Consider the following 56,714-nt stretch of genomic DNA (forward strand, 5'->3'; position numbering starts at 1 on the left):
GGGTCGGAGAGAGAACCGCTCCTGTACCACGCCCGCGGGTTCCGTCAGTTGGCATCGCGCAGTAGCGGCTGATCGGGCTCCGGCCGAGGCCCCGTGTTCACCCTGAGGGCGCCGCTGAGGCCCTTGCTGATTCCAGGGCCGTGCCGGCGGCAAACAGCGCACCTTCATGGAAGTAGTCGGCGACGAGCTGGATGCCCATGGGCAGGCCGCTCTCGTCGGATCCGAAGGGCACGGTCAATGCGGGGTGCCCAGTCAGGTTCCACGGTGAGCACAGGCGAACGTACCGATCGCGTATGCGACGGTCTGATGCCTTCTCAGTCATGAGCTCGAGCGTCGGGATCGCCGTGCTGGCCACAGTCGGCATGATGACGAAGTCGACGTTGGCCACAAGGGCGGAGAGCTCGGAGATGATCCTTCGACGTGACCTCTGCGCTCGCAGGTAGTCCACAGCAGAGATAGAGGCACCCTCGGCGAGGTAGTCGCGCACGGCCTTTCCGGCCTGGTCGACGAGGGCCTGCTTGTCCTGGTGGGCGGCCGCGGCCTCGCTTGCGACGATGATGAACCGAGTTGCGTCCACGCCCTCGAGAGCCACTTCGGGCAGGTCCACGAGTCGAGCTCCCCGATCCGCCAGGGCCTCGCCCGCCTGCCTCACCGCCTCGGCTATGGCAGGACTCACCCGTTCCGCGAACTGCCCCACGAGTATGGAGAAGCGCAGACCCTCGATCCCACGTGGGCTCGCGTAGCTCCTCGCGGCGATCACTTCGAACACGCGTCGGACGTCGTCCACAGTCCGCCCGATGGGGCCCACGGTGTCCATGCTCCAGGCCAGTGCGTGCACACCCTCCGTAGGAACCAGTCCGTACGTTCCTTTCAGGCCGACCACGCCACACAGCGCCGACGGGATGCGAATGGAGCCCCCGGTGTCGGTTCCCAGTGCCACCGGGACGTCCCCCAGCGCCACCGTGGCGGCAGAACCGCCGCTCGATCCCCCTGCGATGCACCCGACGGCCCGTGGATTGGCAATCGTCCCGAAGTCGGGATTCTCGCCAGTCACCGCAAGGGCGAGCTGGTCGAGATTCGTGCGGCCCATGGTGATCGCTCCTGCCTGGCGCAGCCTGCGGACAACCAGGGCATCGCGGCGGGCGAGTGGTTGCCCGGCCCGAACCCCGGCCGTGGTGGGGTAGCCGGCCTCGTCAATGAGGTCCTTGATGGCGACCGGCACGCCGTGCAGCGGCCGCTCAGGATCTCCGTTCTCGGCAATGCGAACCTGCCGCTCGATGACAGCGTCGTCGATGCTGGTGTAGTGATTCGAGTCCCGGTGGTCGGCCATCCGCTGCCTGGAGGTTGCGACGACGTCTCCCACCGACATCCGCCCTTCCCGGATCCAGGCGGTGATGTCACTGATGGACATCAGGGCTTCCCGTCCAGGGGCAGAAGCTGATGGCGGGTTCCTCGGGCACCGCGGCCCCGCGCAGGTCGCGGATGGCTCCTTGCGCGCTGCTGGCGTCCGGCCAAGCCCCGGCCACGTCGCCCTGATCGTCGGCCGTAGACCCGCTCACCACACCCCAACAGTAGCAGAAGCCGTTCTGGTAGGCGGAAACTGCGTTAGGCTGAAGCACGGACCAGGCGACGTGAGGAATCCCCCGAGTGGCACCCATACCCAGTGCATTTGCGATCTGCTCACGGGCAGTCTTCCCGATGACTGACCCGCTCGAAGTCCACGCCGGTGCCGTCGTGGTCGAGAACGGGCGGATCGTGTCGGTTGTTCGAGACCGGAGTCAGATCCCCGAGGGGCTGCGCGTCTTCGACGTGGGTGATCGGCCCGTGCTCCCCGGCTTCGTTGATCCGCACGTGCACGTCGAGATGTCGGCCACAGCGATCTTCGGCGCGGTTGACTGCCGCACCCCACCTTGCGCGTCTGTCGGCGACGTCCTCGACCAGCTGAGAAAGAACCAGGCGTTGCGCGAAGCACGTGGCGGATGGCTGATCGGCCAGGGGGTTCTCTACGCCTCCCGTCGCTTCGACGAGCGACGACTACCCACGATGACCGAGCTGGATTCGATCTCCGCGCAGTTCCCCATTGCTCTTCGGTTCGGCGCTCACGTCACTGTTGTCAACTCGCGGGGCATGGAGCTGGCGATGGAGGCTGGTCTCCCGGTGACCGGTGACGCCCACGTGTGCCTCGATTCCAGCGGCAAGGCCACCGGCGAACTGCATGAGCTCTTCTACGCCCTCCCGATCCCCTCCCTCACCGACGAGCAGTTGCGTGAGTCCGTCGCGGCAGTGGCACGAGAGCGGCTCACTGCCCACGGCGTGACCGCCATCGGTGAGATCACGAATACCGCTCGAGGCATGCGCATCATGAGCGATCTCGCAGGATCCGCCGATCTCCCTCAATCGGTTCAGGCGTACGTGTGGACCCCCGGCACCATGGACCTGTCGAATCTGCTCGCACCGGGGTTCCGTGAGTCCTACGACGGATCCGACTACCGCGTCGCCGGCATGAAGGTCTTCGTGGATGGGGGGTACTCGGCGCACGGCGCTGCCCTGTTGACGTCCTACGTGGGCAGCTCGTCCACCGGCCGTATGGGCTTCAGCGAAGCCCAGATGACGGAGCTGGTGAGTCGTGCGGATGCTGCTGGTCTCCAGATTGCCGCGCACGTCAACGGTGAGCGGGCGCAGCGCCTTGTGTGTGACTCGGTGGTTGCAGCGAGAGGCGGTGGGGCCGGCATTCCCGTGCGGCTCGAACACGCGGGCAACGTACTCACGGATCCCGAGACGGCGGAGTACTGGGCGCGAGCCGGCGCGGTCCCCATTGTGCAAGCGGGCTTCATCTGGTCGATGGGCTCGTTCATCGCGGAGTCCATCGGTGCTGAGTTCGGTCCGCGCCTCTTCCCCTTCCGCGAGTTGATCGACGCCGGGTGGCGGCTGGCGGGGAGCTCCGACGTCGCCGGCTCGGATATCCGGCTGTTCAACCCGATGGCCAACGTGATGTGCGCGACTCAGCGCGTCACGTGTGTGGGCGATCACCTCGCGCCCGAGCAGGAGGTGTCCGTGATGGAGGCGCTTGCCATGCACACGGTCTGGGCGGCGGAAGGCCTGGGAGTCGCGCATCGGATGGGTTCGTTGGCAGCAGGGCGCGAGGCGAACGTCGTCGTACTCGACCGTGACCCACGAGTGACGGATGGTGCTCTCCTCGGGGACATCGTGCCGTCAGCCGTACTCCAGCGGGGTTCCCTGGTGCACGGAAGCTTGGGCGAGTTGCCTGCGCAGCCGTAGGCCCGCCAGCCCATGCCGCCTCGACGGTGACCGGCGTCCGGTTCCAGGCCGCCTGGGGTCGGCTCGAGCGTTGCGATGCCTGGCGGGACAGACCCAGCTCCTGGGCGACATGTGACACCGGCTGCCCCTCGAACCGGATCCGCTGAACTCGCCGGCAACGGCCGTGGAACGTCAACCGGGTGTTGGCGTGGACCATCAGGGCCACCGTGCAGTGCGTGCCCTAGCCGTCAGCCACTGCATCGGAGGTCTTCGTTCTGATCGGGCGCTACGCCGTCACCAACCTGGTGGCCGGTCATGCCCAGGGCCGTCGCACTACATCGAGAAGCGCCCCAGCTGCTGCGCAGTGGACTTCAGTTCCTCCACGACGGACGGGATATCGGCTTGGTCGTAACGGGAGAGCGGCATTGAGACGCATACCGACGCGACCGGCTCGTGCTCGTTGGTTGCAGACCAGACAGGAACGGCGAGAGCACCGATACCGTCATCGCTCTGGCCGTAGTTCGTGGCATAGCCAGTCTTGCGAACAGCCGCGAGTTCGCCGATGAGGGTGTCGAAATCGGCCGCGGAGAGCCTGGCCGCGTCCGTGCGGCCAGCAGGCTGATACATCGCAGACACGGTGTCGGCGGGAAGAAAGGCCAAGATGGCCTTGCCGCCCGCGGTGATGTGGGCCGGGTAGTTGGCGCCCCTGAGGGTGCCAACCCGGAGGGCGCGTTGGACCTCGACACTCTCCACGAATGTCAGCGTCATGCCCCGTAGCACGCCCACGGCAACCGTTTCGTCGAGTTTCGCTGCCAAGGCCGCTAGATGCGGTCGCGCCCAGAGCCGCATATCGGAAAGATCGAGCAGGGAGACCCCGAGGTCGACCAAGGCCTCGCCAGGGCCGTAGGCCTTGCTCTCGACGTTCTGCGCGACGAACTTGTGGTGCTGCAGCATGGCAAGGAGCCGGTGGGCGGTGGACGGCGCTACGTCCAAGTACTTGGCGACTTGAGACACGCGCACGGTGCGCTCTGTCCGGAACATCAGCAGCAGCCGAAGCGCGTTGTCCACCGACTCGATCCGGTACTGCGGGCCCGCGTTGTCGCCCCTGGGTTCCACCACTTCTAGGCCCCCGTCCCTGTCGGCGCAGCCCCGTGGAGTGTGTCCGGGGCAGCACCGCGCCTTTTCTGCACGCTAGAACAATAGGGCACCTCGACGGGTCGAATGAGGAGCGCTGGGTTCGGAAGCGGAGTGCTGCCCGGATGGCGGCGATCCATCCGAGGGCCCGCCGCCAACATCGTTATGCGTCCGTTAACTAATATGTTACCGATCACATCTACATTGCACCCAGAGCCGTCCGCGGCAGAGGTTCTGGTCCCACATGGAGGCCCCGGCGACCGATCGGCCGGAGCCTGTTCGAGCAGTGATCCACGTGGCGTGCGGTCTCCACCGCGCTCCTTACCCCTCTCAAGGAGTACTAGCAGGATGCGAAACCCAGTTGGAAAGGCCCTGGCGGCGTGGGTCGTCGTTGCCAGCGTTCTGACGCTGTCTGCATGCGGTAGCAACGCTGCCAACAACTCGTCGTCCAGCAGCGCTGCGCCGAGTACGTCCGATTCGGCAACCGCCTCCGTGTCGTCTGACTGCCAGGTGGTGTTCGGGACGAACACCGAGCTGTCGGGCGACTACCAGGTCTACGGCGTGCCAGCCGCGCAAGGACTCGACGAGGCGGCCAAGGACATCAACGCCGCCGGTGGTGTCAAGGTCGGCGATCAGACCTGCGAGTTCGTCGCGGTCAACGTCGACAACAAGTCGGATCCGGCCGAGGTCCTGACCGCGTCCCAGAAGGTCGTGGATGCCAAGGCGCTCGCTGCGCTCGGCCCGGACTTCAGCGGTGACGTGGCCTACGAGACGTGGAAGAAGGCCGGCATCATCGACTGGGTCACGAGCTCGGACATGATCGAGCGGCTGCGAACCGATCCCGAGAACAGCCCGCTCATGCTGTCGCTGCTGGCCTTCCAGGACCTGCAGCACATCGCCTACATGGCGCAGGCCAAGGCAAGTGCGCCGGACATCAAGACGGTCGCGATGCTGCTGCCCAACGGCGCGGTCACGGATGCGTGGGTCGACGACTACACCAAGGGTGCCGAGGCGAACGGCATGCAGGTGGTCAACACCACCCTCTTCCCGCCGGATACCCAGGACTACTCGACCTTCCTGACCAAGGTGGCGGCGTCCAAGCCTGACCTGCTGATCGTCGGCACCTCCGCGGAGCAGTCGACCGGCATCATGTCGCAGGCTGTTCCGATGAACGTGGCGAAGTACTACATGAGCGAGACGGCCTCGGCGGAGTCGGTTGAAGCGCTCCCCGAGCTGGCGAGCGCCACCGTCTTCCTCCCGGCCTTCGCTCCGACGTTCTCGGCGTCAGCAACCCTGCCGACCGACGACGTGACGGCCATCTTCCCCGACGGGAAGGCACCCCTCGTGGCAGCCGCAGCCATCGTGCTCTACTACGCGGCCTGGCTGACCAAGCAGGCCGTTGAGACGGCCGGCAGCACGGACCCGCAGGCCGTCATGGATGCCCTCGTGGGCTCCAGCTACGACGGGCCCTTCGGCACGTGCAGCATCACCGAGGAGAAGTACATGAGTTGCCCGACCGTGTTCACGGTGCTGAAGGGTGGCGACGTGACCGTGTTCCAGTTCGCGGGCCCGTTCGAGACGGCTCCGATGGCCGTCTTTGACTGCGCCGACGCGACCTGCAAGGAGCGGTAGCACACGAGACAGAAGCCGTGGTGGGCGGGCCCTTGGGGTCCGCCCACCACGGCTTTCCGGGTGCGCGTCCTCGAGTCGTGCGCCAGGGCGCCGCGGGTTCTGACGCGGGGCGTCACCCTCCATCGGACCGGGGCGCTTCATCCAACTGCACGACCGCGAAGCCGGTCGCGACGGCCTTGAGCCGCAACGCGCCGTGGGACCTTGCCGTGGTCTCTCTCCCGGCTGGGAGGAACGGTCAGGAGTGTGCGCGCGCCGCCGCGAGTGCACGGCGGGCCTTCTGGAAGCGGTTGACCGAGTTCGAGGCCAGGACGCCTACCACTCGATCGTCGACTCGGGACTCGATGACGAACGCGCCGGTCGCCATCGACCCCTCGACGACCTCGTCCGTGTCGCCGCGAACGCCCGCGCATTGAAGGTGCATCGTGAACTGATCGGACCAGAAGTAGGGGATCGATCGAAACGGGCCCTCTTGGACCCCCAGCAGCGAGCGAGCGGCGTACTCCGACTGCTCAACCGCGTTGGTCCAGTGCTCGATGCGCATGGCTCGCCCGTACGCCGGATTCTGCCAGCGTGCCACATCCCCCGCGGCCACGACCCCGTCCGCACCGATGGCGCGGCACTCTTCGTCGCAGAGCACACCGTCGGAGATGTCCAGGCCTGATCCGGAGAGCCAACCCACCGCCGGCCTGACGCCGATCCCGACGACGACGAGATCAGCTGCGATGGTGTCGCCCCCGGACAGGGTCACTCCCGTCACGTCCGAGTCGCCCTCGATCGATGTCACGCTGGCGCCGAAGCGCGTGGCGACCCCGCGATCGCGGTGCTGCTGGAAGATGTACGAGGCGACCAGTCTCCCGACCTGCGGCTCCAAGGGCAGCGGACTGGAATCGATCAGCGTGACCTCCAGCCCCCGCTCCCGGCATACGGAGGCAATCTCCGAACCGATGAATCCGGCACCGATGACTGCGACCCGCGGCCGCCGCGAGATCCTCGCTAGCAGGAGGGATGCATCGTCCGCGCTCCGCAGGTAGCGCACGCCGGGAAGATCCGCCCCGGGGCACCGCAGCCGGATCACCTCTGTGCCTGTGGCGATCATGAGCCCATCGAAGGGAACCGACGTCCCTCCCTGCACGCGAACGCACCGGGCGGCAAGGTCCAGATCGGTCGCAGCTACGCCGAGATGTATCGCGGCATCCAAGTCCTCGAAGACGGGAAGGCGAGCCTGCTCGAGGGTCCATGTGGATGCGAGCACGGCCTTGGACAGCGGAGGCCGGTCGAACGGTGGGAACTGGGCTTCTGCCCCGATGAGGGTCATCCGTCCTTCAAACCCTTGGCGGCGGATCTCCTCCGCTCCCCGGAGGCCCGCCAATGACGCTCCGACGATGCAGATGCTCCTCATCATGAGCCAAGTGTATGTTACATGCTAATGATCGCAACCCCTCGACTCCGGCTTCCACACCGGAAGTTGTCGGCGGGTGATTGATGTCTAGTCGGTAACATGTAAGACTCCCGTCCGTCGGGGACCGAGCACCGCCCTGAAAGGAACTCGGAGTTGATGGCAACCATCCATGGGGCGTCGACGCGAGCCGTCGAGACGTCGGAAGCGATGGTCTCCTATCGGGATGTCGGCTCGGGACCCGTTCTTCTGCTTCTGCACGGAGGCGCGCCGGCGGCGACCGGCTGGGGGAACTTCGGCCGCAACGTCGCCGACTTGGCAGCTGACTTCCGTGTGATCACCCCAGACCAGCCGGGCTTCGGTGGATCGCGGTTGAACAGCGACAGCGGCCTCCCGTACCCGGTGGTCTCCGCACAGGCCATGATCGAGCTCCTCGACGTGCTCGGGATCGACAGAGCTCACGTCGTGGGTAATTCGAAAGGGGCGGCGGTCGCGTTGCAGATGGCCCTGCTCAAGCCCGACCTTGTGGATCGCCTCGTGCTCGTAACTCCTGCACTGGAGGGCTTCGCACCCCATGTGCTGGCCCCTGAAGCCGAGGGCGAGCGCCTGCTGCGCGACTACTATCCGGATCCGACCCTTGAACGGGCTCGCCACCTGGTCCGCTCTTTCGTGTTCGACCCTGATGAGATCCCCAACCTCGAGCAGGTGGTGGAGGCGCGCTACAACGCGACCCTGGACCAGCAGAGCGAAGCGGGCTATCTGCGGATGATGACCTCGACGGTTGCCGACAGCGACTCGCGCTCGGCGGTCGAGAAGGTTCGCAGCATCGAGAATCCGACGCTGCTCATGTGGGGGCGCGACGACAAGTTCTGCAACGTGGAGGACGCCTTTGCTTACCTGTCGGCCCTCCGCAACTCCGAACTCGTTGTCTTTCGCAGCACGGGGCACTGGCTCATGTTCGAGCGGTGCACCGAGTTCGCTGCCCACACCAAAGCGTTCCTCAGCCGATGAACGGTGCCGCGCGCGTACTCGTGGGGCCGCGTTCTTGCTCACGTTCGCAGACCCGACGGGAGCAGTGAGTTGAACGAGTTTCTCCAGTTCACTTTCAACGGGCTCGTGACCGGTGCCGTATACGTACTCGTTGGCGTTGGCTTGACGGTGGGTATCGGTGTCGCACGGTTCTTCAACTTCGCTCAAGGACAGCTGGTGGCCCTAGCGGCAATCATGGGGGCGGTACTCACTGCAGCAGGGATGCCCTACATCGTCATGGTCCCCTGCGTCCTCCTGACCGTCGCTCTGGTGGGGATGGGGATCCGCGAGAGCATCGTGCGGTTCGCTGGGACCGACAGCTTGGTCGTGTTCCTTGGCACGCTGGGCTTCGGCATCGTCCTGCAGTCCGCGATCGTCCTGCTCTGGGGCCCCGAGCAGCGACAGATCGCGAGCCCCTTCTCGGGCGTCGTCTACATCGGCGAACTGGTGCTTCCGGTCTCCAAGCTCATGCTGTTCGCCGTCACCATTCCTGCCGTCGCGGTCCTCTACTACGTACTGGCGAGGACGAAGGCAGGGCTTCGCCTGCGATCCTGCGCGGAGAACCCTGACGTCTCCTCCCTCTTGGGCGTCAATGTGGGTCGAACGATGCGCTCGGCTGTCGCCCTGGGCGCAGTGCTCGCAGCTCTTGCGGGGATTCTCATCGCGACCCTGTTCCCGTTCAGTCCGTTCAGCGGGGGGTCCTACCTCATCAAGGGCATCGCCGTTGCTCTGGCCGGCGGGCTGGGAAGCATCTCGGGTGCGGTGATCAGCGGTCTCGCCCTGGGACTCATCGAGACATATGCGACCGCGTACGGCGTCCCCCTCGGCTTCTACACATTCGGACCCGAGTGGCAGGACGGCTATGCCTTCGTCCTCATCATCGCTGTCCTGGCGCTTCGCCCACGTGGTCTCTTCAGGGGAACAGGCGATGTCGATGTCTAGCCGGGAGAGGGTCCTTCAGGCTCTGCCCCGGGTGGGTCTTGCCTTCCTGGCCATCACACCTGTCTTCGTGATTCCGCTCGGGGGTTTCTCGACTCCTTGGAACGCCACGAACACGGCGATGACAGTTGCCAGCATGGCAGCCATCTTCGGCACAGTCGCCGTGGCCACGGCGATGTTCGCCTTCCTCACGGGGCTTCCATCGATCGCACAGGCCGGTCTCTGGGGTGTGAGCGCCTACGCCGCGGGAATCTCCATGGACAGATTCGGACTCAACTTCTGGGCCAGCTTCCTTGTGGCTATTGCGGCTTCGGTCATCGTCGCGATACCGGCAGCGCTCGTGGCCCTTCGCACTCGCGGCAATGCGTTCCTCATCGTGACACTCGCCTTCAGCGAGTTCATCGTTCTGATTCTCGCCAACGCCGAGGGCCTGACCGGTGGCTTCTCGGGCTTGTCCTTCCTGGACAACCCGCCATCGATTGGCCCGTTGGACTTCTCCTCCCCGTTGAGTCAGTACTACGTGTACCTCGCCGTACTGGCCGTCGCGATCGGCGTGTACTGGATGGTGCGTCGTTCCAGCTTCGGTCAACGAGTGCAAGCCGTTCGAGACAACGAGAACCTCGCGAGCTCGGTGTCGATAGTCACGGGCTTGCACCGAGTCACGCTCTTCCTCCTCTCGGCGGCGGTCACGGGACTGGCGGGTCCGCTGATACTCCTTCAACAGCGCGTGATCACCCCCGGACTCTTCAGCACGGACGTCTTCCTGAGCGTCTACCTCATGATCATGCTCGGCGGCATCGCGACCATCGCGGGGCCCGCTGTCGGCGCCTGGGTGGTGCAGGGGCTTCCTGAGTGGATCGGCTCTGTCGCTGGCATTGGGCCGAACGCTCAGAGGCTCTTGTACGGCCTGCTCCTGCTCTTCTTCGTGCTGGTCGCTCGCAATGGCGTCATGGGCCAGTTGAGCATCCTCTATCGGACGCGAATCCTCGGAGTCCCGGCCTTGTCTTCCATCAGGACGACGCGGGACAGGGCGCCTCGGCTCCGCGATGCGCCGGCGCTCCCTCGGGCGGATCAACCGGCAGCTCCGGTTCTTGTCGGGAAGGACCTCCCGGAGGAGATCGTTCTTGACGTACGCAACCTCAGCCATAGCTTCGGAGCCAACCTGGTGCTCGACGACCTGTCGTTCGAGTTGAGGCGTGGCGAGATCCGAGGGTTGATCGGACCGAACGGGTCGGGCAAGACGACAACGCTCAACTTGATCAGCGGTTTCATCCCGTCGAACTCGGGGCAGGTGCTCTTCCGCGGATCCTCGATTGGCGGTCGGCGCTTGGAGAAGGTGTCCGGCATGGGTCTGGTCCGAACATTTCAGCAGCCGGAAGTGTTTCGCACATTCACGGCACGCCAGACGTGCGCGATGGTGATGAACTCGTTGGGATCACTGGGCGGAGGCCGCACATTCAATCCGGATCTTCCGGACGATCCTGAGTTCTACCTCGAGCTGTGCGCGCTCACTGAGGTTGCCGACGAGTTGCCCGGCAACCTCTCCTATGGGCACACGAGACTCCTTGGGGTTGCGGCCGCTCTTGCACGAAGGCCGCACGTTCTCCTGCTCGACGAACCCGCCGCAGGATTGAGCACCGTTGACCGCGGTCGGCTAGCCAACGCCATCCTCGGCGCTCGTGATGGAGGCGTCTCCGTCGTGATCGTCGATCACGACATGTCATTCCTACTCCCGCTGTGCCATCGTCTGACGGTCCTGGACTACGGGAGGAAGATCGCCGAAGGGGCCCCTGACGCGGTCACCGTGAATCCTGAGGTCATCGCGGCCTACTTGGGGTCGGGCTTTGCCCAGAAGTACGCAGACGAGCGTCGCACGGAGGAAGCCAATGACTGAGGAGTCAGAAGCTGGGCTCGGACTCGTGGTAGAGAACCTCGTGACTGGGTACGGCTCGATCGAGGTTCTCCATGGCGTATCCATCAACGTCGAACCGGGCAGTGCCGTTGCCATCGTCGGATCTAACGGAGCCGGCAAGTCGACCCTCTTGAGAGCCGTTTCGGGGCTCCTGCCCGTCCTGGCAGGCAGCATCACGTTGGGAAGCCACGACGTGAGCAGTCTCAGCCCTCACAAGATCGCACGTGCGGGGGTGGGCCACATCCCTGAAGGTCGCCAAGTACTCCAGAGGCTCACGGTCAGAGAGAATCTGATCCTCGGCGCGCAGGGCAGCGCCGACGCTCCCGAACGACTGGACGCGCTTCTCGAGACGTTTCCCGCCTTGCGGGACAAGCTCGGTCAGGTGGGTGGGCAGCTCTCGGGCGGACAGCAGCAGATGCTGGCTATAGCCCGGGCTCTCATGGCCAATCCTCGGCTGATCCTGCTCGATGAGCCAACGGTCGGACTGTCCCCGAAGCTCACCGATGAGCTCTACTACCTGCTCGCCCGCATCCGGCATGAGTGGAAGGCGACATTCGTTCTCGTCGAGCAGAACATCGCGCTGGCGGCTGACCTGACCGATCAGGCGATCCTTCTCCAGAGGGGCCGCGTGATCCGCACGGAGCCGTCGAAGAGCCTGATGCACGACGAGGACCTGCTGAAGGCCTACCTGACCTAGACGTCTCGGCAGGTCGCGTGGGTTGAAGGCGTGCCACGAGATCGTCCGGTCTTGGGAAGGGCCGAGCCCACGCCCGGGTGTACGACTGTCGCAGGGGCAGCTTCGTCACCGGGGTCTTCCGGTCTCGGCTCACGTTGCGCTGGCCCTTCCGGCAGTGCCGTCCAGTCTCGCCTCCCCCCCAGCCTGTCGTTAGTCTGTCTGGCATGGTTAGGCAGACGTCATCCTTGTCGCGCAACGTGGCACCTGCGCAACGTCTCGGGGCGCGGGTCTATGAGCAGGTGAAGTCGCAGATCCTCTCCGGCTACTACGCCCCCGGCGAGTGGCTCCCCGTCGACGATCTATGCCGCACGTTCGGAGTCAGCCGGCAGCCCGTGATGGAGTCCATGCGACGGCTCTCCGGCGACTGGCTCGTGCAGATCGTTCCCCAGGTCGGCTGCCGAGTGGCTCAGTACGACCAGCAAGCGTTGGTCGACTACATCAGGACCGTTGGCGACCTGGAGGGCGAGGTGGCTGCGTTGGCAGCGACGCGCCGCACCAGCGAGCAACTGGAAGACCTCGCGGCGATCACTCGCGAACTTCAAGAGGTCACCTCGTTCGGTGACGAGACGCGCCAGCTCACCCGCGACTACCACGGCCTGGTCCTGGAGATGGCTCATTCCGAAGTTCTGCAGCAGGTGTGCGAACAGCTCTGGGATCTCGGCGATTTCGCCTGGGGGATCATCCTCGCTAGTGGGACTCCGGCGCCGCACGCTGACGGTGAGGAACGGGACCACATCACCCGGCTGTCGGCGGCGATCGAGGCGCAGGACCCGGAGCTGGCCCGATCGGCGGCAAAGGAGTGGCTGATCGCCGACCTGGCGCCGTCGCCTCGGTAGCGCCCAGGGGTCCGCTCGACCACCGCGAGCATGGTGACATACTAGTATGTCACCATGCTGAGTCATCTTGATCTCCGCTCGCAGGCGGCTTCGGGGAGGTCGGCTTCCCTGCCGGGGCTTCGCGGTCACGGTGGACGCCTGATCGCGAGCGAGGAGACGGCCGCCATCGTCGAGCACGTCCGCGCCGGCGGACCAGGAGCCATGAGGTGGGGTTCGGGGCAGCTCGGCCCGTCCGACACGCGATACCAGGCGCTCGACCCCGACCTTGCGGCTCGGGCGCTGGCCTCGCTGCCGTCGCCTACTCAGGCTCGGATGGAAGGGCTGGCTGATCGGATTCGATCAGACTGCCTCCTCGCGGCGGGTCGGGAACGGGAGCACGAGCTGTCGCCCGGGGTCCGGGTGGTGCACCGCCGGGTGGCTGTCGATCGAGTCGGCCTGTACTTGCCGTCGGGGGGCTCGACGATCGGCGCGGTCTCCAGTCTCCTGTGGTACGCCTTCTGCGCGCGGGCCGCTGGTGTGCGATCGGTCGCCGTCGCGATCGATCCCCGGTCCCCTGAGTCCATGCACCAACTCGTGATGGCGGCCTGCCACATCGCGGGAGCGCACGAGGTCTACTCCGTCGGGGGCGCCGAGGCCATCGCCCTGCTCGCGTACGGTTCTGGAGGCTGCGACCCGGTCGATCTCATCGCTGGGCCGGATGACCAGGAAAGCCGGGAAGCGAAGTCCCTTGTTTCCCCGGACGTCGACGTTCTTCATGTGGCGAGGACCCGTGCCTTCGCCATCCTCGCCGATAGATGGGCGAACCCGAACCTGGTGGCGGCGGACATCGTCGACGTCGCCGAGGGGAGGTCGTGGCGCGACGTGTTCCTGGTGACTCCAGGTGAAGGATTCGCCGAGGACGTAGTTGTGGCGGTTCAAGCACGGCTTCGACTCGGTCAGACCCACGCTGACCACGGGGAAGCGGCTCGCGACCCCCTGGGAACCGTTGCTCTCGTTGATGACATGGAGCACGCGCTGGCCGTCGTCGATACCTGTGCTCCGATGGATGTGGCGATCCATTCGGCGTATGCCTGGTCCTACGCCGCGCGCATCAGGCGCGCCGAGACGGTGTACGTCGGGGCACATAGTCCCTTCGCTCTGCGAAGTCTCGGGCTGACGAGACCGCTGGTCTCCACGACTCCCCAGGGCACGTCGCGCCGGGAGGTCTCGCCGGGCGACTTCCTGCGCGACGCTCGAGTCGTCCACTGCACGAGGCAGGGGCTGGAGTCGCTGTCGGACGAGTGCGAGAGTGCGGCGCACGCCGACTCCGCGACACCGACGAGCGCCGCCGTCGCGGCCCGCTGGGAGACGTCGATCGCCCACTCACGGACGCATGATCGGGGCCGATGACGCGTCGCCGGCCCCGACGAAGCGGCGATGCGCTGCGCGCAACTGTGAAGATCCTCGCTCCTTCGCGGGTGTGATCGGCCCCGTAAGCCCTCCCATCGCGGTCGGCCGGGCTCCCCACTCGTGACGCGCTGATCGCAGAGGACCCGGCGACTGCCGCTGACGCCGTCTCCCATCCCGGAGGACGGCTCGACCGCAGGCTGGGCTGTGCATTGACACATGGCCTGTTACATGCCACAGTGCGAAATCGACACTGGAGGGTGATGTGAGTGGTTGAGGTACCTATGCCTGCGGCACGCGTTGTCGAGACGTCGGAGGCGGTGGTGTCCTATACGGATGTTGGCTCCGGTCCAGTCCTTCTGCTTCTGCATGGTGGCGGTCCCGGCGCGACAGGGCTGGGGAACTTCCGCGGCAACGTGGCCGACTTGGCCGACTCGTTCAGACTCCTCATCCCTGACCAGCCGGGCTTCGGTGCGTCAAGACTGAGCACGGACAGCGGCTTGCCTTACCCGGTGGTCTCGGCGAAGGCGATGATCGACCTGCTCGAGGCCCTCGGGATCGACCGAGCTCACGTGGTCGGCAACTCCATGGGTGGTGGAGTCGCCCTGCAGATGGCGCTCGCACGGCATGATCTCGTCGATCGGCTCGTCCTCATGGGCCCGTACCTGTGGGGCTTCGCACCTCAAGTTCTGTCCGCAGAGCCTGAGGGCGGGCCGCTGCTGAACAACTACTACCCGGACCCGACGCTGGAACGGGCCCGTCACTTGATCCGCACCTTCGTGTTCGACGCCGATCAGATCCCCAACCTGGAGGAACTGGTCCGCGCTCGATACGAGGCGACCCTGGACCCGCAGGTCGAGGCGGGGTACATGCGCATGGTGACCTCGACGTCCCCCGACCCCGACCCGCGCTCGGCGCTTGAGAAGGTGCGGAGCATCGACAACCAGACGTTGCTGTTGTGGGGCCGAGACGACAAGTTCTGCAACCTCGAGGACGCCTTCGCCTATCTGTCCGCCCTGCGGCACTCCGAACTCGTCGTGTTCCGCGACACCGGTCATTGGGTCATGGTGGAGCGCCGCACCGAGTTCGCGGCCCACATGAAGGCTTTCCTCAACCGATGAACCGCCTGTCCCGAGCACAGAAGTGTCGCCAACTGGAGGTGCCCCATGACCATGCTTGACCCCACCGTAGGCGAACGTCGCGGCGCCCGAGTAAGCAGAGATGTCTACACCAGCGACGAGATCTACCGCTTGGAGAAGGAGCGGGTGTTCGGCCGCACCTGGCACTTCGCCTGCCTGACAAGCGACCTCAAGAAGCCCGGTGACTTCTTCACGGTGACGGTCGCCGATCAGCCGCTCATCCTTCTTCGCGGCAACGATGATGTGATCCGGGCCTTCTTCAACGTGTGCACTCATCGAGCAGCAATCCTGACCGGACAGAAGTGCGGCAACTACGGCCGAGTGCTCAAGTGCATGTACCACGCGTGGGCGTTCAATCTCGAGGGAGAACTCGTCGGGGTGCCCTACGAGGAGGGCTACGGGCCTGACTTCGATCGCGGAGAGCTCGGCCTCGTCAGCGTCTCCGTGGACACCTTCTTCGATCTAGTCTTCGTCGCCATCAATCCCCGCGTTCCCTCGCTCGTCGACTATCTCGGGGAGATCGTCGACCACCTCGGCCCGTATGTTCAGGGCATCGAGGCGATCGGTAGGAACAGCTGGACGTATGAGGGCAACTGGAAGCTCTGGCACGAGAACTTCCGGGACAACTACCACCCCGAGTTCGCTCATCGCAACATCCACGACATCATCCCGCACTACGCCGACCGCGGCGGCAACTGGGCGCTTGAGCCGGCACACTCGGTGCTCCAATGGGTGGCCGAGGCGCCCAACGCCAAGGCCTACATCCGAAGCCTTCGCCGATACAGCGGAGTCGAGTTCGCGGAGAACGACACACCCAGCTTCTCGAATCCCGAAGGCTTCCATGAAGCCCCGCAGGAGGTGCTGGCCGTCTTCCCCAACCTCGACGTCCAACCTGGCCCGAAGACTCGCGGTCGGGGCATGAAGGCCGGCTACATCCAGACGGTGACTCCGCTGAGTCCATCCCGATCCCGGGTCGACATGGTCGTCTACTCGGCCGTCGACGATGATCCGGAGACGCGCGCGCGCAACCTCGAGAACCTCGCTGATTCGCAGGGCTCCTGGGGAAAGATCAGCGGGGACGACACCGAGGCCGCGCATCGCTGCCAGATGGGTGCGCAGGGAACCGGCACGCGGGAGAGCATCTTCACCCGTGGCGTCGCGCCCGGCAATGGCGGCCAAGACGCGGACCCGCGGGACGAATACTCCCTGCGCATCTTCTATCGCGCGTACGACGACTACCTCTCCGCGGAATAGCGGCTTTGGCACCTCTGCGCACTACGGAACAGGACGGCCGACACATGTCTGATACGCGCTCGACCTCGGCGGCTCTCCGGAGCGAGCTCGAGGATTTCTATGCGCACTACGCCGAGGCGATCGATCAGAAGCGCCCCAACGATTGGCTGAGCTTCTTCACGGATGAGGGAGTGAACGCGGCCGGCACGCACAACAACATCTCCACGACCGGTATGTGGTGGTACGTCGATCGGGGGCTTGTCGATCTACGGGAACGGGCGGCGTACACCAACGGCTACCACTGGCACAACCCGGCCAAGACACTCCACGTGATCACGAACATCCGTGGCCATGAGCGTGACGACGCGGTGATCGAAGCCTCGGCCTACTTCGTGATGTTCGTCGCGGATCGTTCACAGGAGTCCCAGCTCCATGTCTGCGGTCGGTATGAGGACATGCTTGTTCGCCAAGGTGGGCGCCTCGTGTTCCAGGAGCATCGGGTAGTCATCGATGCCGAGACGGTTCCCCAGAACATGGGCGTCCTCCTGTGAGGGCGGACGGCGCTCAGGCTGATAGCCCACGAGAGGTCGTGGCCTGTGGCTACATCGGGCTGTCGTGCAATGCGCTGCAGGATTGGCGCACCTTCGCCGCGGACCTCGGCATGCAGGTCAGCAGTGACTCGACCGAGACGAGACTCCTCCTTCGCGTGGACGAGAGGGCGTTCCGCGTAAGCGTCGAACCGGGTGAGGACGCCGTTCGCTACGTGGGCTGGGAAGTCGCCTCCGAGCAGGGCCTCGATCGGCTTGCGGTACGCCTGTCCGCAGCCGGGATCGAATGCACCGAGTCACCGGATCTGGCGATCGAGCGAGGAGTGGATCGCTTGATCCGCACGGCGGACCCCGGGGGCAATGTTCTTGAGTTCTTCGTTGGTGCGCGCATCGCCCGAGAGCCCTTCGTCTCCCCCACCGGGGCGGTGTTCGTGACGAGCCATCGAGGCCGAGGCGATCTCGGTTTCGGTCATGTGGTCGTGACCTTCGACGACTACGAGGCGGCGCGCCACTTCTACATCGATCTGCTCGGGTTCGATGTCAGCGACATCTGCCTGCTGGAGCAGCCGTGGCTGTTCACGCGCGTGAACCCGAGACACCATTCCCTTGCCTTCGGACACGTGCCGGGTCAGTCCGCCTATCACCACTTCATGCTCGAAGTGACAGACGAGGACACCGTCGGTCGTGCCCTTGATCGCTTCATGGATGCGGGAGCTCCGCTGACCGCCGGCCTGGGCCGTCACACCAATGACCTGATGCTCTCGTTCTACGTCCGCTCGCCGAGCGGCATCGAGGTCGAGTACGGCTGCCAGGGCCGGCTCATCGACGACAACGCCTGGTCCACTGCTACCTATGAATCCGACCGCATCTGGGGTCACCGTCGGCTGGGGGGCTGACTCGAGCACCGAGAGTGGTCGTCGGCTGCTTCAGGATCACCACAAGGAAGGCGAGAGAGTTGCGCGTATCGATAGACCTGACGAGATGTGCCGGGTACGGGAACTGCGTGGATGCCGCGGAAGCCGTGTTCGAGATGAGCGACGTCGACGACATCGCCGTTGTACTCCTGGCGGAGCCTGGGCCGGACCTGTGGGAGTCCGTGAGGAAGGCCGCGCGAGTGTGCCCCGCCAACGCCATCGTGATCGATGAGGCTGACGAGTAGCGAACGGGTGTCCACGTCCGGCCCGGCCACGCAACCTGTCTGAGGGATGTGAGATGACGCTGTCGGACGACTCGCCATACAGCGAAGAGGGCACGAGCCGCTCCGTCGACTGGAGGGGTTCGGTCCTTCACTACCACGACGTCGGCGAGGGGGAGCCCATCGTCTTCCTCCACTCCTGGGGGATCGGGACGACGGCCTGGATCACCTGGAGCAAGGTCCTGAGGACCCTTGCTCCCCGGTTCCGCTGCCTTCTCCTGGACCTGCCGAACTTCACCCGGTCGGGTCCGATCTTCTCTGAGGAGTCGCGATACGACCTGCAGGCGTCGAGTGCGACAGCGCTCATGGACGCCCTCGGCCTAGAGCGCGCTCACATCGTCGGGAATTCGCAGGGTGCTCAGAGTGCGCTGCTACTGGCGACGAGATGGCCGCAGCGTGTGGACCGTCTGGTCGTCGGGGCGCATCACCTCGGAACGACCGGCGGCGAGTACCTTCTCGCGCTTGGCGAGGAGGAAGGGATTCGGCTCGGTCTTCGCGCGGAGGAGACTCCGACCCCCGACACCGTCCGTGCCTATCTTGAATGCCACCTTGATGACCATTCGTTGGTGACAGATGAGCTCATCGAGTATCTGCTGCACGCACACGTCGAGAATCCGGCCATCGGAGTCGCACGAGAGTCGATGCAGTACGGCGAACCGCATGACCTCACCGGCGACCTGATCAACCTGGCGATCCCTACGCTCGTGATCTGGGGGAGGAACGATCGCGTCTGCCATGTCGAGATCGGCATTCGGACGATGAACCTCATCCCCGACAGCCGCTTGATCGTGATGAAGTCAACCGGGCACTGGCCTCCGTTCGAGCGCCCGGCCGAGTATGCCGATCACGTCGGCACGTTCCTGCAGGGAAGCTGGTGAAGATCCCCGCTCAGGGGATCCCCGCTCACGGACCTGGCCGAGGACCCTGTGCGACCCATGCAGTGTCCTCGACGTCGCACGTGATCTACATCGGCGAGAGGGACCGTCTCTTTGCGCCGACGAGCCTCGGAGGTTCCCGTGCCTGACATGAGCATCATCGATCGTGAAGAACTTCTTCAGCGCGTTCTCCTAGCGGTGCTCTCGGTGGAACGGGTGGAGGACGGGCCCCTCGTGGCACCGGTCTGGTACGAGTACAGACCGACCGGGCAGTTCCTCCTTCTCGTCCCTTCATGGTCGCCCAAGGCCGCCCTCATGCGCCGGTGGGGACGTGCCTCCTTGTGCGTCTACCAGGATGGCGAGCCCCAGCGCTACGTGTCCGCCACGGGTTCCGTCGAGGTCCGCGAGCTGGACGAGGCCGAGTGCTACGCCGCGATGCTGTCCATGGCCGTTCGCTACGAGGGGCACGAGCGCGGTACGGAGGCTGCCGGGAGGCTGGCCCAGGATCCCGTGTCCCTGGTAACACTGACACCCCACCGCTGGCATGCCCAGGTGTTCTGAGTCGAGCAGCAGCGTGACTGGGACGAGCGGGTCGGCATGACGCGTAGTGCCCTCGACGACGTGCCCACCGGATTCGTCGGACTCCAACTCGCGATCCGAAGCATCCGCATGCGCCAACGGCGCGGCCGTCCAACGATCGTCAACAGGCAACACAGCCCTGGGAGGGATAGATGTCCACCAGCACCAAGCACGACGTCGTCGTGGTCGGAGCCGGTCTTGCCGGTCTGCGCGCCGCTCGCGACCTCGCGGATGCCGGACGCCGCGTGCTCGTACTCGAGGCGCGAGACCGTGTCGGCGGCCGCGGGTGGACGTCGGCCTTCCCAGGGATCAACATCTCGGTCGAGCTAGGTGGCTCCTTCTTCACCGAACACCATTCACTTGTCGCACAAGAGCTGAAGCGCTACGGCCTCGGCGTTCTCGAACAGATCGACCCGGTGTCGTCAACGCGCTGGCACACCGGAGGCCAACTGCGCCTCGACACGCCCTTCTCGGGCGACGACGCGGCAAGCGCGGCTGCCCTGCAGCGTATGAACGACGACGCTGCGGCTATGGCGTCCGGAACCCAAGACCCGCGCTTCGAGCTGTCTCTTGACGGCTACCTCGACGCGATCAACGCCCCAGAACCCATGCGTGACTTGGCCTACGGATGGTGGTCGATCACCGGCGGCGGCGACCCAGCCATCGGCTGCGTCAACGGCATCCTCGGTTCGATGATCTCCGAAGGACCGATTGGAGAACTGCAACCGAAACTCCCTTACGCACCCGACCCGGGGTGGAGCGCGCTCGCCCTGGCCATGGCCGCTACGGACGGCGTCGACCTCGAGTATGGCCAAGCGGTGTCGCAGGTGTTCCACGACGACGTCTCGGTGAGCGTGCGCACGGTGGACTCGACGTTCACCGCTGCGGCCGTCGTGATGGCGATCCCCGTGACCACCTACTCACGTGTTCGCTTCTCACCGTCGCTGCCCGATCGGCTCGAGGACGCGTTCGGCTGCAGCGCCGGCCAGGCGTTCAAGGTCTGGATGCTGACCCGCGGCGTCCCTCACCGGGCGCTGGCCTTCGGGCTCGGTCGTGGCCTCAACTTGCTCTACTGCGACCGAGTTGTTGGCGACAACACCCTGGTCCTCGGGATCGGGTGGCCGGTCCCCGGCTTCGATCCATCCCGACGAGAAGACCTTGAGTGCGGGCTCCAGCACTTCTTCCCGGAGTCCGAGCTGCTCGCGCACGTCACGCACGACTGGCTCACTGACCCAGCGAGTCTGGGCACCTGGGTCAACCCGATTGCCGGTCAGTCGCAGCGACTGACCCCCGCGGCCTGGGCGCCGACCGGGCGCCTCGCGTTCGCCTCCTCCGACTTCGCCGCCGAGCACTCCGGCTGGTTCGAGGGCGCACTGGTATCAGGCACGGCCGCCGCGCGCGCCATCCTGGAGCTCTGACGGCCCGTGGTGCCGATGACGCCCCACCGCTGGCATGCCCAGGTGCTCTGAGCCGGGCAGCGGTTCGATGGTGGTACTGAGCTTCGTGACGTCGGGAAGTTCGACGTGAGCGAGACGGCCTCAGCGGAGTACGTTCAGGCACATCCCGAGCCGGCTGACGAAGCCGGCTGTTGAGACTGCCGGCAGCACGGACCCGCAGGCCGTCACGGATGCCGTCGTGGGCGCCAGCTACCACGGGCCCTTCGGCACGTGCGGCATTACCAAGGAGAAGTTGATGAGTTGCCCGACCGTCCTCACGCTCGTGCAGGGCAGCAACGCGACAGTGTCCGCTGGCACCGGACCGCCTCTGGTTCGCGGACTTCACCTACGTCTCGACGTGGTCCTCGCACCTCAGAGCAGCGCCGCGGCCTTGGTGAGCACGACCCGCAGGATCTGCTCGATCTCGACGAAGTGCTCCTGGGTGCAGATCAGCGGGGGAGAGAGCTGGATGACCGGGTCGCCGCGGTCGTCGGCGCGGCAGTACAGACCCTCGGCGTAGAGCTGGTTGTAGACGAAGCCGTGAAGAATCCGCTCGCACTCCTCGTCGCTGAACGTCTCCTTGGTTGCCTTGTCCTTGACCAGCTCGATGCCGTAGAAGTAACCCTCGCCGCGGACGTCGCCGACGATCGGCAGGTCGAGAAGCCGCTCCAAGGTCGCCCGGAACGCGCCCTCGTTGCTGCGGACGTTCTCGAGGACGTGCTCGTTCTCGAACGCGTCGAGGTTGGCATTGGCGACGGCGGCTGAGACCGGGTGGCCGCCGAACGTATAGCCGTGGAGGAACGCGTTGCCGTCGCGCAGGAACGGCTCCATGAGCCGGTCGGTCGCGATCATCGCGCCGAGGGGGGCGTAGCCGGAGGTGATGCCCTTGGCGCAGGTGATGATGTCGGGCTGGTAGCCGTAGCGCTCGGCGCCGAACATGTAGCCGAGCCGGCCGAAGGCGCAGATGACCTCGTCGGAGACCAGCAGGACGTCGTACTCGTCGCAGATCTCGCGGACCCGCTCGAAGTAGCCGGGCGGCGGCGGGAAGCAGCCGCCGGCATTCTGCACCGGCTCGAGGAAGACGGCCGCGACGGTGTTGGGGCCCTCGTTCTGGATGGCTACCGCGATCTGGTCGGCGGCCCAGCGGCCGAAGGCCTTGAGGTCGTCGGCGCGCTCGGGGGCGCGGTAGAAGTTGGTGTTGGGGACGCGGAACGTCGAGGGCACCAAAGGCTCGAACTGCTGCTTGAGCCCCGGCAGGCCGGTGATGGAGAGCGCACCCTGAGTGGTCCCGTGGTAGGCGATGGACCGCGAGATCACCTTGTGCTTCATCGGCTTGCCGGTGAGCTTGAAATAGTTCTTGGCCAGCTTCCACGCGCTCTCGACGGCCTCGCTTCCGCCACTGGTGAAGAAGACCCGGTTGAGGTCACCCGGCGCGCTGCCGGCGATCCGCTCGGCGAGCGTGATCGCCTGCGGGTGGGCGTAGGACCACAGCGGCATGAAGGCCAGCTCCTTCGCCTGCTTGGCGGCCGCCTCTGCGAGGTCGGCGCGCCCGTGGCCGAGCTGGCTGGTGAACAGCCCGGCCAGCGCGTCGAGGTAGCGCTTCCCCTGGTCGTCGTAGATGTAGGCGCCCTCGCCCCGCACGATCACCGGGATGTCGGCGTCGGTGTGTCGGGCAAAGTGCATCCACAGGTGGGCGTGGGCCGACTTCTGGAGCTGGTCGTGGTCGTGGGTCATACTGGTATGTTACCTGCATGACCCGGGAAATGATGCAACTGGGAACTGTTGCCCACCTCGTCGGCGGCGACGCGGTTGACCTCGACGACCTGAAGGCCCGGGAGGGGGCCGACGTCGGCATCGTCGGGCGCCGCTGGTCGACGGCACTCCGCGCCGACCCCGCACACACTGCGGCCCTACGGCCATCCGGCAGACCTGCCGCCTGGCTCGGCTCGCTCTTCCGCTACTCGCCGGGGCTTTCCGACATCACCGCGTTCCTCGCCAACCAGGTCCGCAACGAGGCGCTGTCCGGCCTGGCGGCGAAGAAGGTCGGCAGCACCCACAACCCGGCCGGACCGGTGCTCGAGGGATTGCGATGAGCACCGTGATCCGCGCGGCGGCGGCGTTCGACGGCCACCGTCACCTCGGGCCCACTGACGTCCTGGTGGAGGGTGGCCGCATCACGGCGATGGGCCAGGAGCTGCAGGGCGACGTGGTGCTGGATGCGGCGTTCGTGAGCCCCGGCTTCACCGACGCCCACGTCCACCCCGTCCTCGGCGGGCTCGAGCGGGTGCGCTGCGACCTCGGGGGGATGTCGACCCTCGAGGAGTACCTCGCCGCGGTCAAGGCGTACGCCGACCGACACCCGGACGCGGAGTGGGTGCTCGGCGGGGGCTGGGCGATGCCGGCGTTCCCCGGGGGCACACCGCTGGCCGCCGACCTCGACTCGGTGGTGCCGGACCGGCCGGTCTACCTCCCCAACCGGGACCAGCACGGCGCCTGGGTCAACAGCCGGGCGCTCGCACTGGCCGGGATCGACCGGAACACCCCTGACCCGGCCGACGGCCGGATCGAGCGGGACGAGGCCGGAAACCCGAGCGGCACCCTGCACGAGGGCGCGACCACCCTGGTCGCGCGCCACCTCCCGGCGCCTACCGCCGAGGAGTACCGCCGCGCCCTGCTCGTCAGCCAGTCCCACCTGCACTCCCTTGGGGTCACGAGCTGGCAGGACGCCCTGGTCGGCTCCTACTTGGGGATGGCCGACCCGGGGCAGACCTACGTCGACGCCGCCCGCAGCGGCGAGCTGGTCTCCTACGTCGTCGGGGCGCTCTGGTGGGACCGGCGACGCGGGCTCGAGCAGATCGCGGACCTGGTCGCGCGGCGCGACGCACTGTCGGTGGGTCGCTTCCACCCGACGAGCATCAAGATCATGCAGGACGGCGTGGCCGAGAACGGGACCGCGGCGCTGCTTGAACCGTACTTCGACCGGTGCGGGCACCGCACGGGCAACGAGGGTCACTCGTTCCTCGACGCCGGGCTGCTCGCCGAGGCGGTGCCGGCGCTGGACGCGGAGGGGTTCCAGGTCCACGTCCACGCGATCGGTGACCGGGCCGTACGGGAGGCGCTGGACGCGATGGTCGGCACCGACCCGGCGCGTCGGCACCACATAGCCCACCTCCAGGTGGTGCACCCCGACGACATCCCCCGGTTCGCCGCGCTCGGCGTGGCCGCGAACTGCCAAGCCCTCTGGGCCAGCCTCGGCGACCAGATGGTCGACCTGGCGATCCCGGTGCTCGGCGAGCCCCGGGCCGGCTGGCAGTATCCGTTCGGCGACCTGCACCGCAGTGGCGCCCGGCTGGTGATGGGCAGCGACTGGCCGGTCAGCAGGGCGGACCCCCTGGCGGCGATCCACACCGCGGTCACCCGAACCCAGTACGGCAAGCCGGGCCGGCTCGGTGCGGACCCGTTCCTCGCCGAGCAGGCGATTCCCCTCGAGGTGGCGTTCGCGGCGTACACCTCCGGCAGCGCGTGGGCCCTGCACCGCGACGATGCCGGACGGCTCGCCCCGGGCGCGGTCGCCGACCTCGTCGTCCTCGACCGGGATCCGTTCGCTGGCCCGCCCGAGGAGGTCGGCGCCGCGCGCGTGGTGTCCACGTGGGTCGACGGAGGCCCCGTCTTCGGCGGCTGATGACGAGAACTGAACTTCGGGAACATGCTCGACGGTGAGCAGGCCGACGCGGTGTCCGGGGAGAACTGCGACGTTCATCGACCCACTGCGCCTCCGGCAGGACTCGCGCCGGGCACGACGGAAGACCCTTCCGTTCGGCAGTGACGGCGAACGCAAGCCCTCAGGGTTGAAGGGGCCGTCGCAAGCACCCTCGCGTTTCGAGGTCTCCGTCTGATCAAGCAGGCTCGACGCACGACCCGTAACCAACGTCTATGGTCAGTACCGCTAGACGTCGGAGAGCCGGGCCCCGATACGCAAAGCGACCTGGAAGTGATCAACGGCCCCAGCGCGCACGTACCCGCGAATCTGAGTGACCTCGAACCAATCGATGTGCTCGACGCTCTGGCACGCGCGCGCCACTGCGTTGCGTATCGCCTCGTCGGAACTCACGGTCGAGGTTCCAACAAAGTCACTCAGGACGTACGTGCGGTTCGCCATTCTCCCTCATATCCCGTGGGGACCACTCGGTGCCCGGGGCACACGCCGGTCGAATCGTCATACGGCTTCTGTGTCGCCTTCCCCCATGACCACGAAGTGGGACATGTGCCCGGAGCGCGGCGATGCACCGTGAGTGTGTGCCACCCCCGCGGGGGTGAAGACCGCGTCTCCCGGCTGAACGACGTACTCGGCGCCGTCCGACGTGACGAGCCCTTCGCCCGAGACGATCAGCAGCAGCTGGTCCATCGTGTGGATATGCGGGGTGGTGGTCGCGTTGTTGGCGAAGGTGACAAGGGAGACGCGCGTCCACTGTCCTTCCTGCCCGGAGACCAAGCGAAAGGCCTCGATCTCGCCGCTGAAGACGGGACCCGTGGGGTGCATCACCGGGATCTCACCCGGTCGATGAACAGTCATGCGGCGGGTCACCACGTCCTCCTCTCGTGCTCGACGCTCCAGCGCCGACATTTCCTATAGCAGAACATATTCTGTTGGAAAGAACCGTGTCAAGGAGCTTCCCGCGGCTGAACTGCTGCTCGACTCGGAGCCTCTGGGCATACGGCGCAGGGGTGACAGGTCACCGAGGCCACGGGTCTGCGGTCAGCCTGCGTGCAGCGTCAGCGCCGCGCTCGCGCCTCTCCTACTGAATGGCCATCGACAGGCAGCGCCGCCAGCAGGGCCAGCTGAAGGAACCGATCTCGATTGCCCGACGGGAGGTGGGTCGCTGCTCGCCCGGTCGGGGAGCGCGTCCGGCGCCGGATAGGATGCCGCGTACCGCCTGACCGAACCTCCCCCTGGAGCGCTCCGTGGCCCGCGTCGTCGTCGACGTCATGCTCAAGCCCGAGATCCTGGACCCCCAGGGCAAGGCCGTCGAAGGGGCGCTCGGACGCCTCGGGCTTCAGGGGGTGAGCTCGGTCCGCCAGGGCAAGACGTTCACCCTCGAGCTCGACGGCGACCTCGACGAGGCCCTCCTCGCGCAGGTGCACGAGCTCGCCGGCTCCCTGCTCTCGAACCCCGTGATCGAGGACTACGTCATCCGCGAGACCTCGGCATGAGGATCGGCGTCGTCACGTTCCCCGGGTCGCTCGACGACCAGGACGCGGCCCGCGCCGTCCGCATCGCCGGCGGCGAGGCCGTCACCCTCTGGCACGGTGACGCCGACCTGCACGGCGTCGACGCCGTGGTGCTCCCCGGCGGCTTCTCGTACGGCGACTACCTCCGCTGCGGCGCCATCGCGCGCTTCGCGCCTGTCATGGGCCCGCTGGTCGACGCAGCGAACGGCGGCCTCCCGGTGCTCGGCATCTGCAACGGCTTCCAGGTGCTGTGCGAGTCGCACCTGCTCCCCGGTGCCCTCGTGCGCAACGACCACCTGCACTTCATCTGCCGCGACCAGAAGCTGCGGATCGAGTCGACGAGCACCGCATGGACGTCGTCGTACGAGGTGGGCCAGGAGATCGTCGTCCCGCTGAAGAACGGCGAAGGCGGCTACGTGGCCGACGAGGCCACTCTCGACCTGCTCGAGGCCGAGGGCCGCGTCGTCGCGCGCTACCTCGACCTCAACCCGAACGGCAGCCGCCGCGACATCGCGGGCATCAGCAACGCGCGCGGCAACGTCGTCGGCCTCATGCCCCACCCGGAGCACGCCGTCGAGGCCCTCACCGGCCCGACCACCGACGGCCTGGGCTTCTTCACCTCGATTCTGAAGGGCCTCGTCGAGGCATCATGAGCCGTCACGCAGACACCGTCGCCGACGCGATCGCGCACCCCGAGCGCGAGCAGCCGTACGCCGAGCTGGGCCTCAAGCCCAACGAGTACGCCGACATCCGCGAGATCCTCGGCCGCCGCCCCACCAGCGGCGAGCTCGCGATGTACAGCGTCATGTGGAGCGAGCACTGCTCGTACAAGTCGAGCAAGGTGCACCTCAAGCAGTTCGGCGACAAGAAGCCCGAGACCGACACCCTGCTCGTGGGCATCGGCGAGAACGCCGGCGTCGTCGACATCGGCCAGGGCTGGGCCGTCACGTTCAAGGTCGAGTCGCACAACCACCCGTCGTACGTCGAGCCCTACCAGGGTGCGGCCACGGGCATCGGCGGCATCGTGCGCGACATCATCTCGATGGGCGCGCGCCCAATCGCGGTGATGGACCCGCTCCGCTTCGGCGCGGCCGACCACCCCGACACCCACCGCGTGCTGCCCGGCGTCGTCGCCGGCATCGGCGGCTACGGCAACTGCCTCGGCCTGCCCAACATCGGCGGCGAGGTCGTCTTCGACGACTGCTACCAGGGCAACCCGCTCGTCAACGCCCTCTGCGTCGGCAAGCTGCGGCACGAGGACATCCACCTCGCGAGCGCGCGCGGCGTGGGCAACCTCGTCGTGCTGTACGGCGCCAAGACCGGCGGCGACGGCATCGGCGGCGCCTCGATCCTCGCCTCGGAGACCTTCGAGGACGGCGGCCCCGCCAAGCGCCCCGCGGTGCAGGTCGGCGACCCGTTCATGGAGAAGCTGCTCATCGAGTGCACGCTCGAGGTGCTGCACGCCGGCCTCGTCGAGGGCATCCAGGACCTCGGCGCCGCGGGCATCTCGTGCGCGACGTCCGAGCTCGCCAGCAACGGCGAGGGCGGCATGCGCGTCGACCTCGACAAGGTGCCGCTGCGCGACCACACGCTCACTCCTGAGGAGATCCTCATGAGCGAGTCGCAGGAGCGCATGGCCGCGGTCGTCACGCCCGACAACCTCGAGGCCTTCCTCGCGATCTGCGCCAAGTGGGACGTCGACTGCGCCGTGATCGGCGAGGTCACCGACACCGGCCGGCTCGTGATCGAGTGGCACGGCGAGGTCATCGTCGACGTGCCGCCGCGCACTGTCGCCCACGACGGCCCCGTCTACGAGCGCCCCTACGCGCGGCCCTCGTGGCAGGACTCGCTGCAGGCAGCCGACCCGTCGTCGCTGGCGCGTCCGGCGTCCGCCGAGGAGATCCGCGAGACCGTGCTGCGCCTGGTGGGCTCGCCCAACCTCGCGAGCAAGACCTGGGTCACCGCGCAGTACGACCGCTACGTGCTCGGCAACACCGTGCTCGCGCAGCCCGAGGATGCCGGCGTGATCCGCGTCGACGAGGAGAGCGGCCTCGGCGTCGCGCTCTCGACCGACTGCAACGGCCGCTTCGCCAAGCTCGACCCGTACAACGGCGCGAAGCTCGCACTGGCCGAGGCCTACCGCAACGTCGCGGCCACCGGTGCCGTGCCGCTCGCGGTCACCAACTGCCTCAACTTCGGCTCGCCCGAGGACCCCGACGTCATGTGGCAGTTCAGCCAGGCCGTCACCGGCCTCGCCGACGGCTGCCTCGAGCTCGGCATCCCGGTCACCGGCGGCAACGTCAGCTTCTACAACCAGACCGGCGAGGTCGCGATCCACCCGACCCCCGTCGTCGGCGTGCTCGGCGTGATCCAGGACGTCGCCGCCCGTACGACGATGGCGTTCCGCACCGCCGGCGACGCGGTCCTCGTGCTGGGCGAGACGCGCGACGAGCTCGCGGGCTCGGAGTGGGCGCACGTGGTCCACGGCCACCTCGGCGGGCTGCCGCCGGTCGTCGACCTCGCAGCCGAGCGCGCGCTCGGCGAGGTGCTCGTGCAGGCCTCGACGTCGGGTCTCGCGACCGCGGCGCACGACGTCTCCGACGCCGGCATCGCGCAGGTGCTGGTCGAGATGGCGCTGCGCGAGGGCGTGGGCGCCACGGTCACGGTGCCCCAGGGCGTCGACCCGTTCGTGCTGCTGCTCTCGGAGTCCACCGCCCGTGCGGTGGTCACCGTGGCGGAGTCCGACGTCGACGCGCTCACGGCCCTGGCCGCCGCGCACGGCGTGCCGGTGACGCGCCTCGGCGTGGTCGGCGGCACCGACCTCGTGGTCGAGGGCGTGTACGGCGGAACGGCCGCCTGGCCGGTCGACGAGCTCCGCGCCACCGCCGACGCCACCTTCCCCGCCCTCTTCGCCTGACGCCCGCCCTCTGGTTCGTCGACTAGGCCGGCTCCGCGCGGTTCGCGGCGCGGAGCCGCCCCGGCCTTGGCAGGATGCGCCCATGGCCGACACCAGCGATGCCCCCGAGACGCCGAAGCCGCGTCGGACGCGTACGGCGAAGGCTGCCGAGCCCGGCGCCCCGGCGCCCGCACGGCGGCGTACGACCAAGGCGGCCGAGCAGCCCGCGCTCGTCGACCGCGGTGCGGCGTGGTGCGTGGTCGGCGCCGGGCCGCACGGGCTCTCGGCGCTCAAGGCGCTGCTGCAGAACGGCATCGACGCCGACGGCTACGAGCGCGAGTCCGACGTCGGCGGCAACTGGAACTACGGCGCGGAGAACTCGCGCGTGTACGAGTCGACCCACCTCATCTCGTCCAAGCCGTTCACGCAGTTCCCCGACTTCCCGATGCCCGACTCCTACCCCGACTATCCGAGCCACCGGCAGGTGAAGGAGTACTTCGGCCGGTACGCCGACCACTTCGGGCTGCGACGGCGCATCACGTTCGGGGCCGACGTCGTGCACGCGGTGCCGGTCGACGGCGGCGCGCGCTGGGACGTGACCGTGCGGTCCGGCGGCGTGGAGACGACGTACCGCTACGCAGGTCTCGTGGTCGGCAACGGCCACAACTGGAACCCGAAGATGCCGGAGTACGCAGGTCTCGACGAGTTCGCGGGCCAGGTGATCCACTCCGCCGACTACAAGGGCGCGGCGGTGCTGCGCGGCAAGCGGGTGCTCGTGGTCGGCGCGGGCAACACCGGGTGCGACGTCGCGGTGGAGAGCGCGCAGAACGCGGCGCACACGTTCCACTCGACGCGGCGCGGCTACTACTACAACCCGAAGTTCACGCTCGGGCGTCCGAGCGACCAGGTGGCCGACTCGCTGCTCGCGATGCGGCTGCCGCTGCCCGTGCGGCGCGCGCTGTTCGGCACGACGCTGAAGCTGGTCGTCGGCGACATCACGAAGTTCGGGCTGCAGAAGCCCGACCACAAGTTCTTCGAGACGCACCCGATCGTCAACCAGCAGCTCGTCTACTACGTCGGCCACGGCGACATCACGCCCAAGCGCGACATCGACCACTTCGACGCTGCCGGCGCGGTGTTCGCCGACGGCAGCCGCGCCGACGTCGACCTCGTCGTGTTCTGCACGGGCTACCTCGTGACGTTCCCGTTCCTCGAGCACCAGTGGCTCAACTGGCAGGGCGACCACCCTCAGCTCTTCCTGCAGATGTTCACGCCGGCGTACGACAACCTCATCGTGTCCGGGCTCATCCAGCCCGACTCCGGGCAGTGGACGCTCGCGCACTGGCAGGGCATCCTCGCCGCCCGCGTGGCCGAGGCCCTGGCGCTCAAACCCCAGGTGGCGCACCGGTTCCTGGCTCGTGCCAACGCCGAGGCCGGACGCCGCTTCAGCGCCGGCACCGAGTACAAGGAGTCGACCCGACACTACTTCGAGGTCGCCCACCAGGAGTACCTGCAGGCGCTGCAGGACGCCATCCACGAGCTCGAGGAGTCCGCATGAGCGCCCGTTCCCGCCGCGGCACGCTCGCGATGCGGCCGTGGGACTGGTCGTTCCCGTCGCGCCCGGTGAGCCACCGCGAGGTCGTGTCCGCGCTGCCCGCCGAGGACTCCGGGAGGCCGCCGCTGCTCATGGTGCACGGCGTCGCGCACGCCGCCTGGTGCTTCGAGGAGAACTGGCTGCCCGCGGCTGCCGAGCAGGGCTGGCCGTCGTACGCCGTGAGCCTGCGCGGGCATGGCGGCTCAGCCGGCGGCCGGCACCTCAAGCGCACGCTGACGCGCGACTACGTCCACGACGTCATGCAGACGATCACCGAGCTGCCCGAGCCGCCCGTGCTCATCGGTCACTCGATGGGCGCGGTCGTAGCGCAGCTCGTCGCCGAGCGCTACCCGCTGCGCGGCCTCGTGCTGCTGACGCCCGCCCCGCTGCACGCGGCGATCGGCGACCTGTGGGAGATCGCGAAGGACCGCCCGGTGGACGCGCTCGGCGCGGTGGTCGGCCGCACGCTCTCGATGGAGCCCGAGATCCTGTTCGAGGGCCTCGACGCCGAGACCGCGCGGCGCTACTCCGACCGCACCCAGACCGAGTCGCCCCTCGTGCAGTGGGAGCTGCTCGTGCCGCGGAAGGTCGGCCCGGTGCGCTGCCCCGTGCTCGTCGTGGGCACGCCGTCCGACCGGCTCGTCCGGCCGGCCGACGTGCAGCGCACCGCGGAGCTGTACGGCGTCGAGCCGCAGTGGTTCCCCGGGATGGGTCACGACGTCATGCTCGACCGCGGCTGGGACCGCGTGCTCGACGCCGTCCTCGCCTTCGCCGCCGACCTCCCCGCCTGGGGCCAGGCCCCCGCCCGCTGACACTGATCAGTGCGAGCGGGGTGGGTGGCCGGGCTGGGAGGATCGCGGCGTGACGACCATGACGCCCGCCGAGCTGCTCGCGGCCTGGGACGCCGGCGAGGCGCCGGAGCGCACGGTCGTGCGCTCGGTGGTCAAGGCCTCGCTCGCAGAGCTGGTCGAGAAGGCCCCGGGCCGGGCGGTCGAGGTGCGCATCCCGCCGCATGCCGCGGTGCAGGCAGTCGAGGGCGGTACCCACCGCCGGGGTACGCCGCCCGCGGTGGTCGAGTGCGATGCTCGCACCTGGCTCGAGCTCGCCACCGGCCGGCTCGGCTGGGCCGACGCGGTCGCCGACGGCCGCGTGCGCGCCAGCGGCGAGCGCTCCGACCTCTCCCACCTCCTGCCGCTGTAGCCGTCGCTCGGCCGTGTGGGTGCGGTAGACCGGCCAGGTGCGTGGCAACGTCGTACGGCGGGGGCGCAGCATCGGTGCGGGCGCACGACAACCCCGGCGCGGCCCGTGCCATGCCGGCGGCGGACAGGGAGGTCTCCCATGCTCGTGCTCGCCCGCAGCAACGGCCAGAGCGTCGTGCTCGACGACCGGATCGTCGTCACCGTCATCACCACGAGGACCGGCCTGGTGCGCCTCGGCATCGAGGCGCCTGACGGCGTCGGTGTGCGTCGGGGCGAGCTCGACCGGCACCAGCCCCAGCCGGGCGACCCCCGCCGCCGGGTCGGCCGCCCGGCGCCGCCCGCCCCCTGAATCGTCGCTGGAGAAGACTCGCGGCCCGTGGCCCGGCCTGCCAGGCTGACCCGTGTCCGCGGGGGCCGGGTGCTCGCCTGGAAGTCGTCCGTGTGTCCGGGAACTGCTGAATTCGCACGATTCGGTCACGATCGCGACGGATCCGGTGCCTGCCTGTCGATCTGACGACGGATACGTGGCTAAGGTTCGCCTCACACCGTGGGGCGCGGGCACGTCGTGCTCCCCGGTGCGCGCACCGGGGCGCCCCTCGGCTGCGCCGTACGCCGACGTGACGCGAGGACCAGCCCGCCCATGACCGAGACCACCGACGCACCGGCTGACGCGTCGCTGCCCGCGATCCGGCTGCGCAGTCTGCGCAAGACCTTCGGCGAGGTGGTGGCCGTCGACTCGGTCGACCTCGACATCGCCGACGGCGAGTTCCTCACGCTGCTCGGCCCGTCGGGCTCGGGCAAGACCACCGTCCTGCGCATGATCGCCGGCTTCGAACTCCCCACCGCGGGCACGGTGGAGCTGGCCGGCGTCGACGTGACGCAGAAGGCTCCGTTCGACCGTGACGTCAACACGGTCTTCCAGGACTACGCGCTCTTCCCGCACATGAGCGTCCAGGAGAACGTCGAGTACGGCCTGAAGGTCAAGAAGGTCCCCAAGGCGGAGCGCCGCCAACGCGCCGAGGAGGCGCTCGCGTCCGTCCGCCTCGAGGGGTACGGCGACCGCAAGCCGACCGCGATGTCCGGCGGCCAGCGCCAGCGTGTCGCCCTGGCCCGCGCGCTGGTCAACCGCCCCAAGGTCCTGCTGCTCGACGAGCCGCTCGGCGCCCTCGACCTCAAGCTCCGCGAGGAGATGCAGGTCGAGCTCAAGGCGATCCAGCGCGAGGTCGGCATCACGTTCGTGTTCGTGACGCACGACCAGGAAGAAGCGTTGACCATGTCCGACCGCATCGCGGTCTTCAACAACGGTGGCATCGAGCAGATCGGCACGCCGGCGGAGGTCTACGAGCACCCCGCCACCGAGTTCGTGGCGGGATTCGTGGGCACCTCCAACCTGCTGCGCGGCGAGGCGTCTCGCGCGGTCCTCGGTCACGACGGCGTCTTCAGCGTGCGTCCGGAGAAGATCCGTGTCGCCGAGCCCGGTGCCGTGGCGGGCGAGGGCGAGGACTCCGCTCTCGGCAGGGTGCGCGAGGTCGTGTACGTGGGCAGCGGAACGCGGTACGTCGTCGACCTCGAGGTGGGCGGGTCGCTCGTCGCCCTCGAGCAGAACCAGCGCTCGACGTCGATGGACGTCATGGGCATGCGCGGCAGGCAGGTCCGCCTGGTGTGGCGCAAGGAGCACGAGTACAGGGTCGGCTGACCCCCACAGGCTCGCGCGACCGATCGCATCGGTCGCACGGAGATCGGCACGCGGGACCTGTCCCGCGTGGGTAGACGGCTCGGCGGCTCTGCCGGGACGACCAGGGAGAGGGAGGTACGCAGGTGAAGAAGAGCCTGCTCAAGGTCGCAGCCATCGGCTCGGCCGTCGTCCTGCTCGCCGCATGCGGCAGCAGCGACAGTGGTTCCGGGGACGGCTCCGCCGCTCCCGGTGGCAGCGCTTACGCCGGTCCGGTCGGCGCAGGTGAGGGCACGCTGAACGTGCTCGCGTGGCCCGGGTACGCCGAGGACGGCTCGACCGACCCCGCCGTCGACTGGGTCAGCCCGTTCGAGGAGGCGACCGGCTGCCAGGTCAACGTCAAGGTCTTCGCGACCTCGAACGAGGCCTTCACGCTGTTCCAGTCCGGCCAGTACGACGTCGTCTCGGCGTCCGGCGACGCGTCGCTGCGCATGGTCTACGGCAACCTCGTCCAGCCGGTCAACACCGGCCTCGTCCCGAACTACGCCGACATCCTTCCCGAGCTGAAGAACCAGCCGTGGAACACCGTGGGCGAGACGAACTACGGCGTCCCCCACGGTCGCGGCGCCAACCTGCTGCTGTACCCGACCAAGGATTACCCGACCGCGCCCGACTCGTGGGCCGAGATGTTCGAGGCGGACTCGCCCCTCAAGGGCCAGGTCGCACCGTACGGCGACGCCATCTACATCGCCGACGCGGCCGTCTACCTGATGGCTACGCAGCCCGACCTCGGCATCAAGAACCCGTACGCGCTCGACCAGACCCAGTTCGACGCCGCCATCGCGCTGCTCGAGCAGCAGAAGCCGCTGGTCGCGTACTACTGGGGCGACCTGGTCAAGCAGGGCCAGGACATCGCCAACGGCACCGTGAAGCAGAGCCAGGGCTGGCAGCTCACGGCGAACTTCACCAACTCGAGCACGCCCGGCGCGGTCGGCTCGGTGAAGCCGAAGGAGGGCACCACCGGCTGGTCCGACACGTGGATGGTCAAGAAGGACACCAAGAGCATCAACTGCTCGTACCTCTGGCTCGACCACGTGGCCTCGCCCGAGGTCCAGGCTCAGATCGCCGAGTACTTCGGCGAGGCCCCGGCCAACATCAAGGCCTGCGACCTCACGAAGAACGCGAACCACTGCGAGGAGTTCCACGCCAGCGAGTCCGACTACTGGGACGACGTCTGGTACTGGACCACACCGACCGAGGCCTGCCTCGACGGCCGTACGGACGTCAAGTGCGTCACGTACGACGAGTGGGTCAAGGCGTGGTCGTCGCTGACGGCCGCCTGACCGGTTCGGTCTGACCGGGTCCGGGTGGCGCCACGGCGCCACCCGGACCAACCCAGGATCTGACCCACTGCCCGTGTCTCACGGACGACGAAGGAGTACCACCTCATGGCCAGCCAGACGGTGAGCCGGCCCGCGGCCGACGGCGGGCCGGGCCCGCTGCGCCGCGTGCAGTCCAGGCTGCACCGACGGCCCGGGCTGCGCGTGTCCGCGCTGCTCGCGCTGCCGATGACGTGGATGCTGCTGATCTACCTGATCCCGCTCGCCCTGATCTTCGTGACGGCGTTCTGGACGACGGACTCGTTCACAGGGCTGCTCCAGCGGTCGTTCTCGCTGGAGAACTTCCAGGACATCTTCACCGACCCGAACTACTACCTCATGGTCGTGCGCACGGTCGGGATCGCCGCCGCGGTCACGGTCCTCTGCGTGCTGATCGGCCTGCCCATGGCCTTCTTCATGGCGCGGGTCGCCTCGCCCCGCTGGCAGCCGGCGCTCGTCGCGCTCGTGCTCACGCCGCTGTGGGCGTCGTACCTGGTGAAGGTCTACGCCTGGCGCACGATCCTCGCGCCCGAGGGCCCGGCCGAGTCCTGGCTCGGTGCGAGCCCGGGATACGGCCTGCCCGCGGTGGCGCTCACGCTCACCTACCTGTGGCTGCCGTACATGATCCTGCCGATCTACGCGGGCCTCGCGAACATGCGCGGCTCCTTCCTGGATGCCGCCAGCGACCTCGGCGCCCGCCCCTGGCTGACGTTCCGCACCATCGTGCTGCCGATGGTGTGGCCGTCGGTCGTGGCCGGCTCGATCTTCACCTTCTCGCTGAGCCTCGGCGACTACATCACCGTGCAGCTGGTGGGTGGCTCGTCGCTCATGATCGGCAACGCGATCTACCAGAACTTCTCGGTCAGCCTGCCGTTCGCCGCCGCGCTCGCGACGATCCCCGTGATCGTGATGGTCGGCTACCTGCTCGCCGTGCGCCGCACCGGCGCGCTGGACAACCTCTAAGGCGGCCTGCGATGACTCTCTCGCGACCCGCGAAGTGGCTGCTCGGCGTGGCGATGCTCGTCGGCCTTGCCTTCGTCTATGTGCCCCTCGGCATCGTCGTCGTCAACTCGTTCAACACCAGCAAGCTCTTCGCCTGGCCGCCGCCCGGGTTCACCACCGAGTGGTGGACCGCTGCCTTCGCCAACGAGGGCGTGCGCTCGGCGTTCGTGACCTCGGTGATCGTCGCCGCGATCGCGACGATGGTCGGACTCGTGCTCGGCACCCTCACCGCGATGGCCGTGTCCCGCTACGACTTCTGGGGCCGGCACACCATCTCGCTGCTCTTCGTACTGCCTATCGCGCTGCCGGGCATCATCACCGGCATCGCGCTGAACAACGTCTTCACCACCTTCCTCGGCGGTCTGTCCTACGTGTCGTTGGTGATCGGGCACGCGACCTTCTGCGTCGTGGTGGTGCTGAACAACTCCGCCGCCCGTCTGCGGCGCGCCCTGGGGAACGTCGAGGAGGCGGCTCTCGACCTGGGAGCCACGCGCCTGCAGGCGTTCCGCGACATCACGTTCCCGGCGATGCGCTCTGCGCTCCTCGCCGGCGGGTTGCTCGCGTTCGGCCTGTCGTTCGACGAGATCATCGTGACGACGTTCACCGCTGGTCCCGGCCAGCAGACGTTGCCGCTCTGGATCTTCCAGAACCTCTTCCGCCCCAACAGCGCCCCGATCGTCAACGCGGTCGCGGCGATGCTCGTCCTCATCTCGATCGTGCCGGTGTACCTCGCCCAGCGGCTGTCCGGCGACGCCACGGGCGGCGGTCGCATCTAGTCCGCCCGGCTCCAGGGCAGGATGTGCGCATGCCCGACGACGAGTCCGTGCTCGACCGGCCGTGCGCACCGCTCGATGCCGTCGTCCGCTGGGGCGACGGACCCGACGACGTGGCCGACATCCGGTACGGCGACCCTGCGCGGCCGCTGGTCGTCCTGATCCACGGCGGGTTCTGGCGCCCGGCGTACGACCGGGTGCACGTGCGTGCCACGACCGAGGGCCTGAACGCGCAGGGGTGGACGGTCGCGGCACCGGAGTACCGCCGCGTGCCCGGCGACCCCGATGCCACGACGTCCGACGTCGCGTCCGCCCTCGTCGCGCTGCCGAGCCTCCTCGCCGACCACCACGACGGGCGCGTCGTCGTCCTCGGGCACTCGGCGGGGGGTCATCTCGCCCTCTGGGCGGCGGCCGCGGCGCCCGCGCCGGGCCTCGTCCTCACCGTCTCGCTCGGCGGAGTCGGCTCCCTCGTGCTGGCCGAGACGGACGGCCTCGGTTCGGGAGCGGTCGTGGCGTTCCTCGGCGGGCCGGCGGCGTCCCGACCCGATCTCGACCCGGCGCTGCTCCCGACCCCGTTCTCGCAGGTCAGGCTCGTGCACGGCGTCGAGGACGACATCGTGCCGGTCTCCCAGGCGCGCGCGTACGCCGCGGCCCACCGCCGGGCGCGCGTGGACGAGGTGCCCGGCTGCGGCCACTTCGGGGTGATCGATCCGATGGCAGATGCCTGGCACGCCGTGGTCGGTGCGGTCCGGGGTGCCCCGTAGACTGCACCCGTGCGGCGAGGCGACGGCAAGCTCAGCCACGACCTGCTCCCCGGTGAGAAGGGCCCCCAGGACGCCTGCGGCGTCTTCGGAGTCTGGGCCCCGGGCGAGGAGGTCGCGAAGCTCACCTATTTCGGGCTCTACGCCCTGCAGCACCGCGGGCAGGAGTCCGCCGGCATCGCGGTCAGCGACGGCACCCACATCCTCGTCTACAAGGACATGGGCCTCGTCTCGCAGGTGTTCACCGAGGCCAGCCTCGAGAGCCTGCAGGGCCACCTCGCGATCGGCCATACGCGCTACAGCACCACCGGCGCCTCGGTGTGGGAGAACGCGCAGCCGACGTTCCGTGCCACCGCCACCGGCCACATCGCCCTCGGCCACAACGGGAACCTGACCAACACGCACGAGCTCGCGCGTCGCGTGCGCGAGCGCGCCGACGAGAGCGGAGAGCTGTCGCTCGGCACGAGCCTCGGCAGCTCGTCCGACACCGACCTGCTCACCTCGCTGCTCGCCTCGCACCCCGACCTCTCGCTCGAGGCGGCGGCGATCGAGGAGCTGCCGCTGCTCAAGGGCGCGTTCTCGCTCGTCTTCATGGACGACACCACGCTGTACGCCGCCCGCGACCCGCAGGGCGTGCGCCCGCTCACCCTCGGCCGCCTCGAGCGCGGCTGGGTCGTCGCGTCCGAGACCGCCGCGCTCGACATCGTGGGCGCCTCGTTCGTCCGCGAGATCGAGCCGGGCGAGCTCATCGCCATCGACGAGCAGGGCCTGCGCTCGAGCAGGTTCGCCGAGGCCGAGCCCAAGGGCTGCCTCTTCGAGTTCGTCTACCTCGCGCGCCCCGACACCACCATCAGCGGCCGGTCGATCCACGGCGTCCGCGCCGAGGTCGGCCGTCAGCTCGCCCGCGAGTTCCCCGTCGTCGCCGACCTGGTCATCCCGGTGCCGGAGAGCGGCACCCCGGCGGCCGTCGGCTACGCCCAGGAGTCGGGCATCCCGTTCGCCCAGGGCCTGGTGAAGAACGCCTACGTCGGGCGCACGTTCATCCAGCCGTCGCAGACCCTGCGCCAGCTCGGCATCCGGCTCAAGCTCAACCCGCTGCGCGAGATCGTGCAGGGCAAGAAGCTCGTCGTCGTCGACGACTCCATCGTGCGCGGCAACACCCAGCGCGCGATCGTGCGGATGCTGCGCGAGGCCGGTGCGCTCGAGGTGCACGTGCGCATCTCGAGCCCGCCCGTGAAGTGGCCGTGCTTCTACGGCATCGACTTCGCCACGCGCGCCGAGCTCATCGCCAACGGCCTCGCGGTCGACGAGATCCGTACGGCGATCGGCGCCGACTCCCTCGGCTACGTCTCACTCGAGGGGCTCGTGCAGACCACCGGCGTCGCCATGGACCGCCTCTGCCGTGCCTGCTTCGACGGCGTCTACCCCATCGAGCTGCCCACGCCCGAGATGCTCGGCAAGCACCTGCTCGAGGGCCTCGACCAGCTCGAGTCCAAGGTGCTCGCGTCCGAGCAGGTCATCGAGGTCGAGGCGCACCCGCAGGTGGCGCTCGACGTCGGGGGCCTGACCACCCTCATCGGTGGCGGCGGCGCGGCCGACGCCCTCGACCGCCCGTGAGCGAGCTCGACCCGGTCGTCGCCGGGAACGTCGTCCGCACGTCCGCCGGCGCTCCGGCGACCTACGCCGCTGCCGGTGTCGACGTCGAGGCGGGCGAGCACGCCGTCGCCCTCATGAAGGCCTCGCTCGCCCGGGCCCAGCGCCCCGAGGTCGTCGGCGAGATGGGCGGGTTCGCCGGGCTCTTCGACGTCTCGCTCATCAAGAAGTACAACCGTCCGCTGCTCGCGACCTCCACCGACGGCGTGGGCACGAAGGTCGTCGTTGCCCAGCGCATGAACAAGCACGACACGATCGGCATCGACCTCGTCGCCATGGTCGTCGACGACCTGGTCGTGTGCGGCGCCGAGCCGCTGTTCATGACCGACTACATCGCGACCGGCAAGGTCGTGCCCGAGCGCATCGCCGCGATCGTGTCGGGCATCGCCGAGGGCTGCCGCCAGGCGGGCTGCGCGCTCGTCGGTGGCGAGACCGCCGAGCACCCGGGCCTGCTCGCACCCGACGAGTACGACGTCGCAGGCGCCGGCACCGGAGTGGTCGACGCCGACGACCTGCTCGGTCCCGACCGTGTGCGTGCGGGCGACGTCGCGATCGCCATGCGAGCGAGCGGGCTGCACTCGAACGGCTACTCCCTCGCCCGGCACGTGCTGCTGACCACCGGGGGTCTCGACCTGCACGCGCACATCGACGTCCTCGGCCGCACCCTCGGCGAGGAGATGCTCGAGCCGACGCGGATCTACTCGCTCGACGTGCTCGACCTCGCGCGGGCGGCCGACGTCGACGTCCACTCGGTGTCGCACGTGACGGGCGGCGGGCTCGCAGCCAACCTCGCCCGCGTGCTGCCCGCCGACATCCACGTGAGCATCGACCGCTCCACCTGGACGCCGCACCCGATCTTCACGCTCGTGGGCGAGATGGGCCGGGTCGCGCTGCCCGAGCTCGAGAAGACGTTCAACATGGGCGTCGGCATGATCGCGATGGTCGCGCCGTCGTCGGTCGACGCCGCGCTCGCCCGCCTCGCCGCCCGTGGCCTCGACGCCTGGGTTCTCGGCGAGGCGCGGGCGCGTGCCGAGGGCGAGACCGGCGACGCCGCCGCCAAGGGCGGCAACGGCGGCTCGGTCACCCTGACCGGCACCCACGCCCGCTGACCTTCTCGGCCCTGAGGGTCGATCACGGCAGTTGAACTGCGCTCGTTGACCCGCACTCGTGATCCTGGACGCGCTCGACCGCGCCCGGGTACGACGAAGGCGCCCGGCCCCGAGGGGGTGGGCGCCTTCGTGCGCAGGTGGGACGTCGCGGCTAGCGCGAGTCGTCGTCCTCGTCGTCCTCGATGTACTTCGAGTAGAGGTCGTCGTCGTCCTCGTCGTCGACCTCGGGCACGTGGGCGGGAGCCGCCGGGAGGTCGTGATGACCGCCCGCAAGCTCTGCCTGGAGCCGGTTGAGGTCGGGGTTGACCGACCCGTACTTCAGCTCGCGTGCGACCTTGGTCTGCTTGGCCTTGGCCCTGCCACGACCCATGGCGTGACCCCCTCTGGGGCTCAGTGCCCCGGATGCGACCGACATGACAGCCCACCGGGGTGGTGCCGCCAGTGGTTCGACTGCCCAGCATAGTCGCAGCGACGGGCGCGTTCGACCGGGGTTCGCCGGGAGCGCACTCCGGCCGTGTCGCGCCGCGGGACGCCGGGAGGGTCGGCGTCCCCGCAGGTCAGCGGCCCGGGTCCCCGGCGAACGGCGGCCGGGGCGGGGCGGCCGCGATCCGCTCCTCGGCCAGGGCTTCGGCGGCGACGAGCGGGGTGGTCCCGGACGCCGTCGCACGGCGCAGGACGTCGAGCAGCGTGGCACCGATCTCCCGCGCCCGGGCCCGGGCGGCAGCGTCGTCGTACGTGCCGCGGCCGGCGTACTCGGCTCCCACGGCGATCACGCCGCCGGCGTTGACGAGGAAGTCGGGGGCGAAGAGCACGCCGCGCTCGGCCAGGCGGTCGGCGAGGGCTGGCGCTGCCAGCTGGTTGTTGGCACCGCCGCAGACCGCCCGCGCGGTCAGTCTCTCGGCGACCTCCGCGGTGATCATGCCGCCGAGCGCGCAGGGGGCCAGCACGTCGACGTCCGCCTCGACGAGGTCGTCGGCGCTCGCTGCCACCTCGACCGTGGGGTGCTCGGCGCGCAGCCGTGCCACGGCGTCGGCGGAGACGTCGGCCACCAGCACGCTGCCGCCCTCGGCCAGCACGTGCCCGGCGAGCCGGCGTCCGACCTTGCCGACGCCGGCGATCGCCACGCGGCGTCCGGCGAGGGACGGCGTCCCCCACAGGTGCTCGGCCACGGCCTTGAGCCCGTGGTGGACGCCGACCGCGGTGAGATCGCCGCTGTCGCCGGCGCCGCCGTGCTCCGGCGACCGGCCGGTGGTCCAGGGGTTCACCGTGGCGACGACGTCCATGTCGGCGACGTACGTGCCGACGTCGCACGCGGTCACGTACCGGCCGCCGAGCGAGGCGACGAGCCGGCCGTACGCCCGCAGGACCTCCGGGGTCTTGTCGTGGGCGGGGTCGCCGACGATCACGCCCTTGCCGCCACCGTGCGGGAGGCCGGCGAGCGCGTTCTTGTACGTCATCGCACGGGCCAGGGCGAGGGCGTCGTCCATCGCGGCGTCGAGGTCGGCGTACGGCACGAAGCGGGTGCCGCCGAGGGCCGGGCCGAGGGCGGTCGAGTGGATCGCGACGATCGCGCGCAGGCCCGAGGGGGCGTCGTGGCCGACGACGACCTGCTCGTTCCCGAGCAGCGCCGGGGGGAGGCTCATGGCCTCAACCTACGACCCGTCCCCGCGCTCCGGCCTCGGAGCAGGACGCGAGTTACTGCCCATAGTGGGGTTATGCGGCGGTCGATTACCCCACTTTGGGCAGTAACTCGAATCAGGAGGGGAGGTCGGCGAGGTGCGGGGGCTCGGCGCCGGCTCGGGTGCAGGTGATGCCGGCGACGACGATCGCGCGCTCGACGGCGGTGCGCAGGGCCTGGAGGTCGGCGAGGTCGGTGCGGCCGAGACCGGCGTCGACCCAGGTGGCGAGGAAGCCGCCGCCGAAGGAGTCGCCGGCACCGACGGTGTCGACCACCTCGACCGAGGGCACGTCGACGGAGAACGAGCCGCCGTCGCGCACGAGCACGTGCACGGTCTCGGCGCCGTCGGTGAACAGCACCACCTGCGGCCCGAGGGCCAGCAGGTCGCGGCACGCGGTCAGGCCGTCGACGCCGGGCGACAGGTAGTCGAGGTCGTCGCCGGAGACCTTCACGACGTCGGCGCGCGCGAGCACGCGGTGAAGTCGTGCGATGTAGGCGTCGCGGTCCGAGATGGTGAGGGGGCGGCAGTTGGGGTCGATGAACACGAGCACGTCGTCGCCGATGCCGGCCACGAGCGACTCCATCGTGGTCGCCATCGGCTCGAAGACCAGGCCGAGCGTGCCCACGTGCAGGACGGTCGCAGCCGCGTCGAACGCCGCGCGTGCGTCGTCGCCCGTGACGAGCGGCGCGGACGTGCCGGCGAAGTAGAAGCGGTAGCTCGCGGCCCCGCCCTCGTCGAGCTCGGCGAGGGCGAGCGTCGTCGGGAGGTCCACGGGCGTCGGCATGCCGAGGTGTACGCCGTCCTCCTCGAGCCGGGTGCGCAGGTCGCGACCGAAGCGGTCGACCGACAGCCCCCCGAGGAACACGGTCGGCACCCCGAGGCGCGCGAGCGTGCGCGCGGCGTTGAACGGGCCGCCGCCGGGCACGGCGGTGATCGAACCGTCCGGGCGCAGGATGAGGTCGACGAGAGCCTCGCCGGCGACGACGACGGTCATGGCGCAGCTCCCGGGGGGCAGACGGTGGGGCAGGGGAATGATCCCAACCTACGGCCGGTGGTCGTGCGCGGGGGTGCCCACGGCCTCCGGCGGCGTCAGGAGGCGAAGGGTCCGGGGATCTCCCCGGTGCCGCGCTCGGTCAGCGTGGCGGGCAGCACCACGCTGCGCGCGGGCGAGGTGTCGCCCGCGATCCGCTGGAAGAGCATCTCCGCGGCGATGGCGCCGAGGCGTCGGACGTCCTGCTCCACGATCGTGACGCCGGGGTCGAGCAGGTCCTGCATCGGCAGGGAGTCGAAGCCGACGACCGCGACCGTGCGGTGCAGACCGGCATGTCGCAGGGCGCGCAGGGCACCGACGGTGACGAGGTTCTGGCTGGCGAACACCGCGGTCGGCGGGTCGGGCAGCGCGAGCAGCTCCTCGACGGCTGCCTGCGCCTGCTCGGCCGTGCGCAGGTCGCGGCGTACGAGGTCGGGAGCCAGCGCGAGCCCCGCGCGACCCAGTGCATCGACATACCCCTCGTAGCGCTCGCGCGCCGTGCTGATCGTCGACAGGTCGCCGAGGAAGGCGATGCGGTGGTGCCCGTGCCGCACCAGGTGCTCGGTGCCGTCGCGCGCACCCGCGAGGTTGTCGGTGACCACGTGGTCGGCCTCGAGCTGCACGGGCGGACGGTCGACGAACACCACCGGTGTGCCGTTGCGCCGCTCGCGGGCGAGGTACGACTGGTCCGGCGCGGTGGGCACGATCACGAGGCCGTCCGTGCGGCGGGCCACCAGGGCGGCCGCGAGGTCGCGCTCACGGTCCGGGTCCTCGTCGACGCTGCCGGCGAACACGACGACGCCGTGCTCGCGCGCGACGTCCTCGACCGCGCGGTGCAGCGCCGAGGAGAACGGGTTCGAGACGTCCTCGAGCAGGAGCCCGATGGTCTGGCTCTTGCCGTCGCCGCGGCGCAGGCTGCTGGCGCTGAGATCGCGCCGGTAGTCGAGCTTCACGGTCGCGGCGAGCACGCGCTCGGCCACGTCGGAGGAGACGCCGGCCTCCCCGTTCACGACGCGCGACACCGTCTTGATGCTGACGCCCGACAGCGCGGCCACGTCCTTCATGGTCGGCCGGCTGTGCCGGGCGTCGACCTCGTCGAGGGACATGCGCTCCATCCGGGCAGTGTGCGGTCCGCGGTCGCGGAGGGCCAGGACGCCGACGATAACGTTGTCATCACGCTGACGTCCAGATGAAACAATCTATTGACAGAGGGGCAATGGCCGGTCCACCCTGCTCGACAACGTTGTCAGGCAGTAGCGGTCCTCCAGGCGCTGCGGCCCCCGGTGAAAGGAACCCCCCAGATGGTCCTCAGCTCCCCCCGCGCCCGCGGCCTCGCGGTCGTCGGCGCTGCCGCCTCGCTCCTGCTCGCGGCCTGCGGCAGCAGCGCGAGCACTGCCGACTCGTCCTCGGCCGCCCCTTCCGGCTCCGCGTCGGGTTCCGCCGCCACCTGCGAGGGCAAGAAGATCGCCTTCGTCATGGGCGCCGAGTCCGACCCGTTCTTCCAGGCCATGAAGGTCGGCGCCACTGAGGCCACCGCGGCTGCCGGCGCCGAGCTGATCTGGCAGGGAGACCCCAAGGAGTACTCGCCGGCGACGCAGATCCCGGTCGTCGACCAGGTCCTCGCACAGAAGCCCGACGGTCTAGTCCTCATCCCGACCGACCCCAACGCCCTGCAGCCGTCGGTCGCCAAGGCCGTCGCGGCCGGCGTGACGGTGGCCAACGTCGACACCCGCGTGACCGACCTCGGTCAGGTCCTCACCTTCATCACGGGTGACAACACCGACGGCGGCACCAAGGCGGCCGAGGCCATCGCCAACGCGATCGGCTACGCGGACGGCCAGAAGTACAAGGTCGTCGTCGGCCTCACCTCCGAGACCGCCACGACCAACGTCGCGCGCCTCGACGGCTTCAAGGCCGCGATCGCCGCGTCGTACCCCGGCATCGAGATCGTGGATATCGCGTACTCGCAGTCCAAGCCCGAGGTCGCCAACACCAACGTCAACAACTGGCTCACGAAGTACCCGGACCTGAACGGCATCTTCGCGATCGACGGCACCAATGCCCAGGGCGCCGCGGCGGCGCTGCAGGCCAAGGGCCTGGTCGGCAAGGTGGCCCTCGTCGGCTACGACGCCTACCCGGACAACGTCGCCCTGATCAAGAGCGGCGTCTTCACCGCCCTCATCGCGCAGGACCCGGCCACGGAGGCCCGCCAGGCCGTCGAGTCGCTCTGCGCCAGCCTCACCGGCGGCGACGCCTCCGCGATCGAGAAGGAGGTCGTGATCCCGAACGTCGTCCTCAACAAGGACACGTCGGACGCCGACCTCCAGAAGTACACCTACGTCGCCTCCTGACGACACCCGTGGGGGCGGACGTCGACGACGTCCGCCCCCACGCCCCTCTCCCACCCCCAGTCAGAGCGCCACGCCCGTCCGGCGCGGCCGCCCGAAGGAGGGCACGTGGCATCCACTGAAGTGAAGCCGGCGACGCCGGTGACGCAGGTCGTCGCGCCGACGTCCCGGCTCAAGGCGGTGCTGTCGAACCAGCAGTTCCTGCTGCTCGTCGTCTGGCTCGCGATGGTCCTCGGCTTCTCGCTGATCTCGCCGATCTTCTTCTCCGTCGACGTCGCGGCGAACGTGCTGCTCGACTGGGCGCCCCTGGTGCTCATCGCACTGGGCCAGCTGGTCGTCGTCATCAGCGCCGGCATCGACCTGTCCGTGGGTGCGACCGTCGGCTTCAGCGGCGTCATCGGCGCGTTCGCCATGAAGTCGCTCACCGCTTCCGGGCAGCCCACCGCGACGACCCTCGTCGCCGGAGTGCTGGTCTGCATGCTCGTCGGGGCCTTCATCGGCACCATCAACGCAGCGCTCATCAACTACGCGCGCCTGGTGCCGTTCATCGCCACGCTGGTGACGCTCGGCGCCGCCTCCGGCCTCTCCCTGGTGCTCACCAAGGGCGCGCCGATCATGGGCGGCCCGGCCGACGCCATCTTCCTGGTGACCCCCTGGATCGGCCCGTTCTCCAAGCCGGTCGTCGTCATCATCGGCATCGTCGTGGTGCTGTGGCTGTTCATGCACAAGGCGCGGTTCGGCCGGTACACGTACGCGATCGGCTCCAACTCCTTCGCCGCACGCGCCGCCGGCATCAACGTCCGGCGCCACATCGTGAAGGTCTACGTCCTGTCGGGCGTGCTCGCGGGGCTCGCGGGCTTCTTCTTCTACCTGAGGCTCAACGGTGGTGCGCCGACCTCAGGCTTCGGCATGGAGCTCGATGCCATCGCCGCAGTCGTGATCGGAGGCGCAGCCCTCGCCGGCGGCGTCGGCCGGGTGACCGGCACGGTCATCGGCGCGCTGATCCTCACCACCGTCACGAGTGGGCTCATCATCGTCGGCGTCGACCCCTCGTGGAAGCGCGTGGTCGTCGCCGTCCTCATCGCCATCGCCGCCACGCTGCAGGCGCTGCGCAAGACCGAGGGGCGGGCAGCATGACCGAGCGCGGGGACGTCATCTACGAGGCTCGCAACCTCAGCAAGCGCTACGGCGCCGTCGTCGCACTCGACGACGCCAACCTGAAGCTCCACGCGGGCGAGGTCGTCGGCCTCGTCGGCGACAACGGTGCCGGGAAGTCGACGCTCGTGAAGTGCCTCTCCGGTGCGCACGCGCCGTCCAGCGGCCAGTTGCTGCTCGACGGGGTCGAGCGCTCGTGGAAGTCGCCGCACGACGCGATCCAGGCCGGCGTCGAGACCCTGTACCAGGACTCCGGTCTCGCACCGCACCTGTCGGTCAGCGCCAACGTCTTCCTCGGGCGCGAGGAGCTGAAGCCCGGCCTGCTCGGCAGGATGGGCTTCCTCGCGCAGAAGTCGATGGACCGCCGCGCCCACGAGGACCTCGACCGCGTCGGGATCGCCGTCCCGGCGTCCGGCCGGTCGGTCGCCCAGCTCTCGGGCGGTCAGCGACAGGCTGTGGCGATCGGCCGGGCCGTCGCCTGGGCGAGCCGCGTGATCATCCTCGACGAGCCCACCAACCATCTCGGCGCGCGCCAGGCCGGCGAGGTGCTGCACGTGGTGGAGCGGGCCAAGGCGGAGGGCCTCGGGGTCATCTTCATCTCGCACACCCTCCCGCACGTGCTCCAGGTGACCGACCGGGTCGTCGTCCTGCGCCTCGGGCGGGTGGTCAAGGACGCCCCGACGTCGGAGTTCGACGTCGACACGCTCCTCGGGACGATCACCGGCCTCATCTCCGACTGAGCGGGCCTCCAGGTCACCGGATCCCCGGGCGGACCCTCCCTCCCGGGATCCGGTGACGGAGGTGCGACCGGTCGGCGCACGGCGGCCCGCGGCACGCGCTCGTCTCGGTCCGACCGGCATTCGGTCACGGATCGGCCACGGACCTCCCGTTCGGGGATCACTGCCTGAGATAGTCGCGGGCGGACCAAAGCGACCAAACCGGACACCCGGTGCGGGAGGGTCCGAACCGGACCTTCCTACCCGAGGGGGAGCACATGGCAAGTCGCCCGCCGGAGGCGGACGAGCTGCTGACCCCTGCCGAGGTCGCGGCCCTCTTCCGCGTCGACCCGAAGACGGTCACGCGCTGGGCCAAGGCCGGCAAGCTCACCTCGATCCGCACGCTCGGCGGTCACCGCCGCTACCGCGCGGCCGAGGTGCGGGCGCTGCTCGGGGACATCCCCGGCCCCCGTGCAGGCGAGGCCGCGGCCTCCGAGGCCGGGCCGGCGCTCGGCGCCTGAGGCGCCGTAGGTCAGGAAGCCGTCGGCGGCTTCATCGCCGCGATCTGGGCGGTCGTGCGCAGCAGCAGGGCGAGGCCCTCGCTCATGCCCTCGTGGCCGTGCGCGTCCGGCTCGTCGTGCGGGTGGCCGATGTGGCTCGAGAGCGCAGCCCCGAGCCCCGCGTTCTCGATCACCATCTCGCAGAGGGCGAGGGCGTCGTCGCCGACGAGGCCGGGCTTCGCGAGGCACAGCGACACTGCCCCATGGGTGGCGGCCCACAGCGAGGTCGCGATCACGTCCGGATCGGTCCCCGGGGCGAAGACGCCGACGTCGATGCAGCTCTGCACGGCGTCGATCAGGTGATGGTATGTCGGGCCGGCGACGATGTCCTCGGCGCTGAACGGCCCGTAGGTGTTCTTGTCGAACTCCCCGTGCAGCGCGGGCATCCGCATCATGGCGAGGCGGTACTGCTCGGGGTTGGCGAGGGCGAACTCCGCGTAGGCGAGCCCGCGCAGGCGCAGCCCGTCGAAGGGGTCGCTGGTCGTCGCGGCCGCCGCCTGCATGCGGGCGTCGAGCTCGGTGAACACGAGCTCGCACACGGCGTCGAGCAGGGCCTGCTTGTCGGCGAAGTGCAGGTAGATCGAAGGGGTCGACACCCCGACCCGCTCGGCGACGGCACGGACCGAGACGGCGTCCGCGTCCTGCGCCTCGGCGAGGAGCTCGCGCGCCGCCGTCAGGATCTCGGCGCGCAGCAGCTCGCCCTCGCCACGGCGGGCGCGGCGACGAGGGCGAGCTGCTGCGGTGGTCACGCGGTCAGCCTACGACCACGGTGTCGTCGCGGAGGTCCCTGACGTCGTCCTCGTCGGCGTCGCCCTCGCTGATGCCGAAGCGGTCGTGCAGCCGCTTCAACCAGGCCGGCGCCCACCAGTTGGCGTCGCCCATGACCCGCATGAACGCAGGCACCATGAGGCCCCGGATCAGGGTCGCGTCGACGAGGACCGCGAGGGCCACCCCGACGCCCATCATCTTGATGATCGTGACGCCGCTCGTGGCGAAGGCGATGAACACGATGGCGAGCAGGGCCGCGGCGCTCGTGATGAGGCGGCCGGTGCGCTGCATGCCGAGGGCGACGGCGGCGGCGTTGTCGCCCGTGCGGTCGTACTCCTCCTTGATGCGGGAGAGGAGGAAGACCTCGTAGTCCATCGAGAGGCCGAACGCGATGCAGAACATCAGGATCGGCATCGCGGTGTCGAGCTCTCCGGTCACGGTGAACCCGCCGAGCCACTGCGAGAGGTGGCCCTCCTGGAAGATCCAGACCATCGCGCCGAACATCGCCGACAGGCTCAGCGTGTTGAGCACGAGCGCCTTCAGCGGAAGGACGACCGAGCCGGTGAACAGGAACAGCAGGACGAACGTCGCGATCGCGATGATCCCGATCGCCCACGGCAGGCGCTCACCCATCGCGGTCTGCGAGTCGGCGAAGGTCGCCGCGCTCCCGCCCACGAGGGTCTCGCCGAGCGGGGACGGGATCGCGCGCAGGTCCTCGACCAGCTCGCGTCCCTCCGCCGAGTAGGGCTCGACGTCGGTGACGACCGACAGCCAGGTGCCCGTGCCCGACTCGGCGACGAAGCGGGCAGCGGCCGGGCCGGCGTCGGCGACGAGCGCGCCGACGACGTACGACCCGTTGACCGAGTCGACCCGGGCGACGCCGCCCACCTCGGACAGCTGCGCCGCGTACGAGCCCACGGTGCCGGGGGACACCGTGCTCGTGGCGGCGACGACCGTCAGCGGGTCGGACTCGCGGGAGTCGAACTCGGTGCGGAGCCACTCGCCCGCCTGGGCAGCCTGTGCCGACGCCGGCAGCACCCGGTCGTCGGTCTGGCCGAAGGCGACGTTGAAGAACGGGAGGCCGAGCGCGACGAGCAGGGCGACGCCTCCGACCAGCACCGGCCACGGCCGACGCATCACGGCGTGGGAGAGGCGGAACCAGAAGCCGTCGTCGCGCACCTCGGTGGTCGAGCGCAGCACGCGGAAGCGGTCGACCTTCGTGCCGAGGGTCGAGAGCGCCGCGGGCAGCACCACGACGGCAGCGATGACGGCGAGCACCACGGTGGCGATGCCGGCATAGGCGAAGGAGCGCAGGAAGAACTGGGGGAAGACGAGCAGCGCCGAGAGCGAGATGGCCACGGTGATGCCGGAGTACACGACCGTGCGGCCGGCGGTGCGGACGGTGCGGATGACGGCCTCGTCGGGCGTGCGTCCGCGGGCGAGCTCCTCGCGGAAGCGGGTCACCATGAAGAGCGCGTAGTCGATGCCTAGGCCGATGCCGAGGGCGGTGACGAGGTTGATCGCGAAGACGCTGACGTCGGTGAACTGCGTGATGGTCCACAGCGCGAGGAACGAGCCGAGCACCGCGACGGCGCCGATGATCGCCGGCAGACCGGCCGCCACGAGAGTGCCGAACACCAGCAGGAGCAGGAGCATCGTGACGGGCACCGCGATGCTCTCCGCGCGCACGAGGTCCTTCTCGATCGTGCTGCCCACCTCGGCGAAGATCACCGGCGACCCGGAGACCCGTACCTCGAGCACGCCGTCGTCGGTGAAGCCCGACAGCTCCTCGGCCAGCTCGCCCGCGCGCTCCTGCGCGGCGTCGCCGGTCTCGGTGAGGCGCGCGGTCACGAGGGCGAGGGTGCCGTCGGTGCTGCGCATCGCGGCGGCGCCGGTGGCCCAGTAGCTGGTGACGTCGCGGACGTCGCCCTGCCCGGCGAGGCGCTGGGCGAGCGCCGCGCCTGCGGCCGCCACCTCCGCGGTGTCGACCGAGGCGCCGTCGACGCTGCGGGCGATCAGCACGATGTCCGAGGGCGCCGCGTCGAAGGTCTCGAGCAGCTGGTCGGCGGCGCGGGCGGACTCCGAGCCCGGGTCGTCGAAGCCGCCGGAGGACAGGCGGGAGAACACGCCGCCGCCGACGACCGCCGCGACGACGACGCCGATCACGGCGACGACGAGCACGAGGCGACGGCGGCGGACGGTGAAGGCTCCGAGGCGGTCGAACCACCCGGCGCGGGACCCGGACCGGGTCGGTGTCGTGGTGGACATGGCTGCTCCTCGGGGGAAGGCGGATTGACTGAACGCCGCTACGTTAGCCATGTTCAGTTATCCACGTCAACTTACCCGCGCCAGGGCATGGGCGGGCCCGCGAGAGGACAGGAGGGCGTGCCGACGGGGGCTGCGGCTCACACGTGGAAGGCGAGCGCGGCCAGCACCCGGCGGTCGTACTTCGCGCCGTCGCGCAGCTCGAGCTTGCGGAAGACCTTCGTCACGTTGGCCTCCACCGACTTCACGGTGATGCCGAGCTCGTCGGCGATCGCAGCGTTGGTGAGTCCGCGGGCCAGTGCCTCGAGCACCTGGTGCTCGCGGGGCGTGAGCCGGCCGAGCCCGTCGTCCGGGGCCCCCCCGTTGACGCCCGCCACGATCTCGGGGTCGAAGGCGGAGACGCCCCGCAGGACCGTGCGGGTGACGTGGGCCAGGGTCTCGGCGTCGCGGACGTTGCTGTCGAGCAGGAAGGCCACCCGCTCGGGGCCGTGCTCGAGCAGCGCGCGCGCCAGCCCGTTGCGGCGAGGGCCGATGACCAGGAGCGCCGGTGCCGGGTGCGTGGAGCGCACCGCCGAGGCCACCTGCTTCACCGTGGAGTGCGAGGAGTCCGACGTGAGGCCGAGCAGGACGGCGTCGGGGAGGCTGTCGGGGTTCCTGGCCAGGAAGGCCGGCAGGTCGTCGGGGGCGACCGTGGCGACGACGTCCATCCCCGCCGCGTCCGTCATCAGCGAGGCCACGCTCACACGTACGAGCGCGATGTCCGCGACGACGACCAAGGTGACCGGGCCCACCCCCGTGGGGCCCGGTGCGCTCTGGACCGTCGTGTCCGTCATGGATGCGTCCTCACGTGGGCAACCTGGACTCTGCTGCTCACGCTAGAGCGGCTCCGACGTCACGGCGCTGGAGGGACGGGGGGTTATCCCCCGAGTTCGGGAGGGCGGGCCTTCCAGGGCTACGGGCGCCCCCCCTGGTCCGCAGTCCTGGATGGCCCGCCCCCGGTCGCCCCCCTGCTCCCGTCCCCCCGGGGTGACCCCGTGCGGGTCGTGGGCGCGTCCGGGTCGTCGACGGCCACATGGGTGCGGCAGAGCGTCTTCGCCGCGTAGCAGGCGAGATCGGCGCGCCGGATGGCGTCATCGAGGCCCTCGGAGCCGACGACGGTCTGGGCCGCCACCCCGGCGGAGAGCCCGAGCCGGACGACGGTGCCGTCGCACGAGAACTCGTGGCCCGCCACCGCGGCGACGAGCTCGCCCGCGACGACGACGGCGCGGTCGAGGCCGCACGAGTCGAGGATCACGACGAACTCGTCGCCGCCGATGCGCACGAGGTGGTCGTCCCTCCGGATCGCACCGCGCAGCACCTCGCCGATCTCCTGGATCACCGCGTCGCCGACAGCGTGCCCGTGCCCGTCGTTGATCGCCTTGAAGCCGTCGGCGTCGAGGAAGAGCACCGCCCGGCCGTCCCCCGTGCGACGACCGCCGATCCTGGCCAGGTAGTGACGGTTGTGCAGCCCGGTCAGGGCGTCGTGCTCGGCGAGGTGCAGCGCCGCGCGCAGCGTGCGACCGGCCGCGTCGCCGTCGCGCAGGGCGACCAGCACACCGTTCACGTGGCCGTCCTGGTCGGGCGGGCCCGCGGTGACCGGCGACAGGCGGCACTCGAGCTCCTCGCCGGTGACGGTGTGGCCCACGGCCTGCTCGGACACGCCCAGCGACACGGAGTCGCTGGTCATGAGCACGTGGAGGCAGGCGGTGCGCAGCCGCTCGGCGGCGTCGGTGTCGTCGGCCACCAGGTCGGCGATGCTGCGGCCGACGGGCTCGGGGGCGCCGAGCAGGGCGGCGGCAGCGGGGTTGGCCCAGCGCACGCACAGGGTGGCATCGACGGCGAGCAGCGCGTCGGAGACGGCGTCGAGGATGCGGTCGGGGCGAACCCACGGGACCTCGGGCGGGGCGGATGCGGGAGCAGGTGCAGCGACGGACGGCGTCGCGCCATCGGTCAGCCGCATGCTCGTCGTCACGGTGTCCGACCCCCTTGTCTCCCCGATGGAGCCCCGTCGCCCCCACCTGCATGGTCTAGCCATGCAGGTCGGGGCCCTGCTCCAGCATGACTGTCGGCGTACCGCCCGGTAACCGGGCGCTCCCCCGCGTCGGACCAGGGTTAGCCCGACGCGGGGCAGCGGGCGCACCAGTCAGTCGAACGGTGCTGCGCGCGACCTCAGGTAGATCACGGCGGCGGTGACGCGGCGGTCGAGGGAGTCCTGCCCCGTCAGCCCGAGCTTGCGGAAGATCACGGTGACGTGCTTCTCCACGGCCTTGACCGACAGGTTGAGCCGCGCTGCGATCGCGCCGTTGGAGGCTCCGTAGGCGAGGTTCTCGAGCACGTCGAGCTCGCGCACCGTGAGGTCGTCGATCTGTGGCCGGGTGTTCCGGTCGAGGAGGCTGGCGACGATCGAGGGCGAGAGAACCGTCTGGCCCGCCATGACCTGGCGCAGGGCGTCGATCACGACCTCGATGCTCGGGAGATGCTCGTCCACGAGGTAGGCGATGCGGTCGGAGCCGCCGCGCAGGAGCTCGATCGCGAAGCCGTCGCCGCGGTCGGAGACCACGACGATGCCGAGGCTGCGGCGACGCGCGTGCAGGTCGCGGGCGAGCGCGATGGTCGCCATGGTGCTGACGACGGGGGTGAGGACCGTGACCACGAGGACGTCGGGCTCCTCGGTCTCCACCAGCGTGGCCACCTGGTCGAGGTCCTGGGCCCGGCCCACGACCTCGATGTCGCGCTCGCGCAGGAGCGCGGCAAGCCCGTCGCCGAGCAGCAGGCTGTTGGCGGCGAGGACCACTCGCGGTCGCGCCGGTCCCGACTGCATGACCTCTCACCTCAGAGAGCTGGAAGCACTCCCGAAGTGGCCGGTCACGACAACGGCGAAAGCCCGTCACAACCGCCGGTCAACCCAAGGACTGCTTCGACCATACGCGCACCCGGGCGCGGTTGCCCGGGAGAGCCCGACGTTTCCGGTCATGGCCCTCCTGGGGAACCCTGCTGACCCCCCTGTGGGATGCGTGCTGACCCCCCCTTCGTCCAGGTGGCTGCTGCTACCGTCACGCCCGCGGCACGCCGGTCGGGCGGCCGGAGTGAGGGGGAGGCTCCGGATGGCGGACGTCGGCGTGGGGCGCGGCCTCGCCCGCCTCGTGGTCCCGGTCGCGCTCGCGGCCCTCGCGTCCGCGCTGGGCGCCGCTCCTGCGCAGGCCGAGGACGCCGACCTCGTCGTCATGACGCGCAACCTCTACCTCGGGGCCGACGTCAGCAGCGCGCTCGGGCTGCTGCCCGACCTGCCCGCCGCCGCGCAGGACATGTGGTCCCAGGTCGCGGCCACCGACTTCACCGCGCGCGTGCCCGTGCTCGCCGCCGAGACCGTCGCCGCCCGGCCTGCCGTGATCGGCATCCAGGAGGCCACCACCTGGGAGTGCCGGCCGTCCGCGTTCGCGGGGACGACGGTGGTCTACGACTTCACCCAGCAGTTCCTCGACGCCACCGCCGCCGCGGGGACGCCGTACGTGCTCGCCTCGGCGAACGGCCGCACGGCTCTCAACCAGGGCTACTCGATCCCCGCCATCCCGCGTCTCACCCGCGTGGTCGACCCCGGGACCTTCCAGCCCCTCTTCGGCACCGACGAGGCCGACTGCGGCTTCACCATCGCCGATGCGCTCGCCGTCCGGGCGGACCTCGCCGGGCAGGTGCTCGACGTCGGCACGGTGGAGTACGAGAACGCGGCCGCGATCGTGCCGGTGCTCATGGAGGTGCAGCGCGGCTACGCGTGGGCCGACATCCGGATCGGGTCGACGCCGGTGCGCTTCGTGACGACGCACCTCGAGGCCTTCTGGAAGCCCGGGGCCATCCCGGCCTCGGCCGAGCAGGCGCGCCAGCTCGTGCGCGATCTCGCCGAGGTCAGCATGCCGCTCGTGGTGATGGGCGACTTCAACAGCGACCCGCGTGATCCGCGCACCCCGGGCGACAACCCCGGCGGGCAGCCCGAGGCCACCGGCGACTGCCCCGCGCAGTCGGGCACCGACGGCGCCTGCAGCGCCTACTGGACGATGATCGGCGCCGGCTACACCGACTCCGGGCCGGATGCGACCGACCCGCTCAACCTCAGCTGGGGCGCGAGCGGCCTGCTCGCCGGGCCGGACCTCGACCGGCTCGCCGCGGCCAAGGCCATGGGCAACCCGTACGGCATGACCGACCGGCTCGACTACGTCTTCACGCGCAACGGCGTCACGGTGCGCCAGGCCGCGCTCGTGGGCAACGACTGGCCTACCGAGGGCGGCACCTGGGCGTGCACGACGCAGGCGCAGAGCGAGAACGCCGAGGCTGCGGCGAAGGCCATGGGTGCGACCGTCCCCGCGTCGGGTGCCTGCCTGCCCACCGACCACGCCGGCGTCGTCGCGACGCTGGCCGCATCGGCTTCCGACGTCGTCGACCCGCCGCTGCCCGAGCGCGTCGGATTCCCGTTGACCCGTTGGGCTGTCGGGATCGGTGCCCTGGTCCTGCTCGTGCTCGCGGTGCGCGGGCTCGTACGGCGTCGGCGCCGCCGCAAGGCCGCGAAGCGGGCCGCGCGCGGCACGGCGTAGACCGGCTGGTCGCCCGCCTCGGGGGACGCCGGTGGCGTTCGACAGGATGGCGACGTGATCGCCGTCGTGCTCGGGCTGACCACCGCGCTGGCCTGGTCGATCAGCACGGTCTCGTCGTCGCGCTCGGTGAAGGTGCTCGACCAGTACAGCGTCGTCGCCTGGGCCATGCTGATCGGCCTCGTACTGACGCTGCCGTTCGCGCTCGGCGGCGGCGTTCCGGCAGCGCTCAGCGGCATGAACCTCCTGTGGTTCGCCCTCGCCGGCCTCGGCAACATGGGCGGCCTGCTGCTGGTGTACGCCGCGCTCAAGGTCGGCAAGGTCGGCCTGGTCGCGCCCGTGGCGGCCACCGAGGGGGCCGTCGCCGCGGTCGTGTCGTCGGTGCTCGGCGAGTCCCTCGCCCCTCTCGTCGTGCTGGGGCTCGCCGTCATCGTGGTCGGTGTCGTCGTCTCCTCCGTGGCACCTGACCCTGCGCCCATCGAGCACGAGCGCCCGGTGCGCGCCGTGCTGCTCGCAACGTGCAGCGCCGTGGTGTTCGGGCTCGCGCTCTACTCGATCGGGCGGCTGAGCGGCGAGCTTCCGGTGGCATGGGCCTCGCTGCCGCCACGGCTCGCCGGCGTGGTGGTGCTCGTCATCCCCCTCGCGATCACAGGCCGGCTGCGGATGAACCGCGCGGCGGCGCCGTACGTCGTCACGACGGGGATCATGGAGGTCGTCGGCTTCACGTCCTTCGCCTTCGCCGCTCGCGACAGCGTCGCCATCGCGTCGGTGCTCGCCTCGCAGTTCGCCACCATCGCGGCCGTGATCGCATACGTGGTCTACCGAGAACGCTTGGGGCGCCTGCAGATCCTCGGCGTGGCCCTCGTGGTCGGCGGCGTCACGGCTCTCGCTCTGCTCTCAGCCTGAGGTGTCAGGGGGCGGGGGCTCCGGCTGCCGAGCCGAGCGGTGGTCCAGACTCGTCCCGACCGCGAGCGCCACCGCACCGGGAAGGTCCAGGCAAGCCCATGAGCTCCAGCAGCACCGTCGTCCTCGAGTCCGAGGTCG

The 56,714-nt window shown here is 69.3% G+C and carries 55 protein-coding genes (2 of these 55 cut by a window edge); 40 read left to right on the forward strand and 15 right to left on the reverse strand.

Annotated features, from left to right (window positions below):
- Positions 1-72, forward strand: partial view of a flavin reductase family protein gene (locus tag ACFQGU_RS00440; protein WP_386763375.1) — the final stretch only. 453 nt of this gene lie to the left of the window's left edge; the window shows 72 of its 525 coding nt (coding positions 454-525); its start codon lies beyond the left edge, outside the window; the stop codon is at positions 70-72.
- A 25-nt stretch (positions 73-97) separates the two neighbouring features.
- On the opposite strand, the gene ACFQGU_RS00445 is transcribed toward ACFQGU_RS00440, so the two are convergent.
- The gene (locus ACFQGU_RS00445) at positions 98-1,411 is read right to left on the reverse strand and encodes an amidase (protein WP_386763376.1); all 1,314 of its coding nucleotides are present in this window, start codon (positions 1,409-1,411) and stop codon (positions 98-100) included.
- Positions 1,412-1,698: 287 nt separating this feature from the next.
- Here ACFQGU_RS00445 and ACFQGU_RS00450 point away from each other — a divergent pair, with 287 nt between their 5' ends.
- Positions 1,699-3,279: an amidohydrolase gene (locus tag ACFQGU_RS00450; RefSeq protein ID WP_386763377.1), complete on the forward strand. Its 1,581-nt coding sequence runs from the start codon at positions 1,699-1,701 to the stop codon at positions 3,277-3,279.
- A gap of 312 nt (positions 3,280-3,591) precedes the next feature.
- On the opposite strand, the gene ACFQGU_RS00455 is transcribed toward ACFQGU_RS00450, so the two are convergent.
- Positions 3,592-4,326, reverse strand: a complete 735-nt coding sequence (locus tag ACFQGU_RS00455) for an IclR family transcriptional regulator (protein WP_386763378.1) — start codon at positions 4,324-4,326, stop codon at positions 3,592-3,594.
- A 579-nt stretch (positions 4,327-4,905) separates the two neighbouring features.
- On the opposite strand from ACFQGU_RS00455, the gene ACFQGU_RS00460 reads away from it, so the two are divergent.
- Complete coding sequence (locus ACFQGU_RS00460) at positions 4,906-6,024, forward strand: ABC transporter substrate-binding protein (protein ID WP_386763379.1); 1,119 nt, start codon at positions 4,906-4,908, stop codon at positions 6,022-6,024.
- 235 nt (positions 6,025-6,259) lie between these two features.
- Here the strand turns inward: ACFQGU_RS00460 and ACFQGU_RS00465 are convergent, their stop codons facing one another.
- On the reverse strand, positions 6,260-7,426 hold the full coding sequence (locus ACFQGU_RS00465) for an NAD(P)/FAD-dependent oxidoreductase (RefSeq protein ID WP_386763380.1): 1,167 nt from the start codon (positions 7,424-7,426) through the stop codon (positions 6,260-6,262).
- Positions 7,427-7,579: 153 nt separating this feature from the next.
- On the opposite strand from ACFQGU_RS00465, the gene ACFQGU_RS00470 reads away from it, so the two are divergent.
- The 14 genes from ACFQGU_RS00470 (at position 7,580) to ACFQGU_RS00535 (ending at position 21,245) form a co-directional block, all read left to right on the forward strand.
- A complete protein-coding gene (locus ACFQGU_RS00470) occupies positions 7,580-8,431 on the forward strand; it encodes an alpha/beta fold hydrolase (RefSeq protein ID WP_386763381.1) in 852 nt (283 codons plus the stop codon).
- A gap of 69 nt (positions 8,432-8,500) precedes the next feature.
- A complete protein-coding gene (locus ACFQGU_RS00475) occupies positions 8,501-9,391 on the forward strand; it encodes a branched-chain amino acid ABC transporter permease (protein WP_386763382.1) in 891 nt (296 codons plus the stop codon).
- 133 nt (positions 9,392-9,524) lie between these two features.
- Positions 9,525-11,282 carry a branched-chain amino acid ABC transporter ATP-binding protein/permease gene (locus ACFQGU_RS00480; RefSeq protein WP_386763383.1) on the forward strand — a complete coding sequence of 586 codons (1,758 nt, stop codon included), beginning with the start codon at positions 9,525-9,527 and terminating at the stop codon, positions 11,280-11,282.
- Positions 11,283-11,307: 25 nt separating this feature from the next.
- Positions 11,308-11,997, forward strand: coding sequence for an ABC transporter ATP-binding protein (locus tag ACFQGU_RS00485; protein ID WP_386763384.1), 690 nt, complete (start codon positions 11,308-11,310; stop codon positions 11,995-11,997).
- A 203-nt stretch (positions 11,998-12,200) separates the two neighbouring features.
- On the forward strand, positions 12,201-12,872 hold the full coding sequence (locus tag ACFQGU_RS00490; protein ID WP_386763385.1) for a GntR family transcriptional regulator: 672 nt from the start codon (positions 12,201-12,203) through the stop codon (positions 12,870-12,872).
- 54 nt (positions 12,873-12,926) lie between these two features.
- Positions 12,927-14,261 carry a histidinol dehydrogenase gene (locus ACFQGU_RS00495; protein WP_386763386.1) on the forward strand — a complete coding sequence of 445 codons (1,335 nt, stop codon included), beginning with the start codon at positions 12,927-12,929 and terminating at the stop codon, positions 14,259-14,261.
- Between the two features lie 281 nt (positions 14,262-14,542).
- A complete protein-coding gene (locus ACFQGU_RS00500; protein WP_386763387.1) occupies positions 14,543-15,379 on the forward strand; it encodes an alpha/beta fold hydrolase in 837 nt (278 codons plus the stop codon).
- Positions 15,380-15,424: 45 nt separating this feature from the next.
- Entirely contained in the window at positions 15,425-16,651 is a 1,227-nt protein-coding gene (locus ACFQGU_RS00505) for an aromatic ring-hydroxylating oxygenase subunit alpha (protein WP_386763388.1), read from the forward strand.
- A 44-nt stretch (positions 16,652-16,695) separates the two neighbouring features.
- Positions 16,696-17,181 (forward strand): aromatic-ring-hydroxylating dioxygenase subunit beta, encoded by a 486-nt coding sequence (locus tag ACFQGU_RS00510; protein WP_386763389.1) that lies wholly within the window; start codon positions 16,696-16,698, stop codon positions 17,179-17,181.
- Positions 17,182-17,219: 38 nt separating this feature from the next.
- Positions 17,220-18,074 carry a VOC family protein gene (locus tag ACFQGU_RS00515; RefSeq protein WP_386763390.1) on the forward strand — a complete coding sequence of 285 codons (855 nt, stop codon included), beginning with the start codon at positions 17,220-17,222 and terminating at the stop codon, positions 18,072-18,074.
- 14 nt (positions 18,075-18,088) lie between these two features.
- The gene (locus tag ACFQGU_RS00520) at positions 18,089-18,337 is read left to right on the forward strand and encodes a ferredoxin (protein WP_386763391.1); all 249 of its coding nucleotides are present in this window, start codon (positions 18,089-18,091) and stop codon (positions 18,335-18,337) included.
- 53 nt (positions 18,338-18,390) lie between these two features.
- Positions 18,391-19,251, forward strand: a complete 861-nt coding sequence (locus tag ACFQGU_RS00525; RefSeq protein WP_386763392.1) for an alpha/beta fold hydrolase — start codon at positions 18,391-18,393, stop codon at positions 19,249-19,251.
- Between the two features lie 147 nt (positions 19,252-19,398).
- Positions 19,399-19,809, forward strand: coding sequence for a pyridoxamine 5'-phosphate oxidase family protein (locus tag ACFQGU_RS00530; RefSeq protein ID WP_386763393.1), 411 nt, complete (start codon positions 19,399-19,401; stop codon positions 19,807-19,809).
- 170 nt (positions 19,810-19,979) lie between these two features.
- The gene (locus ACFQGU_RS00535) at positions 19,980-21,245 is read left to right on the forward strand and encodes a flavin monoamine oxidase family protein (RefSeq protein WP_386763394.1); all 1,266 of its coding nucleotides are present in this window, start codon (positions 19,980-19,982) and stop codon (positions 21,243-21,245) included.
- Between the two features lie 390 nt (positions 21,246-21,635).
- Here ACFQGU_RS00535 and ACFQGU_RS00540 read toward each other — a convergent pair whose 3' ends face one another.
- The gene (locus ACFQGU_RS00540; protein WP_386763395.1) at positions 21,636-22,997 is read right to left on the reverse strand and encodes an aspartate aminotransferase family protein; all 1,362 of its coding nucleotides are present in this window, start codon (positions 22,995-22,997) and stop codon (positions 21,636-21,638) included.
- A gap of 17 nt (positions 22,998-23,014) precedes the next feature.
- Between ACFQGU_RS00540 and ACFQGU_RS00545 the strand changes: the two genes are divergently transcribed.
- Positions 23,015-23,356 carry a hypothetical protein gene (locus tag ACFQGU_RS00545; RefSeq protein WP_386763396.1) on the forward strand — a complete coding sequence of 114 codons (342 nt, stop codon included), beginning with the start codon at positions 23,015-23,017 and terminating at the stop codon, positions 23,354-23,356.
- Positions 23,353-24,945 carry an amidohydrolase gene (locus ACFQGU_RS00550; RefSeq protein WP_386763397.1) on the forward strand — a complete coding sequence of 531 codons (1,593 nt, stop codon included), beginning with the start codon at positions 23,353-23,355 and terminating at the stop codon, positions 24,943-24,945. The genes ACFQGU_RS00545 and ACFQGU_RS00550 overlap by 4 nt, the downstream gene beginning before the upstream one ends.
- A gap of 264 nt (positions 24,946-25,209) precedes the next feature.
- Here the strand turns inward: ACFQGU_RS00550 and ACFQGU_RS00555 are convergent, their stop codons facing one another.
- Complete coding sequence (locus ACFQGU_RS00555; RefSeq protein ID WP_386763398.1) at positions 25,210-25,422, reverse strand: dodecin; 213 nt, start codon at positions 25,420-25,422, stop codon at positions 25,210-25,212.
- Between the two features lie 57 nt (positions 25,423-25,479).
- Entirely contained in the window at positions 25,480-25,848 is a 369-nt protein-coding gene (locus tag ACFQGU_RS00560) for a cupin domain-containing protein (protein ID WP_386763399.1), read from the reverse strand.
- 377 nt (positions 25,849-26,225) lie between these two features.
- Here ACFQGU_RS00560 and purS point away from each other — a divergent pair, with 377 nt between their 5' ends.
- The 14 genes from purS to purM all read left to right on the forward strand — a co-directional run bounded on the left by purS (position 26,226) and on the right by purM (position 40,530).
- The gene (gene purS, locus ACFQGU_RS00565) at positions 26,226-26,474 is read left to right on the forward strand and encodes a phosphoribosylformylglycinamidine synthase subunit PurS (RefSeq protein WP_386763400.1); all 249 of its coding nucleotides are present in this window, start codon (positions 26,226-26,228) and stop codon (positions 26,472-26,474) included.
- The gene (gene purQ, locus ACFQGU_RS00570) at positions 26,471-27,145 is read left to right on the forward strand and encodes a phosphoribosylformylglycinamidine synthase subunit PurQ (protein WP_386763401.1); all 675 of its coding nucleotides are present in this window, start codon (positions 26,471-26,473) and stop codon (positions 27,143-27,145) included. The genes purS and purQ overlap by 4 nt, the downstream gene beginning before the upstream one ends.
- The gene (gene purL, locus ACFQGU_RS00575) at positions 27,142-29,409 is read left to right on the forward strand and encodes a phosphoribosylformylglycinamidine synthase subunit PurL (protein WP_386763402.1); all 2,268 of its coding nucleotides are present in this window, start codon (positions 27,142-27,144) and stop codon (positions 29,407-29,409) included. The genes purQ and purL overlap by 4 nt, the downstream gene beginning before the upstream one ends.
- Positions 29,410-29,491: 82 nt before the next feature.
- Positions 29,492-30,946 (forward strand): flavin-containing monooxygenase, encoded by a 1,455-nt coding sequence (locus ACFQGU_RS00580; protein WP_386763403.1) that lies wholly within the window; start codon positions 29,492-29,494, stop codon positions 30,944-30,946.
- The gene (locus tag ACFQGU_RS00585) at positions 30,943-31,794 is read left to right on the forward strand and encodes an alpha/beta hydrolase (protein ID WP_386763404.1); all 852 of its coding nucleotides are present in this window, start codon (positions 30,943-30,945) and stop codon (positions 31,792-31,794) included. Before ACFQGU_RS00580 ends, ACFQGU_RS00585 begins: the two co-directional genes overlap by 4 nt.
- A 58-nt stretch (positions 31,795-31,852) precedes the next feature.
- Positions 31,853-32,182, forward strand: a complete 330-nt coding sequence (locus tag ACFQGU_RS00590) for a sterol carrier family protein (protein WP_386763940.1) — start codon at positions 31,853-31,855, stop codon at positions 32,180-32,182.
- Between the two features lie 138 nt (positions 32,183-32,320).
- Complete coding sequence (locus ACFQGU_RS00595) at positions 32,321-32,530, forward strand: carbon storage regulator (RefSeq protein WP_386763405.1); 210 nt, start codon at positions 32,321-32,323, stop codon at positions 32,528-32,530.
- A gap of 291 nt (positions 32,531-32,821) precedes the next feature.
- On the forward strand, positions 32,822-33,877 hold the full coding sequence (locus ACFQGU_RS00600) for an ABC transporter ATP-binding protein (protein ID WP_386763406.1): 1,056 nt from the start codon (positions 32,822-32,824) through the stop codon (positions 33,875-33,877).
- Positions 33,878-33,999: 122 nt separating this feature from the next.
- Positions 34,000-35,196 (forward strand): ABC transporter substrate-binding protein, encoded by a 1,197-nt coding sequence (locus tag ACFQGU_RS00605; protein WP_386763407.1) that lies wholly within the window; start codon positions 34,000-34,002, stop codon positions 35,194-35,196.
- A gap of 105 nt (positions 35,197-35,301) precedes the next feature.
- Complete coding sequence (locus ACFQGU_RS00610; RefSeq protein ID WP_386763408.1) at positions 35,302-36,195, forward strand: ABC transporter permease; 894 nt, start codon at positions 35,302-35,304, stop codon at positions 36,193-36,195.
- Between the two features lie 11 nt (positions 36,196-36,206).
- Positions 36,207-37,010 (forward strand): ABC transporter permease, encoded by an 804-nt coding sequence (locus tag ACFQGU_RS00615; protein WP_386763409.1) that lies wholly within the window; start codon positions 36,207-36,209, stop codon positions 37,008-37,010.
- 29 nt (positions 37,011-37,039) lie between these two features.
- On the forward strand, positions 37,040-37,771 hold the full coding sequence (locus tag ACFQGU_RS00620; RefSeq protein WP_386763410.1) for an alpha/beta fold hydrolase: 732 nt from the start codon (positions 37,040-37,042) through the stop codon (positions 37,769-37,771).
- A gap of 9 nt (positions 37,772-37,780) precedes the next feature.
- Positions 37,781-39,385, forward strand: coding sequence for an amidophosphoribosyltransferase (gene purF / locus ACFQGU_RS00625; RefSeq protein ID WP_386763411.1), 1,605 nt, complete (start codon positions 37,781-37,783; stop codon positions 39,383-39,385).
- Positions 39,382-40,530: a phosphoribosylformylglycinamidine cyclo-ligase gene (purM, locus tag ACFQGU_RS00630; protein WP_386763412.1), complete on the forward strand. Its 1,149-nt coding sequence runs from the start codon at positions 39,382-39,384 to the stop codon at positions 40,528-40,530. Before purF ends, purM begins: the two co-directional genes overlap by 4 nt.
- A 151-nt stretch (positions 40,531-40,681) precedes the next feature.
- Here purM and ACFQGU_RS00635 read toward each other — a convergent pair whose 3' ends face one another.
- From ACFQGU_RS00635 to ACFQGU_RS00650, 4 genes are all read right to left on the reverse strand, one after another.
- On the reverse strand, positions 40,682-40,900 hold the full coding sequence (locus ACFQGU_RS00635) for a DUF3073 domain-containing protein (protein ID WP_386763413.1): 219 nt from the start codon (positions 40,898-40,900) through the stop codon (positions 40,682-40,684).
- A 187-nt stretch (positions 40,901-41,087) separates the two neighbouring features.
- Positions 41,088-42,173: a Glu/Leu/Phe/Val family dehydrogenase gene (locus ACFQGU_RS00640; RefSeq protein ID WP_386763414.1), complete on the reverse strand. Its 1,086-nt coding sequence runs from the start codon at positions 42,171-42,173 to the stop codon at positions 41,088-41,090.
- Positions 42,174-42,285: 112 nt separating this feature from the next.
- Entirely contained in the window at positions 42,286-43,203 is a 918-nt protein-coding gene (locus tag ACFQGU_RS00645) for a carbohydrate kinase family protein (RefSeq protein ID WP_386763415.1), read from the reverse strand.
- A 95-nt stretch (positions 43,204-43,298) separates the two neighbouring features.
- Positions 43,299-44,354 carry a LacI family DNA-binding transcriptional regulator gene (locus tag ACFQGU_RS00650; protein ID WP_386763416.1) on the reverse strand — a complete coding sequence of 352 codons (1,056 nt, stop codon included), beginning with the start codon at positions 44,352-44,354 and terminating at the stop codon, positions 43,299-43,301.
- 186 nt (positions 44,355-44,540) lie between these two features.
- On the opposite strand from ACFQGU_RS00650, the gene ACFQGU_RS00655 reads away from it, so the two are divergent.
- The 4 genes from ACFQGU_RS00655 (at position 44,541) to ACFQGU_RS00670 (ending at position 47,979) form a co-directional block, all read left to right on the forward strand.
- Positions 44,541-45,590 carry a substrate-binding domain-containing protein gene (locus ACFQGU_RS00655; RefSeq protein ID WP_386763417.1) on the forward strand — a complete coding sequence of 350 codons (1,050 nt, stop codon included), beginning with the start codon at positions 44,541-44,543 and terminating at the stop codon, positions 45,588-45,590.
- A 105-nt stretch (positions 45,591-45,695) separates the two neighbouring features.
- Positions 45,696-46,724, forward strand: a complete 1,029-nt coding sequence (locus tag ACFQGU_RS00660) for an ABC transporter permease (protein WP_386763418.1) — start codon at positions 45,696-45,698, stop codon at positions 46,722-46,724.
- Positions 46,721-47,482 (forward strand): ATP-binding cassette domain-containing protein, encoded by a 762-nt coding sequence (locus ACFQGU_RS00665; protein WP_386763419.1) that lies wholly within the window; start codon positions 46,721-46,723, stop codon positions 47,480-47,482. Before ACFQGU_RS00660 ends, ACFQGU_RS00665 begins: the two co-directional genes overlap by 4 nt.
- A gap of 254 nt (positions 47,483-47,736) precedes the next feature.
- Complete coding sequence (locus ACFQGU_RS00670; RefSeq protein ID WP_386763420.1) at positions 47,737-47,979, forward strand: BldC family transcriptional regulator; 243 nt, start codon at positions 47,737-47,739, stop codon at positions 47,977-47,979.
- Between the two features lie 11 nt (positions 47,980-47,990).
- Here ACFQGU_RS00670 and ACFQGU_RS00675 read toward each other — a convergent pair whose 3' ends face one another.
- From ACFQGU_RS00675 to ACFQGU_RS00695, 5 genes are all read right to left on the reverse strand, one after another.
- Entirely contained in the window at positions 47,991-48,767 is a 777-nt protein-coding gene (locus tag ACFQGU_RS00675) for a TetR/AcrR family transcriptional regulator (protein WP_386763421.1), read from the reverse strand.
- A gap of 4 nt (positions 48,768-48,771) precedes the next feature.
- Positions 48,772-51,054, reverse strand: a complete 2,283-nt coding sequence (locus ACFQGU_RS00680) for an MMPL family transporter (RefSeq protein WP_386763422.1) — start codon at positions 51,052-51,054, stop codon at positions 48,772-48,774.
- Between the two features lie 137 nt (positions 51,055-51,191).
- Positions 51,192-51,884: a helix-turn-helix transcriptional regulator gene (locus tag ACFQGU_RS00685; RefSeq protein WP_386763423.1), complete on the reverse strand. Its 693-nt coding sequence runs from the start codon at positions 51,882-51,884 to the stop codon at positions 51,192-51,194.
- A gap of 119 nt (positions 51,885-52,003) precedes the next feature.
- On the reverse strand, positions 52,004-53,062 hold the full coding sequence (locus tag ACFQGU_RS00690; protein ID WP_386763424.1) for a GGDEF domain-containing protein: 1,059 nt from the start codon (positions 53,060-53,062) through the stop codon (positions 52,004-52,006).
- A gap of 171 nt (positions 53,063-53,233) precedes the next feature.
- Positions 53,234-53,911: a LuxR C-terminal-related transcriptional regulator gene (locus ACFQGU_RS00695; RefSeq protein ID WP_386763425.1), complete on the reverse strand. Its 678-nt coding sequence runs from the start codon at positions 53,909-53,911 to the stop codon at positions 53,234-53,236.
- A 283-nt stretch (positions 53,912-54,194) separates the two neighbouring features.
- Here ACFQGU_RS00695 and ACFQGU_RS00700 point away from each other — a divergent pair, with 283 nt between their 5' ends.
- The 3 genes from ACFQGU_RS00700 to ACFQGU_RS00710 all read left to right on the forward strand — a co-directional run.
- Positions 54,195-55,673 carry an endonuclease/exonuclease/phosphatase family protein gene (locus tag ACFQGU_RS00700; protein ID WP_386763426.1) on the forward strand — a complete coding sequence of 493 codons (1,479 nt, stop codon included), beginning with the start codon at positions 54,195-54,197 and terminating at the stop codon, positions 55,671-55,673.
- Positions 55,674-55,727: 54 nt separating this feature from the next.
- On the forward strand, positions 55,728-56,576 hold the full coding sequence (locus tag ACFQGU_RS00705) for an EamA family transporter (RefSeq protein ID WP_386763427.1): 849 nt from the start codon (positions 55,728-55,730) through the stop codon (positions 56,574-56,576).
- 98 nt (positions 56,577-56,674) lie between these two features.
- Positions 56,675-56,714: the start of a gamma-glutamyl-gamma-aminobutyrate hydrolase family protein gene (locus tag ACFQGU_RS00710; protein WP_386763428.1), read on the forward strand. It continues 770 nt past the right edge of the window; only the first 40 of its 810 coding nucleotides appear in the window; the start codon lies at positions 56,675-56,677; its stop codon lies off the right edge, out of view.

Origin of the sequence: Longivirga aurantiaca (genome assembly GCF_042660085.1) — a bacterium.
Lineage (GTDB): Bacteria > Actinomycetota > Actinomycetes > S36-B12 > CAIYMF01 > Longivirga > Longivirga aurantiaca.

Coding starts and splice junctions, on each gene's coding strand:
- ACFQGU_RS00540 (WP_386763395.1), bottom strand. CDS start 22,997: ATGACCCACGACCACGACCAGCTCCAGAAGTCGGCCCACGCCCACCTG.
- ACFQGU_RS00505 (WP_386763388.1), top strand. CDS start 15,425: ATGACCATGCTTGACCCCACCGTAGGCGAACGTCGCGGCGCCCGAGTA.
- ACFQGU_RS00680 (WP_386763422.1), bottom strand. CDS start 51,054: ATGTCCACCACGACACCGACCCGGTCCGGGTCCCGCGCCGGGTGGTTC.
- ACFQGU_RS00645 (WP_386763415.1), bottom strand. CDS start 43,203: ATGACCGTCGTCGTCGCCGGCGAGGCTCTCGTCGACCTCATCCTGCGC.
- ACFQGU_RS00490 (WP_386763385.1), top strand. CDS start 12,201: ATGGTTAGGCAGACGTCATCCTTGTCGCGCAACGTGGCACCTGCGCAA.
- ACFQGU_RS00545 (WP_386763396.1), top strand. CDS start 23,015: ATGACCCGGGAAATGATGCAACTGGGAACTGTTGCCCACCTCGTCGGC.
- ACFQGU_RS00525 (WP_386763392.1), top strand. CDS start 18,391: ATGACGCTGTCGGACGACTCGCCATACAGCGAAGAGGGCACGAGCCGC.
- ACFQGU_RS00655 (WP_386763417.1), top strand. CDS start 44,541: ATGGTCCTCAGCTCCCCCCGCGCCCGCGGCCTCGCGGTCGTCGGCGCT.
- ACFQGU_RS00580 (WP_386763403.1), top strand. CDS start 29,492: ATGGCCGACACCAGCGATGCCCCCGAGACGCCGAAGCCGCGTCGGACG.
- ACFQGU_RS00530 (WP_386763393.1), top strand. CDS start 19,399: ATGAGCATCATCGATCGTGAAGAACTTCTTCAGCGCGTTCTCCTAGCG.
- ACFQGU_RS00480 (WP_386763383.1), top strand. CDS start 9,525: ATGGCAGCCATCTTCGGCACAGTCGCCGTGGCCACGGCGATGTTCGCC.
- purQ (WP_386763401.1), top strand. CDS start 26,471: ATGAGGATCGGCGTCGTCACGTTCCCCGGGTCGCTCGACGACCAGGAC.
- purL (WP_386763402.1), top strand. CDS start 27,142: ATGAGCCGTCACGCAGACACCGTCGCCGACGCGATCGCGCACCCCGAG.
- ACFQGU_RS00450 (WP_386763377.1), top strand. CDS start 1,699: ATGACTGACCCGCTCGAAGTCCACGCCGGTGCCGTCGTGGTCGAGAAC.
- ACFQGU_RS00695 (WP_386763425.1), bottom strand. CDS start 53,911: ATGCAGTCGGGACCGGCGCGACCGCGAGTGGTCCTCGCCGCCAACAGC.
- ACFQGU_RS00590 (WP_386763940.1), top strand. CDS start 31,853: ATGACGCCCGCCGAGCTGCTCGCGGCCTGGGACGCCGGCGAGGCGCCG.
- ACFQGU_RS00495 (WP_386763386.1), top strand. CDS start 12,927: ATGCTGAGTCATCTTGATCTCCGCTCGCAGGCGGCTTCGGGGAGGTCG.
- ACFQGU_RS00635 (WP_386763413.1), bottom strand. CDS start 40,900: ATGGGTCGTGGCAGGGCCAAGGCCAAGCAGACCAAGGTCGCACGCGAG.
- ACFQGU_RS00510 (WP_386763389.1), top strand. CDS start 16,696: ATGTCTGATACGCGCTCGACCTCGGCGGCTCTCCGGAGCGAGCTCGAG.
- ACFQGU_RS00670 (WP_386763420.1), top strand. CDS start 47,737: ATGGCAAGTCGCCCGCCGGAGGCGGACGAGCTGCTGACCCCTGCCGAG.
- ACFQGU_RS00610 (WP_386763408.1), top strand. CDS start 35,302: ATGGCCAGCCAGACGGTGAGCCGGCCCGCGGCCGACGGCGGGCCGGGC.
- ACFQGU_RS00615 (WP_386763409.1), top strand. CDS start 36,207: ATGACTCTCTCGCGACCCGCGAAGTGGCTGCTCGGCGTGGCGATGCTC.
- ACFQGU_RS00465 (WP_386763380.1), bottom strand. CDS start 7,426: ATGATGAGGAGCATCTGCATCGTCGGAGCGTCATTGGCGGGCCTCCGG.
- ACFQGU_RS00500 (WP_386763387.1), top strand. CDS start 14,543: ATGCCTGCGGCACGCGTTGTCGAGACGTCGGAGGCGGTGGTGTCCTAT.
- ACFQGU_RS00620 (WP_386763410.1), top strand. CDS start 37,040: ATGCCCGACGACGAGTCCGTGCTCGACCGGCCGTGCGCACCGCTCGAT.
- ACFQGU_RS00665 (WP_386763419.1), top strand. CDS start 46,721: ATGACCGAGCGCGGGGACGTCATCTACGAGGCTCGCAACCTCAGCAAG.
- ACFQGU_RS00470 (WP_386763381.1), top strand. CDS start 7,580: ATGGCAACCATCCATGGGGCGTCGACGCGAGCCGTCGAGACGTCGGAA.
- ACFQGU_RS00600 (WP_386763406.1), top strand. CDS start 32,822: ATGACCGAGACCACCGACGCACCGGCTGACGCGTCGCTGCCCGCGATC.
- ACFQGU_RS00640 (WP_386763414.1), bottom strand. CDS start 42,173: ATGAGCCTCCCCCCGGCGCTGCTCGGGAACGAGCAGGTCGTCGTCGGC.
- ACFQGU_RS00595 (WP_386763405.1), top strand. CDS start 32,321: ATGCTCGTGCTCGCCCGCAGCAACGGCCAGAGCGTCGTGCTCGACGAC.
- ACFQGU_RS00445 (WP_386763376.1), bottom strand. CDS start 1,411: ATGTCCATCAGTGACATCACCGCCTGGATCCGGGAAGGGCGGATGTCG.
- ACFQGU_RS00650 (WP_386763416.1), bottom strand. CDS start 44,354: ATGGAGCGCATGTCCCTCGACGAGGTCGACGCCCGGCACAGCCGGCCG.
- ACFQGU_RS00585 (WP_386763404.1), top strand. CDS start 30,943: ATGAGCGCCCGTTCCCGCCGCGGCACGCTCGCGATGCGGCCGTGGGAC.
- ACFQGU_RS00535 (WP_386763394.1), top strand. CDS start 19,980: ATGTCCACCAGCACCAAGCACGACGTCGTCGTGGTCGGAGCCGGTCTT.
- ACFQGU_RS00685 (WP_386763423.1), bottom strand. CDS start 51,884: ATGACGGACACGACGGTCCAGAGCGCACCGGGCCCCACGGGGGTGGGC.
- ACFQGU_RS00550 (WP_386763397.1), top strand. CDS start 23,353: ATGAGCACCGTGATCCGCGCGGCGGCGGCGTTCGACGGCCACCGTCAC.
- ACFQGU_RS00700 (WP_386763426.1), top strand. CDS start 54,195: ATGGCGGACGTCGGCGTGGGGCGCGGCCTCGCCCGCCTCGTGGTCCCG.
- ACFQGU_RS00555 (WP_386763398.1), bottom strand. CDS start 25,422: ATGGCGAACCGCACGTACGTCCTGAGTGACTTTGTTGGAACCTCGACC.